This window comes from Nostoc sp. ChiSLP03a, assembly GCF_034531215.2.
In the GTDB taxonomy this organism is placed as follows: Bacteria; Cyanobacteriota; Cyanobacteriia; order Cyanobacteriales; family Nostocaceae; genus Nostoc.
The window spans coordinates 1-57,671 of the sequence record NZ_JAVRBQ020000033.1 but is presented as its reverse complement, the minus strand read 5'-3'; the positions used below and the strand labels follow the sequence as shown (position 1 = coordinate 57,671).

Below are 57,671 nucleotides of genomic sequence, written 5' to 3'. Positions count from 1 at the left end.
CTTTATGGAATTGATACTGGATCTGCATGGGTGTGGGTTAGAAACGTAGACCGTAAGATATTTGATAACGGTTTACATGGTAATGAAACACTTGCTAGCCGTTATTACGCTACTAATCACTGGATGGGAACTGGCCATTGGTTGTGGATGATTCCTTTAGATAAAGATACTATGGATTTATCAGTAGGAGTTGTTCACCACAATGACGTGATCTCTGCTTCGCAAGTTAATACTGAAGAAAAGTTTTATGCTTTTCTCAAAGCCAATCATAATGTTCTGTATCAACTTCTGAAGAGTGGCGAACACTTAGAGTTTCATTACTTGCCAAGGTTAGCTCACAAAAGTAAAACAATTCTTTCTGATGATAATTGGTATGTAATTGGTGATGCTGCTTGCATTTTTGATGCTCTTTATAGCTTGGGCTCAACAATGATTGCAATGGCTATTGAGAGTGTAACCGAGGTGATACGTGCTAAGTTGGCTGGTGAAAGTGATGCAGAGGAAAAACGAGTAGCTTATAACCATTTCAATCTTTTATTCCAACGTAATGTTAATCTTCTTGTCAGCAATCATCCCAAACAATTGGGTAACGCTAGTGTGATGAGTTGGCGTGTATATTCAGATCCAATGTGGTGGTTTGGTGTTTTGGTACCAATGTACATAGGTAAATGGCATTTAGATTTAAAGTTCATCTCTATGGCTACTGGTGTTGTAGAGGAGAACATGAACTTTTTCTTGGATGTGTATAAACAGTTGAATGAATTGGCAGAAAAAGGAGCCAATATTGGTTTTATGGATCAGTTGCGTGCTGATCAGTTGATTGGACACTATTACACAGGCAAATTATTTGATAAACACTTCTTGGAGAATGCCAAGTTAGAGCCTCGACGCACCAATGTTTTTACTGGCATCAAAGCTACTGCATTTTATACGGCTGCTTGGTATACGAAGTTGCAATGGAAAGCATTTGGTTTAAAAGGACTATTAGCACCGCGCAGCTTATATCATATCTTTCGCTTCCTGATTTTATCGAGAAAGTTAGCGATCGCAGATCTAATTTTTCGCTTTCAGACTCGAAATTTACCCTACAACAGCCATGTTGCTAAATTGCGTCAAGAATTTAAGAGCTATCAATATCAACCTGAACTACCAAATTGGCATGAAGAAGTTAAAGCTGAAGTTGATAAACGGGTAATTGAAATGGTGAGATAGTGCTTCTTGGATTTCTCACAAAACTCCAGCAAGCAAGGAAAGCTATGCCGAAGGCTTTACGCTGCGCTAACGTAATTCGTAATTCGTAATTCGTAATTGAATTCTTAACTACGAATTACGAATCTGTTAACGATAATTTGTAAATTGCAAAGCAACTGGGTAGTCTTCTTGTTTCAGACGCTGCATTACAACTTGCAAGTCATCTTTAGATTTGGCAGAAACCCGCACAGCATCCCCTTGAATTGAAGCTTGTACCTTTTTGAATTCGTCCCGAATCAATTTGGAAATTTGTTTGGCGATTTCCTGACTGATGCCTTTTTTGAGTTTAATTTCTTGACGCACGCGATTACCACTTGCTGATTCAACCTTACCAAAATCAAAGATTTTTTGGGAGAGGTTACGCTTGGCGGCTTTTTCTCGCAGAATGGTGTGTACAGAATCTAAGGTAAACTCGCTGTCAGTACTAACGTTAATGCTTTCTTCAACTAACTCGACAGTAGTTTCAGTGTCTTTGAGGTCGTAACGACCTTTGATGTCTCGTATAACTTGATCGACAGCGTTAACCAACTCTTGTCGGTCAAAGTCGCTCACAATGTCAAAGGAAAAAGTAGAAGCCATAAAACATTTTGGATTTTAGATTTTGAACTTCGACTTCGCTCAGTCGAACGATTTTTGATTGGGAAAACTCTTCGCCAGTCCCCAGTCTCCATGCCCCAATTAACTAGTAGCTTGGATGATGCTCAAGAAAGAGAGAGTGGCACAGCCAAGGATGCCAATGGCAAACATCAGTGAGCCTCTTTCAGAAGAGCTACGCTAACGCAAAAGGGGTATATTCAAAATATAAAAAATTGAGTATAGCAAACGGGCTACCACAAAGGCGATCGCAGCTACTTGAGCTGTAAAAGAATTTACACCAGTTACATAAGCCATCAATGCAGCTGCGGCAAACACCATAAACGCTTCAAAGGTGTTCTGATGTGCCCAAGTAGCCCGTTGGGCATAAGGTGGCAATTTATCAAACATGGCGCGAGGAGTAGAAAACATTTCAGGCGCAACACGCGCACGGGCATAAGCTACTAGCAAAAATGGCACGTAAATTAGAACGGCGGCAGCAGCGATCGAGTACAAAAAAATTATCATTACTTATTAGTCGTTGGTTATTAGTCATCAGTCATCAGTCATCGTCATTAGTCAAATGCAAATGACAAAAGACAAATGACAAATGACTAATCAAAGTAGAAAAGCGTCACCACTTTTCTTTGTTCTTCTGCATCCTGACAAGTTTGTAATAGGGTGCGGCTGTCGTGAAACGCAAAGCAAATTAGTTGCTGGCAACGGGAGACAATTTCCTTGTTGCACAAATAACTAGCTTCCGCCAGAGACAGATTATCATTACTGGGATTTTCGACTAGATGCATTACCTGTTCTAGTTGCTGGCGCGATTCTAAAGGCTGGCGTTCCAGGCTTTGGGGTAGAATCACTGTCAACAAATTTGCATCAGCCCGCGTTGCTCCCTTGATGGCCGCTGAATTTGTACCTGTAGCACCAGAAGTAATGATTCGATTACCCGATAAAACTAGGGCATAAGTCATCATTTCAATAAGATTCTGATGCGTAATCGGGACGTGACGAGAACCTAGCAAAGCAATTCTTTTAGAACCTGTTTGCTGGATTGTCGCCAATTCTTGGGCTAATGTATCGAGGTTAATAAGGTCTGTTGATTGGCTCAAAGATGGAGATAATCAGACTAAACGACCCAGATATTTTACCAAACAGCGTGTAGATGCGAGGAAAACTTAAGTTAGACATTGCGACTAATTTTCGATTCTTTGGTTCAGTAACTCCATTACTTGGGAACACCAAGCTAGCCAATGTGTTTCATAACTAATGCCATTTAGGAGAGTTAAATACTGAAATTTGCCTGATTCTGACAGTTCTTGCGGATTTTGAAAGTAACGTTGTTCTAAATCTTTATACGTAGACAATTTTTTTTGATGGGCTTTTTGGTGATTTTCTAGCTCTGCCAAGATAATTTGCTTAGGAACAATATGACCAGCAAAAATTTTTACCAGTAAATCATCTTTAATCGGTGTGGGTTCACAAGATTGAGCAATCCACTCTTTGAGATGCTGTTCTCCCAAGTTTGTAACGCTGTAGAGTCTTTTATCTGGCCGTCCTGCTTGAAGAATCGACTCGGAACTAATCCATTCTCGCTCTTCTAGCTTCGACAACTCCCGATAAATCTGCTGGTGACTTGCTGACCAGAAAAAGCCTACCGAGCCATCGAATCGTTTTGCTAAATCATACCCACTACAAGGTGCGTCAACCAGAGACGCTAATATTGCGTGCGCTAATGCCATAATTTTGAATTCACTACTTGACTTATGCAACTAATTGCATAAAATAGTTAATATGCAATTAATTGCATATTAACTTAAGAACAAGGAGTGGTATATGCCTCAAGTCATACCGGGACGATTTACAGCCCAAATTGATGAACCTTTTGTTGTGTTTCTGATTGGGATGCGAATTAATAAATTATTCGCTTTTTCTAAATGGATTCCGACTGCAACAGCAATGTCGCCCATGTTACGAAGCCTTTACCAGAATCCCGAAAAAGGGTTTTTAGGTGGAGAAACTTTTGTTTACTGGCGAAGAGTGGGACTAATTCAGTATTGGCGATCATTCGAGGATTTAGAGCGTTTTGCCAGAAATCCAGCTGATGCACATCTAAAAGCTTGGCAAAGGTTTAATCAAGCCATTGGTGCTGATGGCAGTGTTGGCATTTGGCACGAAACTTATTTAATAGAACCGGGAAGATATGAGGCGGTTTACGGGAATATGCCTGTCTTTGGATTAGCAGCTGCAACTAATCATGTCCCAGCTATCGGGCGCAAGGAAACAGCACGCCATCGCCTGGGAGGTGACGGCGAACCTGCTGTACCCTCACCAGCAATACAGCCTCTAAACTAATAACTGAGCATTGATGCTCTTCATAATTTGAGTTGATGAATCTAAGACAATGCCGCTGCGGGAGTTAAACCTAGTTTGGATAACAAGCGGTCAATGTCAAAATGCTGGGACATCAACTGGCGAATATACTGAACCTTAATCGGCTCGTGGACACGGACTTGACCAAAAGTGCGGTCAACAATTCCCACAGTAGTGAGGGTATCTAAATCAACAGACAAAATGGGGATTTCTAGTTCTTCAGCGCGACTGAGAATGAACGGCGGTGGGGGTAGTTGCCCGGTGAGAATTAAACATTGGGTAGAAGTTTCTAAAGCCGCTTGCTGAATTTCCACCCGATCGCCTCCTGTCACCACTGCCATATTCCGGCGTTTGCGGAAATATTTTACAGCTGAATTGACATTCATCGCTCCAATTGCTAAACTTTCCACCAACAAATCCATGCGATCGTTGCGACAGAGAACGTCAGCCTTTAACTGCTTGACTAGTTCGCCAACACTCACACTGCGAAGCAAATCGCTATTCGGCAGCATTGCTAGCACTGGAATACCCTGCTGTTCCAAAAATGGTAGTATAAGGGTTTCAACCGCTTCTAGTTGGGTGACAGGGATATCATTGATCGCAACTCCAATCAAGCGATCGCCCAGACCCTGTTTTGCAGTCAATAGCGCCTCAACCGAAAGCAAGGATTTATAGCGGCTTACTAACAGCACACCAGCATCCAATACTTCAGCCATTTGCAGCAAAGACAAATCAAACAAATTGCCTTCGGACAAATTACCAGGCCCCTCCAGTAACACTAAATCTCCTTGAGACTTATGTAAATATTGCTGTATTAGGGACTCTTGATAATCGGTTTTGTCTTCCCCCCGCAAGCGCTTTTGCACATTTGGTTCATCCAAAGCTAGCATTGTAGGTGCAACGCGGTTTTCCGGCAAATTGAGGCTAAGAGCGATGAACTGGACATCTTCCTCAATTACGGTTCCACTAGACGAATTGAAAGACGTACCGAGTGGTTTACCGTAGCTAATATCCAGACCTTTTTGCTGTAGCTGATGAGACAAACCCAGAACAGTTGCAGATTTACCGCTGTAATTCTCGGTCGATCCAATCAGCAAATATTTAGGGGATTTTGGCACACATGCACTCCTAATTTCAAAAGTCAGAAGAACCCAGCTAGGTGTTTCCTAATTCTAGTTCCTTCTGGCAAAAGCCTCCCGCTCTCACAAATTAAGCTTTCCCAGAATTACCTTCTGATTGAACAAGCAAGAGGCAAGGGTAAGGTTTTCTTTCCTTATGTATGTCGGCTCTGCTAACCTGTACGCCTACTCTTGAAGATTTGTCATTACCTAACAAATACCAAACTAAAAACTAAGAGCTTCGTTGCTATGGAAGGGTTGGTAGGGTCAAATAAAGTGTTCCACAGATTGAGTGGGTTATCTTTATACGTGTTAGTTGATGCAAGAGGTAAGTTATGGATGTTGAAGAATTGCTGGAAAGGTATGCTGCTGGAGAGAGAGATTTTAGGGACGTTGATTTAAGTAGCAGCGATTTGACTGGTGCTAATCTCAGTGGAATCGACCTGAGTAGTGAATCCGACTTGAGTGGTATTGACTTTACTGATGCTAACCTCAGTAGAGCTAATTTGAGTAGGAGTATGGTAATGTGTACCACCTTTGAAGGCGCTGACTTGAGTTATGCCAACTTGAGTGGTTCTGATTTGACTGAGTGTATCTTCAACGACGCTAACTTGGTTGGTGTTAATTTTAGTGGTTCCGAAATGTTCACCGCCGTTTTGAGTGGAGCCAACCTGAGTGGAGCCAATCTCAAGAATGTGGGTTTGAATGTTGCCAATTTGGTTGGCGCTAATCTCACCGACGCTGATTTGAGCGGAGCTTCTCTCAACAGGGCTAACCTCACTGGTGCTAATTTGACTGGTGTTAAAAATGCCAACATCAGTGGAGCCATTATATACACCACTACTACTAGCCCAGATGGTAGTGTTGTTCGTAGTCGCCAAATTTGTGAATGAAGAGTAATTGTTCTCTGTTGAATATCCTTGGTTAATCTTCGTCTCAATAGTTTTCTCACTTATCAAAGATGCGGATAGCTTCAAAATAGCGGATCAAAAGTAGATGCGATCGCTGCTACTTTTAATAAGTTTAAAAAGTATTTAATTTTCTCTAAAAATAACTGGTGATTACAAATCAAAATAGCCTAATTGCAGGAGCGAGCTACGCCCATTACGGATGAATTATCATAACAAACAAAGTACTGCGATCGCCTACGGTAGACTCAAAGTGATCGCAGATGAAAAGCCTTCAGAAATTTCCTCACAAACCCAACACCTGCATTGATTTTTCAAGTACTTCTTTGGGGCGGAATGGTTTAGTTAGATATAAGTCTGCACCAACCTCAATTCCTTTTTGCTTATCAAATTCCTGTCCTTTAGCTGTCAAAATTATAATGTAGATATCAGTCATTTGCAGGTCGTGTTTGACAATATGGCAGACTTGCAGACCATTCATTTTCGGCATCATCACATCAAGAAAAACTAGATTTGGTTTTTCAGTTTTAATAGTTTCGAGAGCTTCTTCGCCATTTCTAGCAGTTAGAAGTTCAACACCCTCGTCTTCTAATGCTTCTAGAGCTTGTTCCATCAAAATTAAGATATTGGGTTCATCATCAACAATTAGAATTTTCTGGTTCATAAAGATTGGGTATTGGGTATTGGGGATTAGGGATTGGGGATTAGGGATTGGGGATTAGGGATTGGGGATTAGGGATTGGGGATTAGAAGAATTCCTTCCCAGTCCCCAGTCCCCAGTCCCCAATCCCCAGCCTCACCCCAGCCCCCAATCCTCAGCCTCAGTGATTACTGTTCTGACAGCATAATAAAAAATACATTTTCTAACTCCTTCTCAAAGCGTAGGGTTTTCACCAAATCGGCTTCTTGAGAGAAGATAGAATCGATGATGATCATGTCAGGTTTGGCTGACAGGGCTTTATTGATGCATTCTTGCGGATTGGAGGCTTCAATTACGCTGTATCCCTGAGCTTGTAATACATCAGATAAAGTTTTTAAGGCTGATGCATTTTTATCTACAACCAATACCTTTTTACTAGAAGTGCCTTGGTAAAGCAGTGAGCCAATTTCGTTGAGGAGTTTTCCTGTATCAATGGGCTTAGTGAGATAGCGATCGATGCCAATATGGTAGCCCCGTTCTTTATTTTCAATAATTGACAAAATAATGATCGGAATGTCTGCGGTTTGAGGATCGTTTTTGAGAACGGCTGCCACATCGAAGCCGTTGATTTGGGGCATCATCACGTCCAAGAGAATCAGATCGGGACGGGCTGTTTTGATTTGATGAATTGCATCCACGCCGTCTTTTGCTTCTCGAACGTTGTAACCTTCGTTTTCCAATTGTTGACGCAGGAGTTCTCGAATGTTAGCGTCATCATCTACAACCAAAATGGTTTTACGGTTTTGGTTGAACACAGCGCTTTTAGTGATGGCGTGTTCTTTGAGTTGTTTGACAAGCATATCCAAATTCAGATTAGCAGTGGTTTGTCGATCGCAAGCGTAGGTGGGAATGATGAACGAGAATATACTGCCTTTACCTGGTTCACTGTCAACCCAGATTCTACCACCGTGATGATCGACAATTTGTTTACAGATGGGCAGTCCTAACCCAGTCCCTTTGGGTTTGTCGGTGAGGGTGTCACCAACTTGGCGGAATTTCTCGAACACTTTTGGCTGGTCTTCAGGTGCAATCCCAATGCCTGTGTCGATGACGCTAATGCAAACACCGTCGTCTCCTTGCTTAACGCGGCAGGTGACATAACCAGATTCGGTAAATTTAACGGCGTTAGAAATCAGATTGATTAAAACTTGCAGTAAACGATTGCGATCGCCTACTATTTGAGGCAGCCCAGGTTCAATCTCGCTGACCAACTGCAAGCCGTTGGTTTCAAACAACCCAGCAGTAGAATTGGTTGCCCAATCCAGTAATTCGCTGGGATCGATCGGCTGCATTTGCCATTCCACCTTACCTGCTTCCATCTTGGCAATGTCTAGGACATCGTTAATCAAAGACGTGAGCCGTTCTGCTTCCGACACAATAATGTTGAGATTGTCAGCCACCCGCTTAATCGTTTTCTGAAGCTTGCGGTCTTCGGTAGAAATCATTGGGAACACATCAGTTTCCAGCTTTTCTTGAATGATCGACGCAAAACCGAGGACAGAAGTTAGTGGCGTTCGCAGCTCATGGGAAACTGTTGAGATGAAATCGGTCTTCATCTGGTCGATTTCCTTTTCTGCCGTCACATCCCGAATTAGCAGTGCTGAACCGAAGCAGGCATCGGGTTCTGAATTTGCCGTCTTTTTAAAAATAGCAGTTGCCACTGCCTGACCAATGCGTTCTTTGGTCAATGCAACTTCGGCAGAGAACACCTCACTGGGATGGGATTGAGTTCGTGCAACCAGTTCTGGTAAGCCAGATATGGGTAATTCTCGGTAGTGACCGTTGACGGCGTTAGCTGTCAATTCATACATAGCTAGAAAGGCAGGATTGAAGTGGGTGATTTGTCCGGTAATATCTGTCACCAACAAACCATCTGCTAAATTATCTAAAATGGCATTTAACCCCTGCGCTTCTGCTAGAGTATTTTGCAGGGCAGCCGTCCGTTCTATAACTCTAGCTTCCAGTTCTTGATTCAGTTGCCTGAGAGCGATTTCTGCTTGTTTGCGGGCAGTGATGTCGGTATTGATTTCCAGCACCGCGCAGGGCTGACCAGAGATGTCCCGTTGCAGAGTCCATCGACTCTGGACGGTAATCAGTTTGCCATTATGGGTGAGATGTTCCACTTCTCCTTCCCAATTACCTTGCTCTAATAACTCCGCGATAATTTCTTCCTTTGGTTTTGGAAAGGTTTTTTTGATAAAAGCCTGAATGCATTGGTCTTTGACTTCCTCACGCGTCCAACCGTAGAGCCTTTCGGCACCCTGATTCCAGTAAGAGATTTTGTCGCTCATGTCGCGGACGATAATGGCATCGCCGGAATGATTTAACATATCCAACAAACGTTGATTTTCAGCTTCTGCCTGTTTGCGTTCGTGAATATCAGTACAGGTGCCAATCCATTCCCGAATGCTGCCGTCTTCTTCTAGTACGGGGGCACCACAGACAGAGAAGTAGCGGTATGTGCCATCCTTGCCACGCAGCCGATATTCGGTTTGGTAGATACCTCGCTTTGCCACAGCAGCATTCCAAACTTCTGTGGATCTGGCACGGTCATCGGGGTGAATTGGATCGATCCAGCCCCAACCCTCAACTTCAATTTCGCTCTGCCCCGTATACTCAATCCAGGTGAGCATTTCACTGCTGATTCCCAATCCTTCTGGGGTAGCTCCCCAGACAATCTGTGAAGTAGCAGTTACTAAGGAGCGATATCGTTCTTGAAGACGCTGATTTTCGGCTTCTGCCTGTTTGCGATCGTGGATATCGGTGCAGGTGCCAATCCACTCCCGGACGCTGCCATCTTCTTCTATAACGGGCGCACCCCAGACCCAAAAGTAGCGATAGTTGCCATCCTTGCCACGAATTCGGTATTCAATTTGATACATACTCAGGTTCGCCACGGCAGCACTCCAGACTTCTCCGGTATAGGCGCGATCGTCAGGATGAACGGCATCAATCCAGCCCCCATTTTCCGCTTCAGCTAGACTTTGACCTGTATAGGCTATCCAGCTTGCCAGTTCAAAGCAAATTCCTTGCGGAGTGCTTACCCAGACAATTTGTGTATTAACAGTTACTAGAGAACGGTATCGGGCTTCACTTTGTTTCAGTGTTTGTTCAGTATCTTGGCGTTCCTGCTGGGCGCGTCGAAAGTCGCTAATGTCCTCCACACTAGACCAGATCAGTTGCTCTCCATCTTTCTCAATCATCTGTCCAGAAAGTCTAACCGAAACCAGATGCCCGTTTTTGTGGATTAACTCCTTCTCAGATGGGCCGTAGCGACCAGTTTGTTCTAGTTGCTTTAGGATAGCTTGGTCAGTTAAGGCATGGTTTTCAGGAGTAATCTGGCGATCATCGCCCAGATTCAGGGTTTCTGGAACAGTTCGCCCCAAAATGGTAGCATAGGCGGGGTTGATGTTAATTAGCGTCCCATCTTTTCGGCACAGTACCAGACCAACAGGACATTGTTCAAATAGCTGACTATTGTATTCATCAAGTTGGTTAAACATGGTTGAGGTTTCTTTAGTGGCGTATTTGCGTAGGGTTAGAACAACAGAACCAAGACAACAAAGTGGCGTAAAGCTTTAACGAAATTGGGTGGCGTTGGAACATCTGGTAAAGTTGATCGGGTGATGCACCTTCCACATCTGGACTGTGCTGTGAAAGTCGCTGGATCAGTTGAGTATGGCGGATCAGCAGATCCGTTGGTTTGAGCATTGGAGCTGTTGATGGAATGAAGCCGTCGGTATCGGGAGTAGTGGATGATTCCGTTGTGGGAGTTGGCAAAGCAGAAGTGCTATTTTGTTCTTCAACAGCGTCTGCCAATGCACAATTGATTGGAATCTGAATCCACAATTCTGTGCCTTCACTCGGTTGAGAACGACACTTAAGCATTCCCCCATGTTTGTCTACAATAATTTGGTAGCTGATTGCCATGCCTAACCCCGTTCCCTTCCCAACATCTTTCGTGGTGAAGAAGGGATCGTAAATGCGGCGAATTACCTCCTCCTTCATGCCTGGGCCGTTGTCGGCAATGCGAATTACAACCCACTGGTGATCAATGGCTATGGTACGAATAGTGATTTGGAGATTAGGAGTTGGAGATTGAGGATTATTTTTGAGTCTCCAATTTTCCATGCTTTCTTCCAAAGCATCAATGGCATTTGCCAGGATGTTCATAAACACCTGATTCAATTGTCCGGGATAACATTCAATCAGAGGAAGTGTTGCATAGTCTTTAACAATTTCAATTGCCGGACGATGAACATCTGCTTTCAGACGATGATGAAGAATCATTAGCGTTCCATCGATGCCATCGTGGATGTTCACGGCTTTCATTTCAGCTTCATCATGGCGGGAGAAGTTTTTCAGGGATTGGACAATTTCGACGATGCGACCTGTGCCCAGTTTCATCGAATCTAGCAGTTTGGGAAAATCCTGCATGATAAATTCCAGGTCTATATTGTCTAACTCTGATTCCAGTTCTGGAGGAGCAACAGGTAGAAATTTCTGATACTTTTCCAACAGGTGTAACAAGTCTTTAGTGTATTCGGCAACATACTTTAAATTGCCGCAAATAAAATTAACTGGGTTGTTGATTTCGTGAGCAACTCCAGCAATAAGTTGTCCGAGACTGGACATTTTTTCGCTTTGGATTAATTGAGTTTGGGCTAATTGCAACTCATGGAGAGCTTGCTGAAGCTTCTGTGTTTGGGCTTTTGCCTGGAGAGCTACTTGAGTGCTTTGCTCGTAAAGCACAGCTTTGTCAATAGCGATCGCTGTTTGAGAGGCAAAGATACTCACCAGTTTCAGGTGTTCAGCCTTGTATGAGTCAGTTTTGACCGTTCCGATGGCGATCGCTCCCAGTACCCGCTCTTTGGCTCGTAACGGTACACAAATCATTGCACTAACGTGTTTTTGTCCCTCTAATCGTGGATCGGCTTGCACATCATTAACGAGTTCGGCCCGGTTGGATTGCACAATGCTGCCGATAATTCCCTTACCAGGTTCCGGGTGACTGTGGTCAAAAAACACTCCAAATTCGGCAATGATTTCAAACGCAGTTGCATCTCGATTCAAAAGCAAAATCATCCCCGCAGATGATTCAATTAATTGACTCAATTCTTGAAGCACAAGTTGGGCAATCTGTCGCGTATCTAAACTTGTTGTCAGTTGAGTCGAGATATCGTCAAACAAATCAATTTCCTGATATCGCTCTAACAATTCTTTGGCGAGTACTTTCTTCTCAGCTTCCTCTTTTGCCAGAAATGAGAGCAAATTTGCAAGTATAGTTGCCTGTTCTTCTCCAACAACCCAACCGATGATTTCTCCTGAAACCTCGATTGGATAACGGTTTTCTACAGTTTGCTCTCCAATACTAATTAGTTTCGTGCCGTCTACTAGTTCAACATCAACTGCGATGTTGAACTGATAGACTAAGTTATGAATAAGAGATGGCAACTCTTTTTTATTGAGCATCTTTCTAAGGCTAAGTGCGGGCATGAAACACCTCATCTAGAGCAGGTTGCAAATTTCTCACAATCAGGGTTGGTTCGTTGGCGTAGTTTCTCATCGAGAAACATACAGTGTATTGCAACCTCCTGCCACCTTCAACGTCGCTATTCATACTCCTTTGCATAAGCAAGCTAGAGCTACCATCTCCAGGAAAGAGAGGAATTGTCATAAAAATCTAGGGATATAACAGTTTACTAATTAAGACTAGTTTTCCCAAAAACCTTAGCGATATAACAGCGAAGTCGAACGGTAGCAAATACCTTTAAACTGTTTACCAGAGGCATTCTTCTGTTCTTATAACTTGCTTAATGTTTGATAGGTTCTCAAAAACTATAAATAAAAATTTATTAATTAGATAAAACCATAGATTAAACTCTATGTTTAATTCATGTCTCTTGTTACTACTCCTGATAAATTGGGAATCAGCTTTTTTGAGTATAAAAGTTAGCGTATTTATAAGAGTAAAATAATCGCCTTTAGTGTACCAAAAGAAGCTGCGATCGCAGCTTCTTTTGGTGATTTTAAAAAGTATTTAGGTAGGTGCTAGTTTTAGTTAGATCCGAGAATAGCGAAAACGAAGTCTGAGTAGTCGTAGCCAGCGTAACCACATTTGTGCAGGTTGTTCAAAGAAAGTAAAAATATCACCGAAACCCAAATTAGTTTTGTGATGATGTAACCAGTGTCTTTCAGGAGTAGTAATAAATAGAATTTGGCATAAAATATTTACAGGCTTTGAAGTTTGCCAACCCAGTACACTTATATGTCTCCACCATACATGTAATTGACCAAGCAGTAATCCAGAAATCACGCCAATAGGAGAAAAAGACCACAGGACTACTGCTATAAGTACATAAGGCAAAGCTCCCAACATACCATCTAAAAGAACCTGGGGATTAAAAGTCAAGATAGCGTAGTGGCGGAAGTCTTTTTTCCAGGAGTGGTGCGTTTTTAAATGAAGGCTACCAAAAACGTGCTCGGGTACGTGGTAAAAGAATGTAGATAGAAAATCGCCAACAAACAGTAACAACCAAGCAACAGCGATAGCCTCAAGCATTTGTACTCCTCAAGAATAATTAAGAAAACTCCACAGAAAATATGCAAATGTCATGCTGTAGGCGTAGACACCTGTTTTGCGTTATGCAAGTAGCACCTGTGTGTCTCATGAGTCTACCCCCCAGTTAATTTGGCTCAGAGTATATGTAATTGGATCAGTTGCAGTTTCATGAATTTCCGATCCTTAATGCAGTCAACAGCAACTTGTAAGAACCTCCAATTTGACTTCTAGCTCTGGGTTAATGGTATTAATACCTCTAAAACCCGATGTAAATACAGTACTTTATCATAGTTACTACACAATCTTCTTACTAAGGCATACAGCGTAAGCAAAGGTTGAGTTAAGCTCGGTACAAATTTAGGTTAAGGATTTCTGCAATATTGTTAATTATAAATTTATTGCAATTAAGCTTGAATGATGACTCGATTTAGAAGGATCTAAATAGATATTATGCCAATATTGTTAATTATAAATTTATTGCAATTAAGCTTGAACGATGACTCAATTTAGAACGGTCTAAATAGATATTATGTCAATCTCAATTGAGTTATTGAGATGAATTAAGTAGGTTTATAGTTTACTTGAATACCTGTAAAATTTGCAGTATCTATAATTAATTAGATGCCATAGATATTTTTTATAAATCGAGTAATAATATCGCTTTTAATTTACACTTTTAATAATTAATAAACATTAAAAAGATAGGGATAATTTGATAATTTACCTTTATTTGCCAAGTGCGTTTGAATTTCCTTACCTAGACCATTCGTTCGCTCAAGTTGTAGACACTGGCAACTTTATGTGTCACCCTTGTTTTGTGGTTACTGCTGCGTATAGCTTGCTACGCACAGCGAACGGGGTATGCATTAGACTACAGCCTAAGCTAAGAAATATAAAAAATTAAATGATAGAGTACCAAAGATTGATTCTTCCTTTATCATTTATAGACAAGTTAGTAAATCAATAAAGCACACCTGCAATATTTATTTACAATGTGTCCGATTAAAAGGGTGCCTCAATATATCCAAAATTCAGGTTACTTTCCAGTTGGAAGGTAAAATCAGGATTTTAAGTTATGATTACACGATTTATCTATTTCAGTATGAACAAAAAATGGGCGGTCAAACGAATCACTATAAACCTGGCCTCAAATGAAGCCAAAAACCTTGAAAAATATTGTGAACAGACAGGCAGACCAGCAACGGATGTCATCAGAGAACTTATTCGAGCCTTGCCACTGACAAAATAAAAGTAGATTTGCGAACTATTTCACCCGTTGATTTTCAAGATATAACTATTAAAATTTGGTTTAATTGGAGGTCTTAAAGTAAGAGGTAGTAATTTTTTGTGATGATTGAGAAGAACGTAAAAATTTAATTTCTGGCACGCTACGCTCATTACTGCGAGCGCAGCGTGCCAAAAAGAAGATAACACGAGCGCTATTATTGAGTTGCACAATGAGGAGTGAGAGAATATTTTTTTTGGTTCGGTGACTATATTGTGTCGTCATCTTCGTCAGAAAATAATCTCTAACCCATATTGTTTAAAATTTTCGCCACAAACAATAGCATTGAGGTAGCAAATATACAGCCGTGAGGATCTAATCTATGATTACTGCTCCTGCAATTACTCACATCAGAGTAAAATTGGAAACCTTTGTCCAAATCTGCACTTCTACTTTAGCTATAACTCTTCTGGAATACCGCTTTTCAGGCTTAGCGTCAACGTTGGGCAGCTCAAGGCAAAGCTTGAATGAGTTCTCGAATCACGTCTATTGCTAGTTTGCCTGTTTGTTCGCAATACTTTTCAAGGTTTTGAGCTTCATCTGATGTTAAATTGATAGTGATTCGCTTAAGCGCTCTTTTTTGACTGGAGGTGGTCAAACGGGGAAATTTAAGTGCAGCAGTTTTATTCATTGATTGATAAGCTAGATATATAGAAACTTTCCTTATCAAGATTGCCAATTTTTAGCTGTATTTACCAGTGAAAATCGGGATTTTGAGATTGAACTTAAGCTTTACTCCCAAAAATATTACTGAGAATATTAGGTATTAAATTACTAATACCATACGTAATAAATCTACCATCACCAAATGTAAGAAGCTTTCGGCTAAAAAGATGATGTTAGCAATGTCCTACAGTCCAGATAGTCTGTTGAGCAAGCAGCGTTGAATTACCGAGATGAGTAGATGGTAAAAGTAGCTTTTATTACTAGTTATTTTGGTAATATGCCTATTTTAAATCTTCTGCAACATAAGATTATTCGTTTGTTATGGCTATTACCCTATATCTATAACAACCTAGTAGATAATTCCTTTTAATAAAAAGTGATTAAACGAACAGTGAGTTAATACATGACTTTACAGAATTGGAGACGTAAGCGTGGCGTTGCACTTACTACCAAGGGTTTACAAAAAATTAAAGAAGCAAAGCATCAGTTAGAAGCAAAAGAAAATTTTGGAAATCGGTATACTCTTGAAGAAATGAGTGTACGTTCTGGTTTATATTCCGCTACCATCTCGAAAGTATTGAATCGGGAGGGAGGAGTTGACAAACAGACTATTGAGAAGCTTTTTTCCGTTTTTAACTTAAAAATAGATAAAAGTGACTATTCAAGCTCAAATACTCGTTTAGATTGGGGAGAGGCTATCTTTAACTCCGCTTTTTATGGACGTGTAGAAGAACTTATTACATTAGAGCAATGGATTATTAATGAGAACTGCCAATTGGTTGCACTCTTGGGAATAGGAGGTATTGGAAAAACAGCACTATCTGTAAAGTTTGCTCAAAAAATTCAGGACAACTTTGAGTATGTGATTTGGCGATCGCTACGAGAAGCACCACCTGTTAAAATTATTCTAGGTAACTTAATTCAATTTTTATCTGACGAACAGGAAACAGAAAGTAACTTACCAGAAAGTTTGAGCGATCGCGTATCGCGACTACTCTATTATTTACAAAATTATCGCTGTTTAGCGATCCTTGATAATGCAGAATCAATTCTCCGCAGTGGTAGCCGCGCCGGACTTTATCGAGAAGGATATGAGGAATATGGTGAGCTTTTAAGACGGGTGGGAGAAGCAACTCACCAAAGCTGCTTAGTGCTGACTAGTCGTGAAAAACCCAGAGAAATAGCATTGTTGGAAGGACAAGCACTACCTGTTCGCTCATTGCCACTGAGTGGATTGAAGGTGGCGGAAGGGCAGGAAATTTTAAAACTCAAGGGACTATCGGCAGCAGAAGATGAATGGAAATTAATGATTGAACGTTACGCAGGCAATCCATTAGCCTTAAAGATAGTTGCCACAACCATTCAAGATATCTTTGATGGTAATATGAGTGACTTTTTGCAACAAGACACGGCTGTTTTTGGAGACATTCGCGATATCTTAGAGCAGCAGTTTGAGCGCTTGTCAGATTTAGAAAAGGAAATAATGTATTGGCTAGCGATTAATCGTGAGCCAATGGCACTTCCAGAATTGCGAAATGATATTACATCACAAGTACCGCAAGCAAAATTAATGGAGGCTGTGGAATCTCTGCTAAGGCGATCGCTAATTGAGAAGGTTTCTCTACGAGAGACTACGCGTAGCTTGCTTCCCCGTAGAGGTACGCTAATGCCAACGCCTACGTTGATTGAAAAAAGTAAAGCAATATTTACACTTCAGCCTGTAGTCATGGAGTATGTGACTAGTAGATTGATAGAAGAAGTCTGTGAAGGAATTGTTACTCAGAATATTGATTTGTTTAGGCGTCATGCTTTGATAAAGGCGACTGGTAAAGACTATGTTAAAGATATTCAGGTTCGCCTTATCCTTAAACCAGTCATAGATGGGTTGCTTTACGACTTAAGAAGCAAAAAAAATATTGAAAGTCAGTTAACTCAAATTCTTGCAACACTGCGAGAAGAATCTCCGCTAGAACCAGGGTATACGGCTGGCAATATTCTCAATCTGCTTTGTTATTTAGAGACGGATCTAAGTGGCTATGATTTTTCTTATCTGACTGTTTGGCAAGCAGACCTACGCAACGTAAATTTACACAATGTAAATTTTGCTCATGCCAATCTAAGTAAATGTGTTTTTGCTGAAACCATAGGGGGGATTCACTCAGTGGCATTCAGCCCTGATGGAAAATTTTTAGCGACAGGAGATACTAATAATGAGATTCGCCTGTATCAGGTTGTGGATGGAAAACAACTGCTTACCTGCAAGGGGCACAAGGGTTGGATTTGGCCAGTTACCTTTAGTCCCGATGGTTGTGTTCTCGCTAGTGGCAGTGACGATCAAACAGTGAAGCTGTGGGATACTAGCAGTGGGCAATGCCTCGCAACCTTAGAAGGTCATAGCGGTGGAATTTGGTCTGTTTCCTTCAGTTCAGATGGTAATATACTAGCGAGTAGCAGTGAGGACACAACGGTGAGGTTGTGGGATATCAGTACCGGGCAATGCCTTAAGACTCTAGTAGAACATGGTAGTCGGGTGTGGGCAGTTACCTTTAGTGCTGATGATACAATGCTTGCTACTGGAAGTGACGACCACACGGTAAGGTTATGGGATGTCATCACTGGTCAATGTCTAGCCACTTTACTGGGACACACCCATAGAGTACAGTCAGTTGCCTTCAGCCCAGACGGTCAAATATTGGCTAGTGGTTGTCATGACCATACAGTAAAGCTGTGGGATGTTGCTACAAGCCAATGCCTTCATACCTTGCAAGGTCATACTGACTTAGTAAATTCGGTTGCCTTCAATTCAGACAGTATGATGTTGGCAAGTGGCAGTGATGACCAAACGATAAAGCTATGGGATGTCAGTACAAGCCAATGCCTCAAGACTTTCAAGGGGCATGGCACTCGAATCTGGTCAGTTGCTTTTAGTCCTGATGCTACAATGCTGGTAAGTGGCAGTGATGACCAAACGGTAAGGCTGTGGGATGTCAGTACAGGTCAATGCCTTAAGATTTTGCAGGGTTACTGTAATGGAATATGGTCAGTTACCTTTAATCCTCAAGGCACGATGCTTGTTAGTGGTAGTGGCGATCAAATGATAAGGTTATGGGATACCAGCACAGGTAAATGTCTTAAAACGTTCCAGGGGCATAGTAATCGGGTTACATCAGTTTCCCTTAGTCCAGATGGTAGCATCCTTGCTAGTGGCAGCGAAGATCAAACAGTGAAACTATGGGATATTAGCATCAGTCAGTGTCTCAAAACGTTGCAGGGGCATAGTAATCGGATCTTATCAGTTGCCTTTAGTCACGATGGTACAATGCTGGCAACTGGCAGTGATGACCAAACAGTGAAGCTGTGGGATGTCAGCACTGGTCAATGCTTAAAGACTTTACAAGGGCACACCCAGCGAGTATGGTCTGTCGTTTTTAGTCCAGACAATCATACGCTAGCTAGTGGTTGCCATGACCAGACAATAAGGCTTTGGGATGTCAGCACTAGTCAATGCCTCCATATTCTGCAAGGTCATACTGACTGGATCTGGTCAGTTGCCTTCAGTCCTGATGCTACGACATTGGCAAGTAGCAGCAGTGACCAAACAGTGAAACTATGGAATGTCAGCACCGGAATGTGTCTTAAAACTTTGTATGGGCATACCAATTCCGTATATTCAACTGCCTTTAGTATGGATGGTTGCACATTAGCAAGTGGTAGCGGAGACCAAACGGTGAAACTGTGGGATGTCAGCACAAGCAACTGCGAGAAAACTTTATCAGCACACACTAAGTTAACCTGGTCAGTTGCTTTTAGTTCTAAAGGCAATATTTTAGCTAGTAGCAGTGAAGATGGGACGATTAAGCTTTGGGATATTTTAAAAGGTGAATGCCTGAAAACTCTTTTTAGCTCTAGACCTTACGAGGGCACTAATATCACAGGTATTACAGGTGTAACTTTTGCAACTATTGCCACTCTAAAAGCTTTAGGAGCAGTTGAATATAAAGACTAGTATTACAGTTGTAAACCCTGCTCTTACATTTCGCGCTTGTTTTTGGCAAAAGCGATATTCAAGAAGCAAGTAATATCGATCGCAACTTATGAACCTTGCCTCCATCGGCCTTGCTTTACTGTGCAGTATATCCTCCATCAATTATCATGTTGTGCCCCGTGATGAAGGAAGTTGCTTCTGAACATAACCACACTACTGTTTCTGCCACTTCCTCCGGCTTTCCAATGCGTCCTATAGGATGCATTGCCTTAAGTTGAGCAAGTGCATCTCTAGACAAAGCACTCAGCATATCAGTCTCGATGACACCGGGACTCACGACATTGATCCGGATGCCTTCCTTAGCATAGTCCATAGCCAACGCGCGGGTTAAAGCGATGACACCACCTTTGGTAGCACTATAGTTTGCAATGCCCGCAATACCTACAACACCAGCAGCAGAAGCCACATTTACGATCGCCCCGCTGTTCTGTTTGAGCATCGCCCTGATTTCGTACTTGAGGCAGAGCCACGTTCCTTTAAGATTTACATTAACCAGACGATCCCAGTCTTCTTCTGACATATCATCAGTGATTAAGCCAGGATTGCCTCCAATCCCAGCATTATTGCAAGCGCAGTCTAGACGACCATAAGTTTTTACAGTTTTATCGACCAGTGCCTCGACTTCAGCAGCATTTGAAACGTCGGTCTTAACAAAAATAGCTTCACCTCCGATTTCTTTTATCAGGCGCACAGTCTCCTCACTTTCGACGAGCCGACGACTAGCAACCACAACTTTTGCTCCAGCACTGGCAAATGCGATCGCTGTTGCTCGACCAATACCTGATGAGGCCCCTGTAACCAGTGCGACTTTCCCATATAATTGACCTGTCATAGGTGTGTTCCTTCCCTTTTGATTGCTTTGTTTTGCACCAACTGATAGCTATTTGCGTTTCTGTAGCGATACTGCACCTACACTAAAAACTAAAACTCCTAACACAGCAGAAGGTTCAGGGACAGGTATTGGCTCAAGGGCCGAAAACGCTAATTTTCCGATTAGCTGATGAGCCGCAGTCGTTGGATGGACTTCATCCCAGAACAAAAACTTGTCTGAGATACACATAACTGGCTGTGTGGTAATTTCAATAGATACCACTGGTGAATCTCCGATGCACGAGTCAGTTCCATTTGTAAGATTGAATTCCTCCGGCTTTGCAATAATCTGATTAAAAAGAGAATTAACATCAAGAGGAATAATATTGACATTAGGGTTTAGTTCCTGACTCAAAAGTTTGAGGTTTGTAGTCAAGTTGGAATTATGTTTACTGGTAAAAGTGCTAAGTAAGCTAGAAATTTGACTATTGCCACTTGTAACTGGAAACTTTCCTAAATCTGGCAGATTCAACACCATGATATCTTTAGCTCCAACAGCAGCAAGCGATTTTACAGCCGTTGATAAATTTGTAACACTCTGAGTAGGGTTGGGAGTGCTTTGGAAAAAGTAATCTAAATAATCATTAACACCCGCCCACAAGATATAGAGGGAGTTTGGATCGGCAGACGGATTTGCTTTTGTAAAGCTGTTGATTTGTTGTTGTAATCCTGGTAGAGTGCTGATTCCTATATTCTTCAATCCTGTAGTTGCGCCACCGAAGGCAAAGTTGGTCTTCGGATTGAAAGTTAACCCTAAATCGGAGGCGAGATATTCCACCCAAACCGAACCATTGGAAAAACGTTCATTAAAGTAAGGTGGATTTGGGGGAACGATTCCGTTAGTTGCATTAAATACATTACCCGTATCGGAAAAGCTATCTCCAAAAACATAAATCTCGTCATAATCCTTTGCCAAGACTTTGAGCGGAAATATCAAGGATAACAGGTAAAAACCCGCCGCCAAAATTTGTTTTTGCACGATCGACTACTGGATATGCTTTAAATCTTGATAAATAACTTTAACAAGAAACGAAGCTACGATTTAAAGAACTTTTCAGTGCTGATTCAGATTCGTTGAGATTTGGGACAAGACCTAGCGCCACATTACCCCAACGCATTACACTTGCAGAGGCGACTCCTGCTGCACCAAAGCCATAAACGAGAACCAAATCATTTTCACGAATTTTACCCATCTGTGCAGCGTGATAAAGATTGGCTATAGTAAGTACTGGCCCAATATTAGCGTACAGAGGGTAGAGATTAAGGGTGCGCTCTGGGTCAATACCAAGTACACGTACACAGAAGCTTGAAAACCAAGCTGTGGCTGTATTGAAAAGAAAAAAGTCAATTTGATCGAGAGTTAAATCGGCTGTCGAGATAGCACCTTCGCAACAGGTACGTAAAAGCTGAGTCGATTCTTCACTGAGCGCATTTTTTGCGTCCTTGTTCAACTGCATCCGAATTCGTGGATTGCCTTGCTTGTTTTCTCTAACATTTAAGGTTAATAAGTCACAGAAACAACTTGTATTCACAGTTTTTGTACTGAGTATTCCTTGGTTAGGTTTGACTGAACCGACAACGAAGGCTCCAGCACCATCACCGAGAAACCAGGAAACAGTATCTTCCTCATCGACAAAGCGAGAGTAAGTGCAGGAAATTACTACTAGTATATTGCGGTACTCACCTGCTTGTACCAGAGCACAGGCAGTTTGCAATGCAACTGGGGTAACACCACAAGCTCCATCAAGATTCCATGCAGCACCTTGCAGTCCCAGTTTTTGGGCAAGGAAGGCGGCATTACCAAATCCGATTTGTTCGGGCCAAATCGAGGCTACGAGCATAAGATCGACTTCTTCAGGATTAAGCTTCGCCACTTTGAGAGCATCACGAGCTGCACGCTCTTCTAGCATCAGCGATGATTCACCTGGAGCAAGTACCCGCTGTTCGACAGTACCACGAAAAGGATCTGACAGATATGGCAACATCTCCAAATCAAACTCGTTGCTGGGGGTAGAACCAGCAAGCGAAAACAGCCTTCCCAAGCTTTTTTCCTCGACTTGAGCAACTATATCTGGGTATTTCTCTCTGTAATAATCTTTTGTACGTCTGATGCTGGGAAAACTAACTGCGATCGCGCGAATACCTACTGAATGATGCACTATGAAAATCTCCTCTTAGTAATTCGTAGCACCTTGTGCAATCAGATTGTGAATATGACTCTTAATTGGTGCAAGTCGGGTTGGGTCAATTACTACGTCAACAACATACGGACAGGTCGAGGCGATCGCTTTCTCCAAAGCTGCCTGGATTTCAGGTTCTGTTTCAACGCGGATGCCGTCAGCTCCCATTCCACAAGCTATCTTGACAAAATCCGCCTGCGGAATCTCTACATCTACACCTTGGAAGCCTAGCAAAGTCATCCCCTGGTCGCACATACTATAGCGCCCATCGTTTAGTACAATCCAAACGGCAGCGATCTGGTATCTTACAGCCGTGCTTATCTCATTGTTCATTAGCATGGCACCATCTCCAACTATGGCGACGGTCTTACCATTGCGTGCCAGTGAAGCACCCACGACGCCTGTGACGAAATGACCCATAGATGCAAACCTGGTACTAACTCGAAAACGACCTGGTTTGGTAAATCGCAGTCGGTTAATTGCCCAAGCGAGCGAGTTTCCTCCTTCAGCCATGACAACCGCATTGCTCCCTTCAACTATTTGCTGTTGAATTGCATCCATGAGTACTTCCGGTCGCACTGGGCCCTCTGCACGTGGATTAAGTATTACAGGCTTGGAACAAGGCAGCAACATTTCTGTTAACTGATTTGGGTGTTGTGGAAAGTTCTTTAGCAGTGCCTTTACAAACATTCCCACATCGGACTGGATGGCAAAGGTTTCGGCAGATGGATATGCAGTTCCTGGAACCTCTGGGTCGATATCGACATGCACAAACCCTCGTTTTGGAATCATCGCAAAATTCCAGAACGAAGTCCACTCACTGAGGCGCGTTCCTAGCACCAACACTCGTAAAGGTCGTTGTTCTTGCATATACGTTAAAACTGACGTATCTCCGGCAAAACCTGTAACACCAACAAATTGAGGATGGTTTTCGGGAAAAATGCCTTTGCCCCGAGGCGAACACATTACCGCCGCTCCCGTTGCTTCTGCAAGCTGACGAATTTCTGCTGCTGCACCCCGCGCACCAAAGCCGATCCAAATGGCAAATGGTCCTTCTGAAAGCAACCGCGTACATTCTGCAATAGTTTCCTCATTTACGGCTGCGGGAGCAAAAGAGAAAGCCACTTGTGGCAATGATGTCTTAACTGAACTAGTTTGGATATTAGTGGAGATATTTAAGTGTGCTATAAAACCATCTGGTCGGGCTATACCAAGTGCCAACCGTCGATGAACTTTTGACAGTTCATCGCTGCATTCGAGAGTCGTCGCATAATGAAACAGTGGTTCTGATGTGAACAGTCCCTCACTAGGCATGGTGTAAGTGCTGGTTTCTTGGAATGCCCACCTTCCACGTTGCGATGCCGATGTGGAAGGCGACAGAAGAATAACTTTAGCACCTTCCCAACGTGCAGCAAACAAGCCAGTTAATGCATTGGTAATCCCTGGACCAGTTGTAGTGAATACCACAACTGGGCGATCGCTAGCAAAATACGCCTCAATGGCTGCAAAAGCGGCTCCAGCTTCATGGCGAAAGTGCAACACCTGGATAGAACTTTGATGTAATGCAGCCCACACTGGCGCGATCGCACCTCCCGAAACACCAAAGGCATACTGCACCCCCATATCTTCCAGGATTTTTACCACTGCCTCCGCTACCGAAAAAGTTTCGGATGGCTTGCTATTAGATGGCTGTTTACTTGAGTTTAATTGTTTAGTGGTATTTGCTTGTGTATCCTGAAATTTCACATCCATACAAATTATACTTAGGAATAATTTCCTTTTTGGAATAACTATTATCCCATACCTACAACTTACTAATCTTGTTTTATCAATGTAATATAAATTTGTTTGGATAATGCCAATACAACTTTGCTGAACAATACTTTTTAACGCAGGTATAACTGTCAAACGACCTTGGCGGTTTACTTTGTCAATCTTTGAGCAACCTATAAGTTCCGCGTTACCCTGATATAAAAAAAATAAAAATGTTCGGAGACTTCAAGAACAGTGGATGTGGCGATGCCTGCGGTAGTCACTGAGTTTTGTCGTATCCCTCCTCTTAAGCAAGCTACGCAAAGCGTCTCTAAGAGTTGTGCGGGCTGTGCGCCAACACGGATGACTTCACCCGTCTTTTTAGTTTGTGAAAACTGAAGGCTATTAATCAAGCTCTGGAGTATAAAAAAGTGATTGAATTAAATCAGTATAAGGCTTTAACTTTCGATTGTTACGGAACCCTAATTGATTGGGAAAATGGCATCTTAGGGGTGCTAAAGCCACTTCTGCTGGCACATAACACTAATTTGGATGACGAGCAAATTCTTGATATTTTTGCTGAATTTGAAGCAGAACTCGAAATTGGAGAATATATCAAATATCGAGAAGTTTTGCAAAGAGTAGTCCAGAAATTTGGTGAACGATTTGGCTTTGAGCCAACTGCTGACGAACTAAATTCACTTGCCGATTCGATTCAGCATTGGCTGCCTTTTCCCGATACAGTTGAAGCACTTAGAACTTTAAAGCAAAAGTTTAAGCTGGTAATTATCTCAAATGTAGATGACGATCTCTTTGCTTTCTCAGCAAAGCACTTGGAGGTGGAATTTGACGAGGTAATCACAGCAGAACAGGCAAAAAGCTACAAACCTGCCTTCAACAACTTCAGACTGGCTATAGAGAGAATTGATTTGCCGCTAGAGCAGATATTACACGTTGCTGCTAGTGTATATCATGATATCGTTACAGCCAAATCTCTAGGATTATCAACAGTCTGGGTAAATCGTCGAGCAGAACAAGGGGTTAGTGCGAGTTTACCAGCAGTCACTCAACCTGATTTGGAAGTGCCTGATTTGAAGACTCTCGCAGCTTTAAGTTTACAGTAATCTGCTGATTTGAATCCCCACGAGAGGAACAAAAGTAGATCGCATTTAGATAGAGAGATGCCAAAGAAAGAATTTGTTGTTATAGCACAAGCCTTGGTGGTTAGGACATCAACAGACGATAAAACTTAGACACAAAAAGGCTTTTCATCCAGTCCCCAGTCCCCAGTCCCCAGTCCCTTGCTATAAAAAACTAAACAGGGATTGCAACATAGATTGATTCTGTCTTACTCTAGAAAAAATACTACGTCAGTTTAATGTTCTTAAACTTTGGGAACCACAGCATATAACTGGCTTTTTTTTTCCTGTGCGCCCTGCCGATCGCCTTGTTCAATAAAACACTTTGATAGCCTAAAACGATGAAAGCATCTGCTAATTTTGACTTTGAAGACGAGAAATTCAATGCACCGCCTTCGCAAGTCCTTCCCTGGTGTCAGATGATTAATCCTCGGTATGGCACAGATGGTATACAATCTCACGGTTTGGCGATTAAGCTGGATAATGCCAATGCTGTCGGCTTTGTACCAGATGATAATTGGCAGCAAGTTGAGCATGAATTTAGCTCTGGAGTAGAAACAGTGTTTATTAGCGCTACTCCACGCTTGGTCATAGTGCGCCGGGGGCCATTGTCTGTTAAAGACCGAGAAAGTGGTCTAAAACTGGGTACGCTCAAAGATAATTATGATGCTTTTTTAGCCGACAAACTTAAATTTAAAACCTTTACTCGCTATCTAATTTTTCTAGTGGGTGAAAATAAAAAGTTTTTACATGAATCACCACTACAACTAACTCTCAATGGTGCAGCCGGAGCGAGTTTCAGCAAAACCTACTGCGAATATCAACAAGGCAGAGTAGTAGGTGGATTCGTTGCTGAACTAGAAAAAGCTTATGCTATCTACCGCAAGCAACCTTTGACACCAAAAGGGCCTTTGTTCCACGCTCACGGGATTTTTTGTCCGATAGTTGAGTGTGAAGAAAGAGGAATTGAACCAAATACAGTTTTGGTAGCTTCAACTGTGGACTATAAACATCCCACTGTAGGGACTTTAACGCAATATTTAATTGCTTCCGATGCTCTGGAGTCTGCAATGATTTGTAAGACTTTTGAAGAATACAAAGATTTTGGCAAGGAACCTGTAAAATCAGAAACCCCTAAATTGGCAATGGCAGGAGTTTCCAACTCTTACGTTTATGCTGATGAAGATGATTTTGCTTATCCGCCGTATTAGCTGAAGAGTGGGAAGCAGGGGGGCAGGGGAGCAGAGGAGAATAATTAATACCAATACCAATACCAATGCCCCATGCCCAATGCCCCATGCCCAATGCCCCATGCCCAATATCTATTCTTTGAGCAGCAAATAATATAATGAACCATTACCGCCTGTGACACCAGCGCGATCGCCCGCTAGTTTACCAGACCCCATGAAATAATCCACCCGGCCCGGCCCTTTGATGGCGCTTCCTGTATCCTGGTCAAGCACAAAGCGGCTGACAGTACGCCTCTGGAGTTTGCCACCACTGGCAGGATAGGGAAATGAGTTGTAAATCAGCGCTAACGCTCCCGGTGGCATGAGAGACTTATCTGTAGCAATGGAACGTTCTGCTGTAACTGGCACATGAATACTACCAGTAGCACCTCTACCGCTTGTTTCTTGGAAGAAAATAAATCGTTCCCAGCGCGGTAGATAATTGTTCAATTCCTGGGGCTTTTGTCGGAAATAAGCAATCAAACGTGGCATTGTTAATCCTTCTAGGGGAAGTTTGCCATCTTTGGCTAATTCTTTGCCGATACTAGTCCAAGGGTAATCAGTGCCGCCAGCATAGCCAATTGATGTTGTCTTGCCATTAGTTAATTTAATTTGGGCAGAACCTTGGATATGTACCATGTATGCATCTAGGCGATCGCGAAACCAAAGCAATTCTAAACCGCGTAACTTGCTCTTATTCCCTTTTAAACCATCTTTCCCTTCCAAATCAATTCGTTTTGGGTGGGGTTTCGGCCATTGGCTAAAATCTGGTGGTAGCCGATAAAGAGGATACTTATAGATTGCAGTTCTGACACGGCTAGCGGTGTAAACAGGTTCGTAGTAAGCAGTGAACTTAACAGTACCCTTGCCATCATTGCCCACGGACTGGTAGAAGACAAATTCACGACTGACAGCAGCTTGTAGTTGGGCTGCTGACTTAGAACTGACAACCAGTTGGCGGAAACGCAGCAAACTCCGGCGGACGCGATCGAGGGTAATTTCCCGAACTGGATAGTTTTGATATGCTGCGATCGCATCACCCTTTGTTAGATAAAGCAAACTGTTATCAATGGAAGCCAACAGCGCTTTGCGATCGCCTGTTTTACCTCTTTGACCCCAAATTTGCTCATCCCAACCCAAGCAAGTCGGCCGGACTGTACAATCGCTTTCGATAGTGATTGGTTTTAGCGGCGGCGTTAATTCAGGAGCGATCGGTATTGGTATAGGTGGAAGATCGGGAGCAGTCGGTAGTGGCAACGGCAGTAAGTTAGGAACCTGAGCAACAGCCGACCAGAGAGGGTTTACGAGGGCAATTCCTAGACTCAAGGAAAGCAAAGCAAGGGTTTTTCTCATCATTTAGTTGAATCTTTCAACACTAGAACTAAAAATCGGTTCTACCCGGATTGCCACAATCCGAGAAGGGCGTACTACCATATATTCCCCTTGAATATTTTTGATCGGTACGCTAATAAAGTCATTAGAAGCAGATTTTGGCACAAGTTCGCCACTATACCATTTCTGAAACTCTTGAATAGTAGGAAAACGTACTTCTTCTCGGTGGCCGCTTTCCAGTAGGAGGTATACGGCATATTCATTTGCGGTTCTAGCCATAAAGTTGAATCATTTAAAAAACATTCAACCCATTGTTAACCACGTAACCCCCGAATGAAAAGGGTAAGCATACGGGAGGTTGGGAGAAATCAATTCAAAATTCAAAATTCAAAATTCAAAATTCAAACATTTTAGAACTTCTGCCTCCTCTTTCCCAATGGGCCATCCCTAATGCCCAATGACTCTTCACTCTAGACGCCTAATCGTTTAAGCAGTTCCTTAAAAAGTGTAAGTTTACATGGCACTGGCGATTTCTGAGGAATTATTAAAGCTTCAACAATAATATGCCTGCAAGCCGATCTGGAGTTTAGTCAGTCATAAACTTGTAATGCAATCCTCAAAAAACCTTGCTTGAAATTTTGGCACTACCTACTTTCTGTCTGAACAAACCTTACCAAAGCTGGTACTTGTGTCAAGATTAATTTGAGGAATTAAGGCTTGTAACACAATGTTAGGACAATTATTAGACGGACGTTACCAAGTCCTCCAGATATTAGGTGGAGGTGGATTCGGTCAAACCTACATAGCCCAAGATACCCATCGGCCAGGTTTCCCAAAATGCGTTGTCAAACACCTTAAGCCCGTCACTCGTAGTCCTGAATTTCTCAAAACTGCCAGACGGCTATTTACTAGTGAGGCAGAAACACTAGAAAAACTAGGCTACCATGACCAGATTCCTCGGCTTTTAGCCTATTTTGAAGAAAACCAAGAGTTCTTCTTGGTGCAAGAGTTCATTGAAGGACATACCCTGAAAGCGGAACTATTCCCCAATCAACGTTGGCCAGAAGATCGAGTCATTCAACTACTCCAACAGGTTTTGGGTATTCTACAATTTATTCACAGCCACAACGTTATTCATCGAGATATCAAACCGGACAATATAATTAGGCGGCAACAAGACGGTAAGTTAGTGCTGATTGACTTTGGCGCTGTTAAACAAGTCCAAACTCAACTGCTCACAATTACAGGGCACACGGGAGCTACTATTATTATTGGTACTCCCGGATATATGTCTACAGAACAGGGACAAGGTAAGCCCCGCCCCAACAGTGATATTTATTCCTTGGGCATTATTGGTATACAATCGCTGACAGGGTTACATCCGATCGACTTTGAAGAAGACCCAGATACAGGAGAAATTTCTTGGCAGCATCAAGCTAATGTCAGTTCTGAGTTGGCATCTGTGCTATCTAAAATGGTGCTACATCATTTTAAACAGCGCTATCAGTCTGCGGCTGAAGTTTTACACGTGCTTAAGGATCTCGATATTAGAAAAGAAGCGCGATCGCTTCAACTACCATCTTCGACACCCAAACAGCAAGAATACGATCGTCAAGATTACCAGGTAGAAGCGCGATCGCTTCAACTACCAGATTTTACACAACCACCTCAAACTTCGCTTACTCAACAAAACTCAATTGGGTATCCGACTGCTTCTATTCTGTCTGGGGAAAGTTACAACCGCTTAGAAACAATTCTTTTAGAATTTGTCGGCCCCATCGCCTCAAGATTACTACGACAAGTTGCAGCATCAGCGCCCAATTTTGAAGAATTAATTAGTCAATTAGCCCTTCATCTTCGAGAAAATCAACAAATTGATTTTAAGAAGAAAACAACATTTCTACTAGAGAAACCTACTCTATTACAAGAACTTACTGTAAAAGCCGACAAATCTGCTATTAACTTAAATAATTTACCAAAGCAAGAATCTCAAGTCATTAGTGAAAAATTTCTGGAAGAGTGCGAACGTGAGTTGGCTAATTTAATTGGCCCGATAGCTAAGTTTCTAGTGCAAAAAGCTATTAAATCTGCCGGACAAATCTCTCGTGCAGAATTTGTGAAAATTTTAGCATCACAAATTCCTGAACGTCAAAAAGCTTTGCAATTTGAGCAGCGCTTACTTTCTTGATTTTCTCGAAATTGCGTTTTTATCTCTGTGAATTACGGATTATTAGCCTTAATTATTCAGCATTTCCAGAGCTATTTTCAAGCTAGCTTTCATCCGATTAAATGCTTCTGCTAACCCGCCAATTTCATCATGAGAGCTTTCTTCAAAATCAGCACTCATATCACCAACACTAACTTTTTGAGCTATTTTCTCTATTCTTCTGATCCGCTGAATCACATATTTTGTAATTAAGAAGTTAATTAAGAAAACTACGAACGCAAAGATCGCAATTAAAAGTCCCATTATCAATATCCAAGTCCGTGTGGCATTGGCAAAAATATCTTGAGAAGGAACAGAAATGATTTGAGCAGAAACAATCTGATTGAGTTGCCAGCCAAAACCATTTTCCGAGCCATAATTTAACAACTGACTTTTAGGAGCCTGATCTGGTGTAGAATGGCATCGCAAACATTTCGCTTGTGTAATTTTTAGTGGTTGTGCAATGTAAAATACTTCGCCTTCTGACAATTTACGAAAGCCTGTAATTTCTAAAGTATTAGGTTCGTTGCGAAAACGCTCCACAAGTTGAGTTTCAAAACTATCAGCTTTATCCGCTAAATTGGTTGGATTAAGTGTTGCATCCTTATGAAAAAAGTTTTTAAATTTAGGCTTTTTACGAAAATTTTCAAAAACCTCTTTAGAGGAAAAAGTTGGTACTACTTCAGGCATGAATGTTGGGTTAGTATCTAATCTAGGTTCTAATAGGGGAGCAATACGATTTTGTGTATAATTTCTAACTGCATTCACCATTTGGATGAGAATCTCGGCTTGAGAACTTACTTCATTTTGCGCTTTCCTTTGAAGTACACTGGATAAGGCAACGCCACTTCCTAAAATACTGATGATGAAAACTAATATTAAAAGCAAGTTAAATTTAGCACCTATTTTTAAGTTTTTTAACGTAATGTTGTTTAACATAACCTAAGCAACGAAAGTGGCCTGTGAGTTTGTCTAATATTTATTTATACCTCTTAGAAAGCATCTCAACAATATCTAAATAAATATTAATTTTTTACTGCAATATAACCCCTTTAGGCAGCAGTAAAATTTATCTAAATTAGTCCTGAAAGCCAAATTGTTTCCTTATCCATAATTAGTGATGTTTGTGCGATTTCCCCGTCGTTTATTTCTGTTTCATCTACTAGGTTTTACATTTGCTGCCTGCAAACCACAAAATGGAGATGGGGTTGAGGGCACGTTAACTATTGGTGTAATCAACTATGGTGGAGGCGAACAGATAATTAATCAATATGCTAAATTTAATAATTACTTAGGTGAAAAAACAAACTCATATATTCAGTTAGAGCCTGTTTTTAATGAAAACAGAGCGGTTGAGCGCCTTGATGCTCGTGCTTGGTCATTGGTATTTGCTCCACCAGGTTTAGCGGCTATTGCGATCGCACGTCACCAATATGTTCCTCTATTTCCTTTAATAGGTATTAGTAATTTACGTTCAATCTTCGTTGTTCGCAAAGATAATCCGATCGCTGACTTGAAACAATTACAAGGCAAAACAATAGCTTTAGGACAGTTGGGTTCAGCAACAGGATATTATTTTCCTCTTTACAATCTTTATGGTACAACACTAGCTGAGATATTGTTTGCACCCACACCCAAAGCAGCACTGGAATTAGTCGCTCAAGGAAAAGCGATCGCCTGTGCCGTCTCAGAAGCAGAATTAAGTCTCTACAGTTCGCAGTTGGCGCCAACCGAATTCCGCATACTATTTAAAGACCCTCACTATGTACCATTAGGTGTGGTTTTGATTGGGCCGAATGTAGAACGTAACCGTCAAGAATTTATCCGCAAAGTGATGAGTGATTCGCCTTCAGATTTAGCTCAAGAAGTGGGGTATGTACCCAATGGACAAGTACCAGATTACAAATACATGATTTCTGTGGTCGATCGGGTAAGCTCGATTAGTTCCAAGTTACAAAGTAAACCTGTTCGTTTATTTTAATTAAAGCAATAACAATACTTTCAGCCTTTGTTTTCTCAAAAATCCTCTTCTAATGCTCAAATACCCTACTTTCAGCATTTAAGTATAATTAATTTGTATTAAATAATACTTATTAAGATATTCACAAAAAAAGACCCTTTAAAGGGTCTTGCCGTACTGATTAAAGAATTAATTTATTTACTCAATAATCCAAGTGCTAACTCTAGATACATTTTTGCTTTATGCAAAGCTAGCAGTTTTTCTTGAGTATACCTATCTGGGTAATTCATGATTCTCCCTTCCATCGTGATTTTGATGAGTGCAGCTTGCTCATCTGTAGGAGCATTCATCTCATCTATAGCGTTGCTCACTGCTTGCATGAAAACAAAGGTAGAAGGTTTTAACCCTTTACCTGCCTCAAACTGGGATAACGCCATTCGAGGGAATACCATCAAGGATGTAATCCATGAGGTCTTGTACCCTTTATTCCCAGTTGGTTTGATGCCGTAGCGTAAGCATAGCTCACTGAGTTCTTTGATGGTTTTGATTTCTAACTCGGAACGCGTAAACATAAAATAGAGTTACCTCTTGTAAAAGTGGTATCGGTGAGCTACAAGTTTTCCAGACAATATGCTCACCGATTTAAAACTCTATTCCCTCGCAAACATTAGTATCAAGTCTTATTTACATCTCTCAACAATGCCTAATCCTAAAGGGAACCCACAGAATTTTGAGCCAGCACAACCAAAAGGTGAGGAACCCATGACAGCTACTATTAGTTTTCGTGCTACTGAAAAAATGAAGGAAGAGGTGAAGGCACAAGAAGATCCACCAGAATTTTGTCGCCAAGCTATCCAAGAAAAACTAGATAAGGATAAAAAGAAATAATTCTAAAAAACTCTAAACATAAAAGCTCTGAATAGCAAGTCTAAAAATAGAGTTTGCAGTTCAGAGCGTCAATGAGCCGACTCTCACAAATGTTTTAGGAGCGCTATAATTCAATTTTTAGTAAGTAATATTATTTTGTATTATCTTACTCAAAAAAATAATTTGAATCGTGCTAGCTGGTTTTTAATTGTCTCTGTCAAGATTTTGTCCAGTTCTGTAGTGTCTTGAAATTGTAAAATTTGCTGTGTTGGTAAGTCGAAGGGAGATTCACCTTCAAAATCTGGGCGTTGCATTTGCGCTAGTAGAATCTGTTCAGACCGCTTACTTTGGATGGCATAGCCAATCTCAATACAGACATTCGGACTGGGAATTAATTGGGGCGTTTCCTTACCATCAATACTAGCAATGGGCGTGGTGTCAGCTATAAATAACAAACTCTTACGGATTTTCCGCATGATTGTGCGGTTAATTCGGAAAGTAGTACCGCTCGGACGAGAGGATTCTATTAATGTTAGGGGAAGACGCGATCGCAAGTTTAAATTGTCTAAACTTTTTCGCAGTTCTTCTTTGAGAATATTCGTCGCTGCGCCATACTCAGTTTGATAGGATAAAAAAATTGTTGGTTCTAACTGAGCTAACACCGCCTGTTTAGTGAAATAAATTTCATGACTAATTAAGTCAATGTTAGAGACGCAATAGCCACCGCTACCTTCAATATAAAATTCAATATTTTCCCCTTCCAAATAGCGCCCAAACCAAGTTGATTTTTTCACTTCGTCACTGTCTTCCAAAAAGTCTGCTCGTAATGCTGATTTCAGCAGGCTTTTTTTGCTTAAGCGAATGTCTGGCGGACGTTTTTCCAATTCTGGAATCGGCTCATAATCTTGTAGATACCACGCTCTGAGCGCAATTATTGACATAAGGCGCTATTTTAACTGTTTCTCACTATTCAACTTCGTATAATCTTACACCCAGAGGAGTCCCTATTTCAGATTTCTGTTTAAATACAACAACACCCAAGCCTCTACTCCCTGAACTATTTCCTCTCTTTGTCGATCGTAGTTAGGGATGTACTAACTTCCATTGCTTTTGTAAACAAGTAATGAAAATCAGTTACAGTGCCCCCTAATCTTATAGATTTGAGGAAACAGCAGTTTTCGCGTTGGGTGTTGCTGTATTTTGACGAGACAGATGTAAGTTAAACAGCGTCTTATACCTCTTACTAACATTTCAAACGCAGCTGTTATATCTGCCACGGGAAGCTTTTTTCTTAGCTTCAACTATTAGATTATCACTTGTAGCTGGGAGGAATTTATTTTGCAACTAAACTTTACTTTTAAATGATTTTAATCGAATTAAATATATTGCACGCTCTGGATCGCTGATAGCTATTTATTTAGCTTATATAGGACTCGTATTTGATTGCGTGAAAAAACTCAGTACACATTTATTCCTTCTTTTCTATTCCCTGTTAAGAGTTCCCTATTCCCTCCCTACGCAAATAATTTCTCCGAATCAAAGCGGAAAACTATAAGTTAAGAACATTATCATCTATCTTGTGGATGAATTTAAAAATTGCTCGGTCAATTTTTAAGTTTTGAAACTAACAATTGAGCATTGGTCAATGACCAAAAGTAATTCTTCGCCTGCGTCCTCATTCCCCACTTCCTATTGCTAGTTAACGATTTTGGCTGGAGGCTTGATGGGAATCTCAATCCAGAACTCTGTACCTTTGCCAGGTTCTGAAATACACTCCATTATTCCCCCATGTTTTTCGACAATAATCTGATAGCTGATTGCTAGTCCCAATCCTGTACCTTTGCCCACGGGCTTGGTAGTGTAAAACGGGTCAAAAATTCGCTTTTTTACGTCTTCATTCATTCCGGGCCCGTTGTCAGTAATCCGAATTAACAGACGAGAGTTGTCTGCTGAGACTTTAGTGGAAATCTGGATAGTTGGAATTGAACATGAATTATTCTCCTTGTCACCCCGATCGCGCCACTCCCGACGCCCTACTTCCAGAGCATCTATGGCATTGCTGAAAATATTCATAAATACTTGATTCATTTGACCGGCATAGCATTCCACCCGTGGGATATTGCCATAATCTTTAATTATCTGAATGCGTGGAAATTCAGCATTTCCTTTCAACCGATGTTGCAAAATTAATAAGGTGTTGTCAATGCCTTCATGCAGGTCAACGCGCTTGTTTTCAGACTCATCTAAGCGAGAAAAATTGCGTAACGACAACACTATTGAGCGAATGCGCTCGGTTCCTACTTGCATTGAGATCATGATTTTTGGCAGGTCTTCTACCAAAAATTCAAAATCGATCGCTTCGATCGCGGCTTGAATTTCACTATGGGGATGAGGATAATATAGCTGGTAGAGACGTAAAATTTCTAGCAGCTGTTCGGTGTAATCACTGGCGTGGCACAAATTACCGTAAATAAAGTTAACGGGGTTGTTGATTTCGTGGGCGACACCCGCCACCAACTGCCCTAAACTAGACATTTTTTCGGTCTGAATCAATCTTGTCTGTGTTTCTTGGAGTTCATGTAGGGTCTGCTCTAACTGAGCAGCTTGATTTCTAGCTTCAGTTTCGGCTAGTGAGGTTTGTTGGTAGAGTTGTGCTTGTTGAATTGCGATCGCAGCCTGATCTGCCACCTGCTGCAATAAATCAATTTCTGTATCCTGCCAATTTCTGGGAGCCTCACACTCATGGGCAATTAATAAGCCCCATAGTTCCATACCCATATTAATTGGAACTATTAAGTTTGCTTGCACTTGCAGACTCTGCAAAAACTCTCGATGACAATCACTTAAAGAAGCCGTTGAAAGGTTGTTAATTGCCCGTACCCTACCCTGACAGTATAGACGGGTATAATCATCAGGAAAGCATTCTGGTGGTGCATTCACTCCTAAAACTGACTGCCAATTACCATTAATTTCTTCCACAATCACTGATTGAGTCTTCAGGTGGAAAATCAGCATTCGGTCTGAATTTAGCAGGGGACGGACTTCCCGAACTATGGATTGCAGAGTTGCTTGCAAGTCCAATGTGCGGCGAATATGCTCTGTGACTTGCTTGATTACTTTGGTAAACATTAATGATTTTTCGAGTTCAGAGGTTTGCTCTTGCACCCGCAGTTCTAAGTTGGCATTCAGGGATTGTACCTGTTTATACATCTGCTGCTGCTGAATTGCCATTGAGAAATGATCGTATAAAGCTTGTGCCAAAAAGATGTCTTCCAACTTCCACTCAGGTGATTGCCCTTTTTTTTGCTCTCGCCAAACCTCAAAGGAAAGCTGGGGTAAAAGTTGTCGCCGATTTTGCTCGCATCGTCCCGCCCACAAGATTTCCGTTTCCAATTCCAAGCGGAAAATACTTAAGACACCAATAAATTTTTCGCGGTAATGTAGCGGAATCACCATAAGTCCGCGAATTTCAGTAGAACGGAATGCTAAAGCCAAAACTCGCAAACGTGGTTCTTTATAGAGGTCAGTAGTTGCCCAAATATTACCTTGTTGAAACTCAACCATCCAGTTTTGCCAAATGGGATGCTGTTCGATAATAGTGTTATCTAACTCGTAGGGGAGTGTCGGTTGGTCGCCCCAGGTGTATAGTTCTCGGTTCTCTGCAATATAAAGCCTGCCACCGACTCCACAGAAGGCAGTAATAACTTCTTCTAGTGCTGCTTGTAATTGAATTGTCGGCAGTTTATGCAATAGTGTGGTGACTCGATTAATAGTAGCTTCTCGCTTTTGCTTGGCGTGGGCTTCAGCGAGTAGATTACTTTGAGCGATCGCGATCGCTACCTGGTCAGCAACTTGCTGCAATACTTTTAGTTCCCGCTTCAAAATCTTTTGCGGTTCACTGTGGTGAGCTACCAACAATCCCCACAATTTAGGCTTTGCCGATAGTTCTTGTGGGTCGCAATCTAAAATTGGTACTACCAACGAAGACTGCACGCCCATTGCTTTTAGGTATTGAATATGACACTGGTCTACTTGCCGATAGTAGATATTAGTTTCTAGACGTTTGCCAGTTTCTTTTGATTGTAGAGGCGATAGCCCGATCTTCTCATTTGCCACATCGACAATCGAACGTTGTCCCGCTAACAAAAACATCTCTCTGGCGGCTTCTGGAATATCATCAGCTGGGAAGCGTTGACCCAATAAAGATGGCAGAGATTGTTTATGAATAGATTCTGCAATCACTTCACCACTACCATCAGCATCAAAGCGATAAATTTTCACCCGATCTGCACCCAAAAATAAACGCACTTCGCTAACAGTTGTTGTTAATATCTCTTGAAGGTCGAGCGATCGCCTAATCTGTTTTGTCATCCGATGCAGTAAGTTTTCTCGATCGAAGTTTTGCTGCAACTCGTTTGGTTTATACCTACGTGTCATTACTTGTATTTAATTTGTTTAAGTATATTTTTTTATAATTGTCCCCGATCTTAATTTTCAACTTATAATGCTTTGATTTTCATCCTCTTTCAAAAAATTCTTGCTAATAATGTATTGCCAAGGGCATACATGTATTACAAATATTTTTGGAAATGGATTTGAAGATGTTTGAAAAGTAACAGATATTTTGCTTGTTCCCTGTAGCTCTTAAACTTCTTGGCATTTGGTGGGAAAAGGGAAAGGGGGAAAGTGGGGTCCCCTCTGGGGATAAGGGGCAAGGGTAAAGGTTTTGTATTTTCCCTTCCCCTTTAACATGAGTCCCTTTTCCCACGAGAGTGCAAAAAGCACTTTTGCCAAGAGGTCTCTTGTAAAGCAGATTTAAGTGATATATGAAATTGCTGTATCATTAAATACTTTTCAATTATCATCTCAAGTCTAAAGTTAAGAAAATTTTAATCATTGACATTTATTAATTTTATATTCTCAATCATTAAACTATTCCAGTAATTTTACTTAATTTAAAACTGAAATAATTTCTTGAAATTAAAAAGATTTTTTTAATCTTTTTGCCCATTAATTCAATTAATTAAAATTTATTCAGAGCCATAACTAAATTATTAGTAATTTTTTAAAATGTTTTTGGCTGGGGAATTTTACTATTCCCCGTTTAATTGCTTGACTTGATGTTGGATGTAACTATTTTGATTAAATTATTCGTAAATTACCGTTAAAGATAGTAAATTCCGAATTTCTTCACGCACACTCATCAGAGTTTTACCGAGATGGTTTTGACCGCTTTTATTAGCACCACAGCCCCAAAAAGAATCGGTTGGGGAGTTTTCAACCAACATCTCATTACCTGTCTTCAGGAGAACTTCTCTGATATCAGCATGAGTGAGAAACTTTTTGAGTACAGCTTCTCGCATAATTTGAGTTTTAACCAAATCCCAGTCTCGACGGAGTTGGCGAGTGCTACATCTTCCCAAAGTCGCAGCTTCTTCTGGGGTGGCGGCAGCATGGATGAGAGGTATAATTGCCGCATCTGTGCTGCCTACAAACTTTTGCGCTTGATAATAATGCTCAACCGTTAGCCAGTAAGCACCCTCGATGTGGATTCCGTGGAGAGAAAAGTTAGAAAAACAGCCATAAGGCTGCCAAACCTTATAAAAGTAAATGGTCATTTGAAAATTGCTCTTTTATATATATATCAATTTCAGGGTAACTGAAAGTTTAGGTTTCAAAACCCTTCATTTATATGAAGGGTTAGTAATAATCACTCTAATTCTTCTTCTTTCAAAGTCCTCTCTCCCAATACCCCATAATATAAGAAAGCGCTTCACACTTCTTAAATAATTAGCTTTATAGAACAATGGCAAGAGACTTGCGGGGATTCATCAAAATTTTGGAAGAAAGGGGACAATTACGGCGAATTTCAGCTTTAGTTGACCCAAACTTGGAAATTGCTGAGATTTCCAACCGAATGCTACAAAAAGGTGGCCCAGGGTTGTTGTTTGAAAACGTCAAAGGCGCTTCCTTTCCGGTGGCGGTGAATTTAATGGGAACTGTGGAAAGGATTTGCTGGGCGATGAATATGCAGCATCCAGAGGAGTTGGAAACTCTGGGTAAAAAATTGAGTATGCTGCAACAGCCAAAACCACCGAAAAAGATTTCCCAGGCGATAGATTTTGGAAAAGTGCTGTTTGATGTGGTGAAGGCAAAACCAGGACGAGACTTTTTCCCTGCTTGTCAGCAAGTTGTGATTCAAGGTAATGATTTAGATTTAAATAAGTTGCCTTTGATACGTCCTTATATTGGTGATGCTGGGAAGATTATAACGCTGGGATTAGTAATTACCAAGGATTGTGAGACTGGTACTCCAAATGTAGGTGTGTATCGCTTACAACTACAATCGAAAAATACGATGACGGTTCACTGGTTATCGGTGCGGGGTGGGGCAAGGCATTTGCGAAAAGCGGCGGAACGTGGGAAAAAATTAGAAGTTGCGATCGCACTTGGTGTAGATCCTCTAATTATCATGGCAGCAGCTACACCTATACCTGTAGATTTATCAGAATGGCTGTTTGCTGGACTTTATGGCGGTTCCGGCGTGCAGTTGGCAAAGTGTAAAACTGTAGATTTGGAAGTTCCCGCAGATTCCGAATTTGTCTTAGAAGGAACGATTACACCAGGGGAAGTTTTACCCGATGGGCCTTTTGGCGACCACATGGGTTATTACGGCGGCGTGGAAGATTCGCCGTTAATTCGCTTCGAGTGTATGACGCACCGGAAAAATCCGATTTACTTAACAACATTTAGCGGTCGTCCACCCAAAGAAGAAGCGATGATGGCGATCGCACTAAATCGCATTTATACGCCCATACTGCGGCAACAAGTATCAGAAATTGTCGATTTCTTCTTACCAATGGAAGCTTTGAGTTACAAAGCGGCGATTATTTCCATTGATAAAGCATATCCAGGACAAGCGCGACGGGCGGCTTTAGCGTTTTGGAGTGCTTTACCACAATTTACTTACACCAAATTTGTAATTGTTGTGGATAAAGACATAAATATTCGCGATCCCCGTCAAGTTGTCTGGGCAATTAGTTCCAAAGTTGACCCAGTACGGGATGTCTTTATTTTGCCGAATACACCTTTTGATACGTTGGATTTTGCCAGTGAGAAGATTGGCTTAGGCGGACGGATGGGAATTGATGCAACTACCAAGATTCCGCCGGAAACAAATCATGAATGGGGTTTGCCTTTAGAATCCGATCCAGATGTGGCAGCGATGGTAGAGAGACGATGGGCGGAGTATGGTTTAGCAGAGTTGCAGTTAGGAGAAGTAGACCCAAATTTGTTTGGCTATGATATGAAGTAAGGTGTTAGATAGAAACTGGTAAAAATCTCTGCTGGCTATCAGCTTAACTGATTTTTATCAGTCAAACTTATCCAAAATTACAGCATTTCACGTAATAGATCGCGCAGTAGCGATCGCTCGGTCAAAATTATATCGAAAAAAGGGCGATCGCCCAGACCTTCAGATTTCATATTATCTCGGTAGGGGCGAACGGCTCTTCGTCCCTACATTTTAATTTACCTACCAACCAAAGAGGGATTTCACTCCATTAAAGCCACTAGAGATAGTGTTTGTAACAGTATTGACTGATTCAGCAACCTTCTTATATGTTTCAGCAACATATTGCTTACCTTGTTCAACTTTTTCAGTTACAAAGGTTTTCACATTTTCATAAGCTTGTTTACCTTGCTCAATCACATTGTTAATAATCTGTTTACCAGTGTCTATGACGTTGTTAACAAACTGTTTTGCTCCGTTAATAATATTGCCTACGACTTTTACAGCTTTTTGAGCATAGTTAGCAACGTAATTGACAACTTTAGAACCTGCTTTAACAATGGGGTTTTGGGCAACAGAATTCATTACTTTTTGAGCAACTTCTTTTATCTTCTGCTGGGATTGTTGCACAATTTGAGTAGTAGCTTTTTGTACTTCTACTTTAAAATTTTGGTATGCAGCTTTCGCTTGCTCTACATTAGCTTTTGTCGTTTCATAGGCAGCTTTGGCTTGATTAGCTAGTTCTTGAGCTTTTTGTTTGGCTTCTGCTGCTTTCTGTTTCACGGCTTCAAGAGCTGCGTTTACAGATGAAGTTGCCGCATTCCAAGCATTGTCTGTAGTTTCCCTTATACTCCCCCAGTTGTCAGCAACCCATTCGCCACCTTTTTTACCAAGGTAACCTCCAACTAATCCACCAACTATACCACCAACTATCGATCCAGCCGGAGGAAAAACAGGAGCAAATATTGTTGCGCCAATGTATCCGCCTGCAAGTCCTCCTAACATTTCAGCGCCTTCGCTTATTAGGATTTGTCCTCTTTGCTCATCAGTTTCAGCTTGAGAATATTCCCATGCTGTAGGAACAAATCCTACTATCGTTGCGATAGTGCTTGCTTTTCCTAACCATTGAGTTCCTTTAGGAAGTGCGCCTTCAGTTTTAAATACAAATCCATTTTTACCTGGATTTGTATATGTTTTACCTTCAATGAACTCATCCCAGTTCCTGGATTGTTGAGCTAAAAATCCTAAAGTATTATCCACATGTTTGGAATAATTCCCAAAGCGAGGAGGATATAAAACAAAGCCATTACTGCCAGGTAAATAGCCTGTATAAGTAATAAATCTGCCTATTTCCTCTATTGCATCCGCTTCTTCTATTGCTTTAGATGCAATATTGGCAACATTTACTAATAAAGGATGATCTGGATTCCAATAATCATTTCTAACATAATTCCCAAAACTGTCTTTTTGATTAACATCGAAAAATTCCCCTACTTTCTTACCAACTTCATAGAAAGCCGATCTGCCATCAGGCTGAATTGACAAACGTCCCTTACTATATTCATAGACAGCCACACCATTATTGATATAACTCCTTAGTGGTTCTCCCAAATCACCTACTTTTTGAGTAACGTAACTTAGAGATGCTTGCAGTTGCTCCTGCCTGCGTTGTGTTTCTTCTAAAATCCGTCGCAATTGTTCTTCTGCTTGACGACGGGCTTCCTCTTCTAACCGTCGTAACTCCTCTTCAGCCTGACGAGCTGCTTCCTCGGCGCGACGAGCTGCTTCCTCAGCACGGCGAGCCGCTTCTTCGGCTTGTCTGATTTGCTCCTGTCTGCAGCGTTCTTCTTCTGCACGCTCTGGAGTGTTATCAATGTACAGAGCTGACATCCAGTTGTTAGTGCCAGCAATTTTATACCAACGGCTACTACCTCCTCCTGGCATATAAGGATCGTCAACCCATTTACCATTGTTTTCATAGGCATCGAAATTAACTGCCTCATTAGGGTATTTGCGGCCAACCTCTGCATATTGTGTTCCAGGCCCGGAACGTATCCTTAAAAAACCTACTGTTGTCACATAGCCAGCATTCATTACTCGACCTGTAAAAGTCGGTACAGAAACTGCAACTGCTCTTTCTCCTGGAGTAACTTGACCTTCACCACCCCAAGTAAAGGGAGAAACTAAGGGCTTGGGTTGATAAGTTTGCGGCTGAGTATTTTTTGCTAGTTCGACTGCGGCGGCTATATCCACCAAACCTGAACCTGTTTCCGTATCCCAACCAGGTGTATTCAGGTCTACAGCTGTCTGTTTAAGAATTTCTTTAACTTGTTGATAACTTAAATCAGGATTAGCTGCCCAAACTTGAGAAACTACACCTGTCACTTTGGCAGCAGCGACTGATGTGCCAGCCATTTCACCAACGCCTAAATCTAGAGGTATGGAGAAATTAGTATTACTCTCATTTGCTTGAGATGTTGTGTCTGTGCTAATACCTGCATCATCTAAAATCTCTTGCGCCTTAAGCAGTGTATTACCTAAATCACCATCAAAAGCATCAACAAATTTATCAAGAGCATCAACACTGGCATGATAATAACCATCAACATACTCTAAAGCTATTTTTTGGCTGGCTGCACTTACATAATCTTGTAAAAGTTGGTCAATATCTTTGGTAGCTTGCTCATAAACTTGTCGTTCTTCAGGAGTGAGATTTTCTAACTGTTGTTGATCTGTTTCTAAGTCTTTTAAAGTGCGATCGCTAAAAGATCCAAATACTTCATTAAAAGCACTTTTGGCATTGGCAGACATTTCATCTTCTGGTGGTTCATCATCAATATCAGCACCATCTCCCATAGTTGAAATTATTGGTTGCTGTGCTGTACCGCCATAAGCCATCAAGTCTAGACCATAGCCAAAGTTAGAATATTCAGTTTTTTGCTTGTTAAAGTCTACTGAACCAACAGTGATAATATTGTCAAATTCTTGAGAAGCTTGACCAAGGGCAGACATAGTTCCCCCATCGTTTCCGGCTGCAACTACAACGATTACCCCGTTTTGACGGGCATATTCCAATGCTTCTCGTTCCTGTGGAGTTAGTTCATAGCGTGTTGTTACGCTACCATCGAGGTTAGTTTGAGTCAGGTCAAAGCTAAGGTTAACTACGCCATTTGGTTGTCCGGATGCTTTAAACTCATCGACAAATTCTCGTAATGATTCTGCCCATTTACCCGAACCAATGGCACGACCTAGCCAAACTGGTGCTTGGTCATTAATACCATCAATGCCAATGTCATTACCATCTGTAGCGCTAATGATGCCTAAAACATGAGTGCCGTGTTCGCTGCCTTCACCATCTGCCAGTAAAGGATTATTGTCATTATCAACTAAATCCCTTCCCAACTTCACCCGACCATAATCAATATCTGGATTTTTAGCATTAAATCCCGTATCAATCACCCCAATTAAAGGCTGATCTGACTTTTTGAAATTAAATTTAGGTGCTGGATTTGTGCTTGGAGGATCGAAGGGCAATACAGGTCCCGGAGAATCAACATCTGGAGGGGTGAAAACAGGTAAAGTAAACGTACCACTAGTTGGTAAATCTAGGGAACAAACATCTGAACTGTGCAGTAGTGATGTATTTTCGGTGAATGAATTTGTAGATACTGATAGATTATCAAAGAATGGCAAAGGTTGATAACTTGGGTCAAGAAGGACATCACTCATTATTGGATGATCTAATAATGAAGTGTGTGGTTGAGTCAGCAACTCTAAGGTTTTTGTATTTAGCTCATGTAATAAGTCTGTTTGACTGAGGTCAATTTCTAATCCTGGAACCGTATGTAAATCAATTAAAAATGGCTCAGGTGAATTTTCGCCACCACTGACAAAAACGCTAGGAGTAATAATATCATCTAGAGCAAAACTTTTACCTTTCCATACTTCTCTCGGCTTTGATTTCTGGGATTTTTTAGCTTTTTGACCCTTTTTACCACCAAATCCAAACAGATTCATAAATGCACCTTAAAAAAAATAACCAATTAATTGAAGTAGTTGATTTTTCATTAGTCCACGGAGGTGGACTTTATTTATGTAGCCAAGCCAGTGCGATTTCTAATCGCTGGGTATATTTTCCATCGGTTCAATTAGTTGTAATTCCAAAGATGGACAAAAACGATATAAATTATCTTCGCTTGGCTCATCTGAATTGATAAATGATAGTTGTCGATATTGTTGATTATTTGATGTATAAAAATCATTAATTGGTAGCAACCTATCATTATTCAATCGGGCGCCTTTTTTTCTTAGTCGCTGCTTGAATAAATATCCTCCACCTAAAATTCCAAAAGCTAATATACCCACAAAAGGATAAGGCTCAGGTACAGATGCATATTTATTACAAGGAGTAGAAGATTGATCGAGAGAACTAGCTCCTTGTGAAGGCTTAACATCTATTAGCAAAATTAGTGATATTACTCCCAATGCAATTGGCAACAATACATTATGAGCGATTTTTATGTGAGATTTTTTCATTATTTTCAGTTTCCTCTAAATAATGGTGTTCAAAACTCAACTATTTTGCTGGAAAAAATGGCGCATATAAATGCTAAATCCAGAAAAATAAGTTAACCAAAAGCCAGATGATATAAAGTAAACAAGCAGGAGCATAAACCGCTAGAATTCCTATATCCTCATTGCGCTCTTGACTAGGTTCTTTTCGCCATAGTTGACCATAATATGCAAACGACCTTTTACGTAAATGGTTAATTCCCGTCATCGCTTCTACTAAATAATATCCATCGAATTTATTCAGTGGGTTGAGATTAAGGGCTAAAGTAAATTGGGCTGCTAACATTAATAAATAAGTACCTGTATAAAACCAAGTTCCTGGTGTTGATATGCTCCATAAACACAATGCAATTCCCCAAATAACTACTTGACAAATTACCCCTGCTGCCATTACTAAAGTGCGTTGTCTACGTTTGACTAAGCCATAAGCATCAGTGGTATTAGTGTATGCTCCTGGTAACAAGCAAATAAACATCATACCTATTTCTAAAACAACACCTTTGTAATGTTTTAATGTGAAAGCATGACCTAATTCGTGAATAGATACCACCAACATCATCAGTAGTGCGAAAGGAAGGATTAAACTAGAACCTTGACTACTCCATAACTCCTGCCCAAGGTGATAAATTCTCTCTTGTTTTGAAAAAGCAATGACAGTCGTAAAACCTAGAAATATACAGAGTAATAAACAACACTCTGTAGTAAAAATAAATCTAAATCTATTAATATTACGGTTTAGCCAACTGTCAGGGTTAAATAGGCGAAACTTAAAGAAAAGTAGTTGTAATATGCTAAATTTTTTCTGGGGTTTTGGCGGCTCAAATCCTTCCAACATTCCTTTAACTGCTAAACTCTGCAACAGTTCTTGCAAATACTGAGGGCTGATTTTATATTTAGCTACAATAGTTTCTACTGGCAGTTGACTTAACTGCAAAATTAGGGTTTTATCGTAGTTACTAACTTGCAGATAGGCAATACTATCTGTATCTTGCAGCCGTAATAACCAATATCCATCTGTGTGCCATATCCACTGCACAGCAGATTTAAGTAGGCGTAAACGGCTGGTTTCACCTTGTGTTTTTGCAAGGCTAGGATTTGCAAATATTCCCAATTGAATCAATTTTTCTAATAGCTGCACCATAAAGTTAGGAGAAATAGCGTCCCCAAACTGCTGTTCACACTTTTCCTGAACGTGTCTAACTGTAAACTTCCCAGTAAAATGCTGTAAAGCGTAACCTTCAGTTGCTGAAAATAGATAACTATGCTTTGTTTTTATTGCTTGTAACTGCACTTTTTCTGATTCAATTAAAGAAATTAGTTGCCAGTGGGTTGCAAAATTTGGACAAAACCAATTCTGACAATCAGCTATATTTAATATTGATTTTTCTTCTGAATTCATATCTTGGTTAGAGGTTTATAAAAATTTTTATCTCTAAAGTATTGAAGATAATGAAAGTACAATTAATTTGATGCTATAGATACTAAAATATGTAGGCAAAGTTGAAAATGCCCATTCTAACAATGCTTAATTATGGGATAAACAAGTAAGTGACAAGTTTCCTATAAACGGCTTCCTGGGTAAATCTAGTCAACAGCCGTAGTTACTCAATCAATTAGCTAATCTCTGACTGTTTGACTACTAAATATTTTTTGATAATCATTTCAAAGTTTCCTACTGTAGCTAATGATATATTACGTATAATCATAGTCGTCTTAAATAGCATTTGTAACTAGTCAGCTATAGATAATTAACAAAATTTGTATGAATTTTATTTAAAGGAATGTTATGGGCTAAGTGAAATCCCTTACAGGCTAAAATTAAGAACTTATCTCAAATTGCAAAAGTAAATTTTTAGTGGAAAATACTCGTGCATCGCAGCACAGCGATCGTTATAGTCTCTACTAGATAATCGTATTCCCATAATTGTTGAGTGCGATCGCCTCATCTATTGTCACCAAAACTGATTTCTGGGTTAATTTCGCAACCGCAAAAACTTTGGTATAATCAGAGACGACAGGATCTTTAAAATTAATGTAAGTCATGCCAAATGTATTAATAAATTACCACTAATACTCGATTGTAAAAAGCAGCAATGTCTGAGAGAGACTGCTATAACTACACTCTGTTTAATCTAATCTCATCCTCTACTAATTTTTGTATATTAAGTTAAATTAAGAATTATTGCAAAATAGTAAATAACTTTTGGCAATATCACCTAAGCTAATTAAAAGCTTTACGCTGAATGGATATTTTAATAGAATAATCTCATCAAAAGATTCGCAGAAATATAAATGGACTGGATTACACTACTGCGATCGCTACAGTCTGATTTTATTAAAAGGTTAGCATCTGGTTGTCTGCTTCATTGTGAAACAGAAGGTCAATATAGTGAATTAACTATAATTTCTGGAGAGAGATTAAAAGCACTACGGGAATTTTGCTGGCAGATGGCTGAAAAATATAAGCGTGTTTTACCAGTGCGTGATGTTTTTCTTAGCTATCTCAAAGGTAAATTGGGTGAGGAAGTTGTCAAAGAACGTTTAGCTGATTTTATTACCGAAGTCGATTATGAAAAGCGATTTGGCGGCGATGGTAATATAGATTTTACCTTGACTTCTGACCCATCTATTGGTATTGAGGTTAAATCTCGTCATGGTCGCATTGACAGAGTTAGATGGTCAATTAGTTCTGAAGAAGTTGAAAAAAATGCAGTTGTAGTTTGCATTTTAATTCAAGAAGATGTCAGTGAAGCACAATCTGAGTATCACCTTTTTTTGGCTGGCTTTCTTCCAACCCGGATGATTAAGTTGAAGACTGGGAAAATTTCTTTTGGAATAGAACAATTACTATATGGTGGTGGTTTATGGTGTTATCTAGAACAGTTGCAATCTTCTATAAATAATTCTTCTCAGCAACAACCACCTATTTATAAATATCTTCAAAAACAGGAAATTTCATTTAAGTCAACTATTCATCAGGTGTTAAAATCTCCTTTTAAACCTGAATATAATGATGAATATTTAAATCTACTTTATATAAAAAAGGGTGATGAATATTTCGAGAAAGGAGAATATACAAATGCTATTATTAATTATGCTCAAGCCTTAGAAGTTAATAATAATGATATTAGTTTGTATTATAAACGAGGTTTAGCCCACTATCAAATAGGAGATTACGAAGCTGCGATCGCAGATTATTCTCAAGCAATCCAGATGAATATTCATGATGCTAAATCTTACAATAAACGAGGTTTAGCTCTTTATCAACTGGGGCGATTAGAGGAAGCGATTAATGATTATACTCAAGCTATTAGAATTAATCCTAATATTGCCGTAACCTATAAAAATCGGGCTGAAGCTCGTTCTCATATTGGAGATAATCAAGGAGCAATTGAAGATTATACTCAAGCTATTAAAATTAATTCTCATTATGCTGATGCTTATAAAAACCGTGGGATTACTCGTTATTTATTAGGCTCTCAGCCAGGATTTCCTCAAGCAATCAAGATTAATCCTCAAGATGCTATAGCTTATAAAAAACGTGGGAATGCTCGTTCAGATTTAGTAGATTTTGAGGGCGCAATTGAAGATTATACTCAGGCAATCCAGATTAATCCTAGTTATGCTGATGCTTATTATAACCGTGGCAATATTCGTTTAGAGATTGCAGATAAACAGGGAGCAATTGAAGATTTTCAAAAAGCGGCAGATATCTATCGTCAAGAAGGTAAGCTAGAAGCACTCAAAGATACACGAGAAATAATATTAGATTTAGAAATAGAAGAATCATTAGATATTTTAAACTTCTAGAAAAATACTATATAGGGAACGGTAAAGAAGCCTCTTGAAGTTTTACTGAGTTTTTTTAAAAATCAAATAGGAGTTCTATATATTCAATTAACTTGTAAAAAGCTGAAGTTGTGTAATTATAGCAACAGTCAAAGTGGTTAGGACATCAACAGACGATAAAACTTAGACACAAAAAGGCTTTTCACCCAGTCCCCAGTCCCTAGTCCCCAGTCCCTTGCTATACTTAGCTGAAAAATCAAGAGACTAATTAGCAGTCAGTAGTTTTAATATCTTTTATCGAGAAGCTAGCTCCCGCGAAAATCCAACGATTTTTCTGTTTGTTGCAGAGAAAATAGGCATTGGCTTTGATTCGTGGTGTCATATCTTTACTTGCAACTGCGATCGGATAAGCATTACTTCATCACAGGTCAAAAACACGCAAAATTACGTGAAAATCAAGTAATAATATACATTTTTATGCCAAATTATTTATGTAACATCTCGTAAAAATATACTTATTTTTATCTCAGATGTTACAAAGCTAAACTTGCATGGGCATATTAATAATGCTTATATTGCAAGAGAAAACAATGACAGCTACTTTATCTGGTTATCAACTCCTCGAAACCCTTCACTCCGGTAGTAAAACCGTCATTTATCGTGGACGGCGAGAAACCGATAATGTCTCTGTAGCGATCAAAACTCTTCTGTGCGAACATCCACCACTGGAAGATATTGCTCGACTGCGCCACGAATATCAAATCATTGAGTCACTGCGAATTCCTGGCATTGTTAAAGCCTACGAGTTAAAGAATTATCAGCATGGTTTGGCTTTGGTATTAGAAGATATTCCAGGTTGCTTGCTCAAAGAAATAATTGCGACTCAAAAAACTACCTTGATTACTTTTCTCAAGGTGGCGATTAATTTGGCGCACACTTTAGGAGAGCTACACGCCCAAAAAATTATACATAAAGATATTAAGCCGCACAATATTTTAATTAATCCCGAATCTGGGGAAGTCAAACTGATTGACTTCAGTATTTCCTCGCGTCTCGATCGAGAAAATCCTATTTTGAGCAATCCTAATTTGCTTGAAGGTACACTTGCCTATATGTCGCCTGAGCAAACAGGCAGAATGAACCGGGTGTGCGACTATCGCACCGACTTTTATTCGTTGGGTGTCACCTTGTATGAAATGCTAACTGGGACGCTGCCATTTTATGCTAGTGACCCGATGGAGTTGATCCACTGTCACATCGCCAAAATGCCAGTCGCACCCTGTAGCGAAACCGTGTGCCGTGTTCTGGAAGATGTGCCAGAAGCGATTAGTGCAATTATTTTGAAACTGTTAGCGAAAACAGCAGAGGAGCGGTATCAAAGCGCTTGGGGACTGAAAGCGGATTTAGAGGAATGCTTGTTTCAACTTCAAATGATTGGCAAGATTGAAAACTTCGTACCAGGGAGACAAGACAAATCTGGGCATTTTTTGATTGGACAACAACTCTACGGACGCGAAGCAGAAGTAGCAACATTAATGACTGCATTTGAGCGTGTGGCAAGAGGTAGCAGCGAACTCATGCTCGTCTCTGGTTATTCGGGCATTGGCAAGACGAGTGTCGTCAATGAAGTTCATAAACCGATTGTCGGGGCCAGAGGTTATTTCATTGCAGGCAAATTCGATCAGTTCAAACGCAATATTCCATATACATCGTTGATTCAGGCGTTCCAATCTTTGATTCAGCAATTACTCACCGAAAGCGCTGCCCAAATCCAAGAGTGGAAAGAGAAACTGTTAACCGCGTTGGGAGAAAACGGGCAAGTCATTATTGATGTGATTCCCGAAGTCGAACTAATTATTGGAACTGTGCCACCTGTAACCCAATTGGGAGCGACAGAATCTCAAAACCGTTTCAATCGCGTTTTTGGGCAATTCATTGGGGTATTCACGAACCAAGACCATCCCTTAGTTGTCTTTCTGGATGACTTGCAGTGGGCAGATTCGGCATCACTGAACTTAATTGAGCTATTGATGACCGATACTGAACGCAAATATTTATTGCTAATCGGGGCATACCGTGATGACGAAGTGTCGCCCACCCATCCATTGATGATGAGTTTGTCCAAAATTCAATCTTCTGGTGCGGTGGTAAATAACATCGTCTTGTCATCATTGCAGTTAACGGATGTGGAAGCGTTAATTGGCGATACATTGAATCACATAGAACACAGTCAGCCACTAGCAGAATTACTATTCCACAAAACCGGAGGGAACCCCTTCTTCTTAACACAACTGCTGAAAACCCTATATCAAGAAGACTTACTAACATACGACTTCCATTCAGGAGTATGGCAATGGAATATCCAACATATTCAAGCGATCGGCATTACTGACTTGAATGTTGTTGAATTGACAGCGAGAAATATTCGCAAACTGTCATTAGAAACGCAACAAGTTCTGAAACTGGCTGCTTGTATTGGTAATACTTTTAACTTAGATGTATTAGCGATCGTCAACGAAGTATCTTCTTTAACCACTGCAGCGCAATTGTGGTCAGCCCTGCAAGCTGGGTTAATTCTGCCGTTAAATCAGGATTACAAAATTCCCTTAGTCTTTAGTCAAGAAGATTCTGACGGAATTAATTTAACTGATGTCAAGGTTGATTACAAGTTTTTACATGACCGCGTACAGCAAGCGGCGTATTCTTTAATTCCCGACGATCGCAAGCAAGCGACGCATCTGAAAATTGGTCAATTACTACTACAAAATACGACGCCAGAAGAACGCAAAGAAAATATATTTGCTTTAGTTAATCAACTCAATTACGGTACTGATTTACTGATATCTGAAACAGAAAAATATCAACTTGCAGAACTAAATCTGATCGCCGATCAAAGAGCAAAAGCAGCCACAGCGCGCGATTCCGCCATCAAATATTTGCAAGTTGCTTTGGGATTGTTAGCAGAAGAAAGCTGGAAGTGTGAATATGAACTGACATTAACACTGCACTTAGAAGCGGCAGAGGCAGCTTTTTTGAGCGGTGATTTTGCAGAAATGCAGAGATTGTTTGAGATCGTCCAAAACCGTGCTGTGACGCTACTGGACAAAATTAAAGTGTATGAAGTCCTTCTTCAAGCTTATATGGCGCAAAACCGGTTACTAGAAGCGATTAACACAGCGCTACAAGTTTTAAAACAGTTAGGGGTAGAGTTTCCCCAAGAACCGAATGCGTCAGATATTGGGCAAGGTCTGGCGGACACTGCGGCAATTTTGAGTGGAAGGCGAATTGAGGATTTAATTGACCTGCCTCAAATGAGCGATCGCTATAAATTAGCAGCCATTAGACTTTTGTCAAGTATCTTTGCTCCTGCATATATTGTTGCTCCGGCACTGTTGCCCTTGACGGTGTGCAAACAAGTACAATTATCCGTCGAATATGGTAATGCTACCGTTTCTCCCTTTGCTTATGCCAATTATGGTTTTCTTCTGTGTGCGATTGTGGGAGATATTGATTCAGGTTATAAATTTGGTCAGTTGGCTTTAAATCTAGTGTCAAAGTTAAATGCTCAAGAAATCAAAGCCAAGACAGTTTTCATCGTAAATCTATTTATCCGACATTGGAAAGAGCATCTGAAAGAAAGCTTAGAGCCTTTGCTGTCAGGTCACTCTAGCGGAATGGAGACAGGAGATTTAGAATATGCAGGCTATAGTCTATTCCAGTACTCCTGTTTAGCTTACTTTAGCGGTAAAGAACTAACTGTTCTTGAAAGAGAGATAGCAAGAAGCAGAGATGCTATTCATAAAACGAAGCAAGAAACAGCGCTTTATTATATAGAAATCTATTGGCAGGCTACCTTAAATCTACTGGGAAAAAGTGAAAATCCCTGCCTGCTCAAGGGTGAAGCCTGCGATGAACATATAAGGTTGCCACTGCACCAGCAAGCAAACGACAACGGGGGAGTTGGCTACATATATTTGAACAAATTTTTGCTTTGTTATTGGTTTGAAAATTACTCAGAAGCGATTGAGAATCTTGCTATAGCCCAGAAGTATTTAGATGTAGTGGTAGGAATGCCCTTTGTTCCTGTATTCCATTTTTACGATTCTTTGATATGGTTAGCAGTGTATTCTGATACTCCACAGTCAGAGCAACAGGGCATTCTTGACAGAGTACAAGCTAATCAAGAAAAAATCCAAAAATGGGCGGATTATGCCCCAATGAATCATTTACACAAATTCTATTTGGTAGAGGCAGAACGGCATCGAGTTTTAAACGAAAAAATCGAAGCAATCGAGATGTATGAAAAAGCGATCGCACTTGCTAAAGAAAACGAGTATATCAACGAGGAAGCGATCGCTCACGAACTCGCCGCCAAATTTTATCTGTCATGGGGTAAAGAAACTATTGCCCAAATGTACATGACAAATGCTTACTACGCCTACAGCCGTTGGGGTGCTGTTGCTAAAGTCAAAGATTTAGAAACACGCTATCCGCAATTAATTTTGCGGTCAAACACAGAAAAAATCGAAACGAATTACCTACACACTATTCAAACAAGCTCTACGACTAGTGGAGGCGCTCACATTCTCGACTTCATGACAGTGATGAAAGCTGCACAAGTGCTGTCAGAAGAAATGGTGCTAACTCAGCTGCTCGAAAAATTGATGAAGATTGTCATCGAAAATGCTGGCGCTCAACAAGGTTACTTTATTGCCAAGCACGAGAATCAATGGATGTTAGAAGCAACGGGAATAGTTATAGGTAAGGAGGTTAGCGTTGTTGTTAACACAGAGGATAAAACTAATTCACCCTTACTCCCGGTTGCCTTATGCAACTATGTGGAAAGAACTAGAAATAATCTGGTTTTAGACAATGCTGTTAAAGATTCCCGTTTTGTGACTGATGCTTATATCACCACTTACCAATCCAAGTCAATTTTGTGTTTGCCGCTGATTCACTCTGGCAAGTTTACTGGGATTATTTACCTGGAAAATAATCTTATTTCTGGTGCTTTTACTCCAGAACGGGTGAATGTGCTGAGTCTGTCGAGCGCACAAATTTCGATTGCGATCGACAACGCCCGTCTTTACACCAACCTGCAAGCTTACTCAGAACAACTGGAAGCTAAATCACAAGAACTCGAAACTAAAAATGAAGCTTTGCAAGCATCCGAAACGCGAGAGCGAGAAAAAGCCGGACAAATCGAAAAATCTCTGTATAAACTACAACAAACCCAGGCTCATCTTGTGCAGACCGAGAAAATGTCGAGCTTGGGGCAACTAGTAGCTGGGGTTGCCCACGAAATCAACAATCCAGTCAATTTTATCTTTGGCAATCTGACCCATGCCAACAGTTACACCCAAGAGGTGCTAAGACTGCTGGAACTTTATCAGCAGCATTACCCATCTCCCCATCCAGAGATTCTGGAAGAAGCAGAGGCGATCGATCTAGAATTCGTGCTAGAAGACCTGCCGAAGCTACTGTCTTCTATGTGGGTTGGGGCAGACCGGATTCGGCAAATTGTCGCTTCTCTGCGAACTTTCTCACGCATGGACGAAGCCGAAATTAAAGCTGTTAATATTCATGAGGGCATTGACAGTACCATAATGATTCTCCAACATCGCCTCAAAGCCAAGTCAGATCGTCCCGCTATTGAGCTTATTAAACACTACGGTAATTTGCCTCAAGTGGAATGCTATGCAGGGCAGCTAAATCAAGTATTTATGAATGTGTTGAGTAATGCGATCGATGCTTTGGAAGAGTCATTAACGGACAATCAAGGACAAATTAGAACTCCAACCATTACTATTCAAACTAAGCAAATTAATGCCGAGCAAGTCGAAATTCGGATTGCAGACAATGGGATGAGTATACCAGAGCCTATTCGCCGTCGCTTGTTCGATCCTTTCTTCACCACAAAACCTGTGGGTAAAGGAACAGGTATGGGCTTGTCGATTAGCTACCAAATCGTTACCGAAAAACATGGTGGTTCACTCTCTTGCACTTCAGAACCCGGTGAGGGAGCGGAGTTTCAAATCCGTATTCCAGTTTGCCAGCAAGTTATACCATTTTAGATTTTGGATTTTAGATTTTGGATTGGAAATTGCCTTGGTGCATCAATACAGTTCAGTTAAGCTTTTTTCTCTCCCCCTGCTTCCCCTGCCTGCCTTAACAGATAAATTTGCTTAACCCAAGCGTATTGCTTGGTGCGTCTGGCTTGGTGTGAATCCATCTGTCGCAATCATTTTTCAAAATGGTATTAGTAATAATGCTCTGAGGAGCGATTTCTCGCACTGAATTTTGAGTAGTTGCGATCGCTCCCTTGCCATCTCACAACCCCAAATTTAAAATTAGTTTTTGAAAAGGATGTCATAAAGTGACAGCAGAATCTCTACCACAATCAGAATCACCACATACCACTCTACTCGCTGACTACTGCTATGCTGCATGAACTCCAGCACCGTTTGTGCGGTTTGGGAAATTAGCTCTAGTTTACGTTCCAGGGCATGGTGACGCTCGCGAATTTCGTATTCATCCTCCAAGCGCAGATATAAGTTTTCTAGCTGGGGAGATTCCCAGAGCAACTCCGGCTTATCGATAATTTCTACTTGACCTACAATCTTATGTTGAACTAATAAGGAAGTTCCTAGTTGACGCAGTAATTCCCGGCTCTGGCGTCTACCCCTGTTTTCACGCTGGAGACTAGCTGCAAACGGTTCAATTTGATCGAATACAGTTGCTAGGCTGGTTTCATAGTGAGACAGCACAACACTCTTGGCAAGAATATCAGCCACTATCTGTAAGCGTTCTATACTCAATTCATGCAGTAAAATTTTTCCTTCCTTAGCTCGTTCGCTCTCCGCAATATTGAGATGAACTTCTACCTCTTCTGTTTCTGGGTTGTCAAAAGAGCCACTAATTCGAGAGGATAGTTTGGTCAAAAAGGCTACCTTTTCTCCAGGCTCAAGGTTAAACAGGACAACTGCACCATAGCCCAGCAGTACTGCACAGCCTTCTTCACCGGCTTTAACCATTACTGGCATACTCGCCAAGCAAATGTAATTATCTAGCGTCTGTAAGTTAATACCTTTACCAAGGAATAGGGCCTGCGCTCTAAATCTATTTTTGTCATTAAAAAGGAGTTTTTGCATTATTGCCCAAAAGCTATATTCTGCCTGCTTTACTGCTCTGGTAACGATAGTAATTGATGCCTGTTGTCGGAGATAACTACAATTTCAGCTTACCATTTCGTCTTTCCCCTACAGCCTACACTCTATTTTTGATACTTTTGCGCTCTAAATAAATTTCAGCGCTTTTCAAGTAAGGGAATTACATTACTCGTCACTCCCCCCAAAATTGTTAGAGTGAATAAAGTTATGAGGACGCAAATATGACTGACAAAAATCGTTCTCAATGGGACTTAGGCAGGTTTATCGAAACCCTGACTTACTTTGAGGTGATTCCTTTCCTTAACTGGGTACAGCAATTAATCCAAGGTCGTCCTAAGGATAATCAATATAAACCCAATGGAGGAAGAAATGTGGGTGTAATATTAGTAGCAGGTGCAACAGGCGGTGTCGGTAAACGAGTCGTGCAGCGATCGCTCCAACAAGGTTATAAAGTTCGCGCTCTAGTTCGAGATATCGACAAAGCGCGGTCAATTCTTGGTAATGATATCGATTTAGTAGTTGCAGATATCACGCAACCAGAAACTTTAACTCCTTTAGTTCTTTCTGATATCCAAGCTGTAATTTGTTGCACAGCAGTACGCGTACAACCAGTTGAGGGAGACACAGCAGATAGAGCTAAATATTATCAAGGTGTTAAATTTTACCAGCCAGAAATTGTTGGCGACACTCCCGAAAATGTAGAATATCAAGGAGTCAAAAACTTAGTTGAAGCGGCAGCAAAATATTTACCCCAAGCAAACGAAAAACTAATATTTGATTTCACCAAGCCATCAGCAGAATTAAAGGATAGCTGGGGAGCATTGGATGATGTTGTCATGGGTGGCGTGAGCGCTAGTAATATCCAATTAGTAGAAAATACAGCTTTATTTGCGGGTAATGTTTCCACCGCTAACTCTGGCGGATTTGCTTCTGTCAGAACGAAAAATTTTGATCCACCTTTCAACTTATCTAGTTATGAAGGTGTGAAATTGCGTGTCAAAGGTGATGGTCAACGCTATAAAATCTTTCTGCGGACAGATACAACATGGGATGGTGTTGGCTATAGCTATTCTTTTGACACCGTAGCTAATACCTGGATAGATGTTCACATTCCCTTTGCAGATTTGATTCCCGTCTTTCGGGCAAAAACTGTCAAAGATGCGCCGCCAATTGAGCAAAGTAGAATTTGCTCATTTCAACTGATGTTGAGCAAATTTGAACATGATGGCGCTTTAAATCCGAAATTTTCCCCAGGTAGTTTTACTTTCCAGTTGGAATCAATTAAAGCTTATGGGGGGGCAACTTTACCACAATTTATCCTCGTCAGTTCAGCAGGTGTCACTCGTCCCGGTCGTCCTGGCATTAATTTAGATGAAGAACCGCCAGCAGTGAAATTAAATGATCAATTGGGAGGAATTTTAACTTGGAAGTTGAAGGGAGAGGATAGTTTAAGAGAAAGCGGAATTCCTTATACAATTATTAGACCTTGTGCCTTAACTGAAGACCTAGGAGGTCAGGAATTAATATTTGAGCAAGGTGATAATATTAGAGGCAAAATCAGTCGTGAGGATGTGGCAGAACTTTGCGTACAAGCGCTAAAAATAGGAAAAGCGTCTAACGTCACATTTGAGGTGAAACAGGGAGAAAATACTGTCAACTCTATCGATTGGCAGAGTTTATTTTCTAACTTATACCAATTTAATGTGAAGTTACACATATCTAGATCCCCCTAAATCCCCCGATAAATTGGGGGACTTTGATATGTTTTTCTGGTTCCCCCCTTTATAAGGAGGGCTAGGGGGGATCGAATTCTATGCAGCTTTATAAA

The 57,671-nt window shown here is 40.9% G+C and carries 40 protein-coding genes and 1 pseudogene (1 of these 41 running past the window's edge); 14 read left to right on the top strand and 27 right to left on the bottom strand.

Features of this window, described 5'->3' with window-relative positions; all coding sequences use genetic code 11:
* A protein-coding gene (locus tag RMY32_RS04945; protein ID WP_322712097.1) for an NAD(P)/FAD-dependent oxidoreductase crosses the window boundary here: on the top strand, nucleotides 1-1,212 show its 3' portion. It extends 591 nt beyond the left edge of the window; only the last 1,212 of its 1,803 coding nucleotides appear in the window; its start codon lies off the left edge, out of view; it ends in the stop codon at nucleotides 1,210-1,212.
* A gap of 126 nt (nucleotides 1,213-1,338) precedes the next feature.
* Here the strand turns inward: RMY32_RS04945 and RMY32_RS04940 are convergent, their stop codons facing one another.
* From RMY32_RS04940 to RMY32_RS04925, 4 genes and pseudogenes are all read right to left on the bottom strand, one after another.
* Nucleotides 1,339-1,830 (bottom strand): YajQ family cyclic di-GMP-binding protein, encoded by a 492-nt coding sequence (locus RMY32_RS04940; RefSeq protein ID WP_012411046.1) that lies wholly within the window; start codon nucleotides 1,828-1,830, stop codon nucleotides 1,339-1,341.
* Nucleotides 1,831-1,929: 99 nt separating this feature from the next.
* Nucleotides 1,930-2,352: pseudogene (locus tag RMY32_RS04935) on the bottom strand (MAPEG family protein).
* A gap of 86 nt (nucleotides 2,353-2,438) precedes the next feature.
* The gene (locus RMY32_RS04930; RefSeq protein ID WP_041565591.1) at nucleotides 2,439-2,942 is read right to left on the bottom strand and encodes a hypothetical protein; all 504 of its coding nucleotides are present in this window, start codon (nucleotides 2,940-2,942) and stop codon (nucleotides 2,439-2,441) included.
* An 84-nt stretch (nucleotides 2,943-3,026) separates the two neighbouring features.
* Entirely contained in the window at nucleotides 3,027-3,572 is a 546-nt protein-coding gene (locus tag RMY32_RS04925; RefSeq protein ID WP_322712096.1) for a PadR family transcriptional regulator, read from the bottom strand.
* Nucleotides 3,573-3,666: 94 nt separating this feature from the next.
* Between RMY32_RS04925 and RMY32_RS04920 the strand changes: the two genes are divergently transcribed.
* Entirely contained in the window at nucleotides 3,667-4,185 is a 519-nt protein-coding gene (locus RMY32_RS04920) for a DUF4188 domain-containing protein (protein ID WP_322712095.1), read from the top strand.
* Between the two features lie 41 nt (nucleotides 4,186-4,226).
* Here RMY32_RS04920 and RMY32_RS04915 read toward each other — a convergent pair whose 3' ends face one another.
* Nucleotides 4,227-5,321 (bottom strand): phosphotransacetylase family protein, encoded by a 1,095-nt coding sequence (locus tag RMY32_RS04915; protein ID WP_322707000.1) that lies wholly within the window; start codon nucleotides 5,319-5,321, stop codon nucleotides 4,227-4,229.
* A gap of 335 nt (nucleotides 5,322-5,656) precedes the next feature.
* Between RMY32_RS04915 and RMY32_RS04910 the strand changes: the two genes are divergently transcribed.
* Nucleotides 5,657-6,214, top strand: a complete 558-nt coding sequence (locus RMY32_RS04910) for a pentapeptide repeat-containing protein (protein WP_322712094.1) — start codon at nucleotides 5,657-5,659, stop codon at nucleotides 6,212-6,214.
* Between the two features lie 301 nt (nucleotides 6,215-6,515).
* Here RMY32_RS04910 and RMY32_RS04905 read toward each other — a convergent pair whose 3' ends face one another.
* The 5 genes from RMY32_RS04905 to RMY32_RS04885 form a co-directional block, all read right to left on the bottom strand.
* Entirely contained in the window at nucleotides 6,516-6,893 is a 378-nt protein-coding gene (locus RMY32_RS04905) for a response regulator (RefSeq protein WP_322712093.1), read from the bottom strand.
* 164 nt (nucleotides 6,894-7,057) lie between these two features.
* Complete coding sequence (locus RMY32_RS04900; RefSeq protein WP_322712092.1) at nucleotides 7,058-10,432, bottom strand: PAS domain S-box protein; 3,375 nt, start codon at nucleotides 10,430-10,432, stop codon at nucleotides 7,058-7,060.
* A gap of 13 nt (nucleotides 10,433-10,445) precedes the next feature.
* Entirely contained in the window at nucleotides 10,446-12,425 is a 1,980-nt protein-coding gene (locus tag RMY32_RS04895) for an ATP-binding protein (RefSeq protein ID WP_322712091.1), read from the bottom strand.
* Nucleotides 12,412-12,549: a hypothetical protein gene (locus tag RMY32_RS04890; RefSeq protein ID WP_322712090.1), complete on the bottom strand. Its 138-nt coding sequence runs from the start codon at nucleotides 12,547-12,549 to the stop codon at nucleotides 12,412-12,414. The genes RMY32_RS04895 and RMY32_RS04890 overlap by 14 nt, the downstream gene beginning before the upstream one ends.
* Before the next feature lie 441 nt (nucleotides 12,550-12,990).
* Nucleotides 12,991-13,491 carry a fatty acid hydroxylase gene (locus RMY32_RS04885; RefSeq protein WP_322712089.1) on the bottom strand — a complete coding sequence of 167 codons (501 nt, stop codon included), beginning with the start codon at nucleotides 13,489-13,491 and terminating at the stop codon, nucleotides 12,991-12,993.
* Nucleotides 13,492-14,593: 1,102 nt separating this feature from the next.
* On the opposite strand from RMY32_RS04885, the gene RMY32_RS04880 reads away from it, so the two are divergent.
* On the top strand, nucleotides 14,594-14,740 hold the full coding sequence (locus RMY32_RS04880) for a ribbon-helix-helix protein, CopG family (protein ID WP_094348756.1): 147 nt from the start codon (nucleotides 14,594-14,596) through the stop codon (nucleotides 14,738-14,740).
* Between the two features lie 487 nt (nucleotides 14,741-15,227).
* Here the strand turns inward: RMY32_RS04880 and RMY32_RS04875 are convergent, their stop codons facing one another.
* The gene (locus tag RMY32_RS04875) at nucleotides 15,228-15,407 is read right to left on the bottom strand and encodes a CopG family transcriptional regulator (RefSeq protein WP_094348394.1); all 180 of its coding nucleotides are present in this window, start codon (nucleotides 15,405-15,407) and stop codon (nucleotides 15,228-15,230) included.
* A gap of 438 nt (nucleotides 15,408-15,845) precedes the next feature.
* On the opposite strand from RMY32_RS04875, the gene RMY32_RS04870 reads away from it, so the two are divergent.
* A complete protein-coding gene (locus RMY32_RS04870) occupies nucleotides 15,846-19,448 on the top strand; it encodes an NB-ARC domain-containing protein (protein WP_322712088.1) in 3,603 nt (1,200 codons plus the stop codon).
* A gap of 115 nt (nucleotides 19,449-19,563) precedes the next feature.
* Here RMY32_RS04870 and RMY32_RS04865 read toward each other — a convergent pair whose 3' ends face one another.
* From RMY32_RS04865 to RMY32_RS04850, 4 genes are read right to left on the bottom strand one after another with little or no spacing between them, the layout of a single operon-like run.
* Nucleotides 19,564-20,319, bottom strand: a complete 756-nt coding sequence (locus RMY32_RS04865; protein WP_322712087.1) for an SDR family oxidoreductase — start codon at nucleotides 20,317-20,319, stop codon at nucleotides 19,564-19,566.
* 48 nt (nucleotides 20,320-20,367) lie between these two features.
* Nucleotides 20,368-21,336: an SGNH/GDSL hydrolase family protein gene (locus tag RMY32_RS04860; protein WP_322712086.1), complete on the bottom strand. Its 969-nt coding sequence runs from the start codon at nucleotides 21,334-21,336 to the stop codon at nucleotides 20,368-20,370.
* 40 nt (nucleotides 21,337-21,376) lie between these two features.
* Nucleotides 21,377-22,519, bottom strand: coding sequence for a 3-oxoacyl-ACP synthase III family protein (locus RMY32_RS04855; RefSeq protein ID WP_322695814.1), 1,143 nt, complete (start codon nucleotides 22,517-22,519; stop codon nucleotides 21,377-21,379).
* Nucleotides 22,520-22,531: 12 nt separating this feature from the next.
* Complete coding sequence (locus tag RMY32_RS04850) at nucleotides 22,532-24,289, bottom strand: ScyA-related TPP-binding enzyme (protein WP_322712085.1); 1,758 nt, start codon at nucleotides 24,287-24,289, stop codon at nucleotides 22,532-22,534.
* Between the two features lie 431 nt (nucleotides 24,290-24,720).
* Between RMY32_RS04850 and RMY32_RS04845 the strand changes: the two genes are divergently transcribed.
* Together RMY32_RS04845 and RMY32_RS04840 are read left to right on the top strand one after the other, a co-directional pair.
* Nucleotides 24,721-25,413: a haloacid dehalogenase type II gene (locus RMY32_RS04845; protein ID WP_322712084.1), complete on the top strand. Its 693-nt coding sequence runs from the start codon at nucleotides 24,721-24,723 to the stop codon at nucleotides 25,411-25,413.
* 356 nt (nucleotides 25,414-25,769) lie between these two features.
* Nucleotides 25,770-26,639, top strand: a complete 870-nt coding sequence (locus RMY32_RS04840; protein ID WP_322674367.1) for a DUF5895 domain-containing protein — start codon at nucleotides 25,770-25,772, stop codon at nucleotides 26,637-26,639.
* A 111-nt stretch (nucleotides 26,640-26,750) separates the two neighbouring features.
* Here the strand turns inward: RMY32_RS04840 and RMY32_RS04835 are convergent, their stop codons facing one another.
* Both RMY32_RS04835 and RMY32_RS04830 read right to left on the bottom strand, forming a co-directional pair.
* Nucleotides 26,751-28,010, bottom strand: a complete 1,260-nt coding sequence (locus RMY32_RS04835; RefSeq protein ID WP_322712099.1) for a murein transglycosylase A — start codon at nucleotides 28,008-28,010, stop codon at nucleotides 26,751-26,753.
* 3 nt (nucleotides 28,011-28,013) lie between these two features.
* Nucleotides 28,014-28,268 (bottom strand): hypothetical protein, encoded by a 255-nt coding sequence (locus tag RMY32_RS04830; RefSeq protein WP_190728057.1) that lies wholly within the window; start codon nucleotides 28,266-28,268, stop codon nucleotides 28,014-28,016.
* A gap of 448 nt (nucleotides 28,269-28,716) precedes the next feature.
* Between RMY32_RS04830 and RMY32_RS04825 the strand changes: the two genes are divergently transcribed.
* A complete protein-coding gene (locus RMY32_RS04825; RefSeq protein ID WP_322712083.1) occupies nucleotides 28,717-30,177 on the top strand; it encodes a serine/threonine-protein kinase in 1,461 nt (486 codons plus the stop codon).
* A gap of 48 nt (nucleotides 30,178-30,225) precedes the next feature.
* On the opposite strand, the gene RMY32_RS04820 is transcribed toward RMY32_RS04825, so the two are convergent.
* Entirely contained in the window at nucleotides 30,226-31,134 is a 909-nt protein-coding gene (locus RMY32_RS04820; protein ID WP_322712082.1) for a DUF3365 domain-containing protein, read from the bottom strand.
* A 181-nt stretch (nucleotides 31,135-31,315) separates the two neighbouring features.
* Here RMY32_RS04820 and RMY32_RS04815 point away from each other — a divergent pair, with 181 nt between their 5' ends.
* Nucleotides 31,316-32,176 carry a phosphate/phosphite/phosphonate ABC transporter substrate-binding protein gene (locus RMY32_RS04815; RefSeq protein WP_322712081.1) on the top strand — a complete coding sequence of 287 codons (861 nt, stop codon included), beginning with the start codon at nucleotides 31,316-31,318 and terminating at the stop codon, nucleotides 32,174-32,176.
* Nucleotides 32,177-32,349: 173 nt separating this feature from the next.
* On the opposite strand, the gene RMY32_RS04810 is transcribed toward RMY32_RS04815, so the two are convergent.
* Nucleotides 32,350-32,727, bottom strand: a complete 378-nt coding sequence (locus RMY32_RS04810) for a hypothetical protein (RefSeq protein ID WP_322712080.1) — start codon at nucleotides 32,725-32,727, stop codon at nucleotides 32,350-32,352.
* 127 nt (nucleotides 32,728-32,854) lie between these two features.
* On the opposite strand from RMY32_RS04810, the gene RMY32_RS04805 reads away from it, so the two are divergent.
* A complete protein-coding gene (locus RMY32_RS04805) occupies nucleotides 32,855-33,043 on the top strand; it encodes a hypothetical protein (RefSeq protein ID WP_273767980.1) in 189 nt (62 codons plus the stop codon).
* Nucleotides 33,044-33,192: 149 nt separating this feature from the next.
* Here RMY32_RS04805 and RMY32_RS04800 read toward each other — a convergent pair whose 3' ends face one another.
* From RMY32_RS04800 to RMY32_RS04790, 3 genes are all read right to left on the bottom strand, one after another.
* Nucleotides 33,193-33,963, bottom strand: a complete 771-nt coding sequence (locus RMY32_RS04800; RefSeq protein WP_322712079.1) for a hypothetical protein — start codon at nucleotides 33,961-33,963, stop codon at nucleotides 33,193-33,195.
* A 754-nt stretch (nucleotides 33,964-34,717) separates the two neighbouring features.
* Complete coding sequence (locus tag RMY32_RS04795) at nucleotides 34,718-37,459, bottom strand: GAF domain-containing protein (RefSeq protein WP_322712078.1); 2,742 nt, start codon at nucleotides 37,457-37,459, stop codon at nucleotides 34,718-34,720.
* A 710-nt stretch (nucleotides 37,460-38,169) separates the two neighbouring features.
* The gene (locus tag RMY32_RS04790; RefSeq protein ID WP_322712077.1) at nucleotides 38,170-38,640 is read right to left on the bottom strand and encodes an N-glycosidase; all 471 of its coding nucleotides are present in this window, start codon (nucleotides 38,638-38,640) and stop codon (nucleotides 38,170-38,172) included.
* Nucleotides 38,641-38,828: 188 nt separating this feature from the next.
* Between RMY32_RS04790 and RMY32_RS04785 the strand changes: the two genes are divergently transcribed.
* A complete protein-coding gene (locus RMY32_RS04785) occupies nucleotides 38,829-40,337 on the top strand; it encodes a UbiD family decarboxylase (protein ID WP_322712076.1) in 1,509 nt (502 codons plus the stop codon).
* A gap of 219 nt (nucleotides 40,338-40,556) precedes the next feature.
* Here RMY32_RS04785 and RMY32_RS04780 read toward each other — a convergent pair whose 3' ends face one another.
* From RMY32_RS04780 to RMY32_RS04765, 4 genes are all read right to left on the bottom strand, one after another.
* Complete coding sequence (locus tag RMY32_RS04780; RefSeq protein ID WP_322712075.1) at nucleotides 40,557-44,330, bottom strand: S8 family serine peptidase; 3,774 nt, start codon at nucleotides 44,328-44,330, stop codon at nucleotides 40,557-40,559.
* A 99-nt stretch (nucleotides 44,331-44,429) separates the two neighbouring features.
* Nucleotides 44,430-44,849 (bottom strand): hypothetical protein, encoded by a 420-nt coding sequence (locus RMY32_RS04775; RefSeq protein WP_322712074.1) that lies wholly within the window; start codon nucleotides 44,847-44,849, stop codon nucleotides 44,430-44,432.
* Nucleotides 44,850-44,922: 73 nt separating this feature from the next.
* Nucleotides 44,923-46,284: a site-2 protease family protein gene (locus RMY32_RS04770; RefSeq protein WP_322712073.1), complete on the bottom strand. Its 1,362-nt coding sequence runs from the start codon at nucleotides 46,282-46,284 to the stop codon at nucleotides 44,923-44,925.
* Between the two features lie 503 nt (nucleotides 46,285-46,787).
* Entirely contained in the window at nucleotides 46,788-46,928 is a 141-nt protein-coding gene (locus RMY32_RS04765) for a hypothetical protein (protein WP_322712072.1), read from the bottom strand.
* Between the two features lie 249 nt (nucleotides 46,929-47,177).
* On the opposite strand from RMY32_RS04765, the gene RMY32_RS04760 reads away from it, so the two are divergent.
* Complete coding sequence (locus tag RMY32_RS04760) at nucleotides 47,178-48,695, top strand: tetratricopeptide repeat protein (RefSeq protein ID WP_322712071.1); 1,518 nt, start codon at nucleotides 47,178-47,180, stop codon at nucleotides 48,693-48,695.
* A gap of 569 nt (nucleotides 48,696-49,264) precedes the next feature.
* A complete protein-coding gene (locus RMY32_RS04755) occupies nucleotides 49,265-54,748 on the top strand; it encodes an AAA family ATPase (RefSeq protein ID WP_322712070.1) in 5,484 nt (1,827 codons plus the stop codon).
* A gap of 276 nt (nucleotides 54,749-55,024) precedes the next feature.
* On the opposite strand, the gene RMY32_RS04750 is transcribed toward RMY32_RS04755, so the two are convergent.
* Entirely contained in the window at nucleotides 55,025-55,825 is an 801-nt protein-coding gene (locus RMY32_RS04750; RefSeq protein WP_322712069.1) for an RMD1 family protein, read from the bottom strand.
* Nucleotides 55,826-56,064: 239 nt separating this feature from the next.
* Here RMY32_RS04750 and RMY32_RS04745 point away from each other — a divergent pair, with 239 nt between their 5' ends.
* Nucleotides 56,065-57,576, top strand: a complete 1,512-nt coding sequence (locus RMY32_RS04745) for a CIA30 family protein (RefSeq protein ID WP_322712068.1) — start codon at nucleotides 56,065-56,067, stop codon at nucleotides 57,574-57,576.
* Nucleotides 57,577-57,671: the final 95 nt, after the last annotated feature.

Coding starts and splice junctions, on each gene's coding strand:
- RMY32_RS04940 (WP_012411046.1), bottom strand. CDS start 1,830: ATGGCTTCTACTTTTTCCTTTGACATTGTGAGCGACTTTGACCGACAA.
- RMY32_RS04925 (WP_322712096.1), bottom strand. CDS start 3,572: ATGGCATTAGCGCACGCAATATTAGCGTCTCTGGTTGACGCACCTTGT.
- RMY32_RS04920 (WP_322712095.1), top strand. CDS start 3,667: ATGCCTCAAGTCATACCGGGACGATTTACAGCCCAAATTGATGAACCT.
- RMY32_RS04910 (WP_322712094.1), top strand. CDS start 5,657: ATGGATGTTGAAGAATTGCTGGAAAGGTATGCTGCTGGAGAGAGAGAT.
- RMY32_RS04905 (WP_322712093.1), bottom strand. CDS start 6,893: ATGAACCAGAAAATTCTAATTGTTGATGATGAACCCAATATCTTAATT.
- RMY32_RS04900 (WP_322712092.1), bottom strand. CDS start 10,432: ATGTTTAACCAACTTGATGAATACAATAGTCAGCTATTTGAACAATGT.
- RMY32_RS04895 (WP_322712091.1), bottom strand. CDS start 12,425: ATGCCCGCACTTAGCCTTAGAAAGATGCTCAATAAAAAAGAGTTGCCA.
- RMY32_RS04890 (WP_322712090.1), bottom strand. CDS start 12,549: ATGAATAGCGACGTTGAAGGTGGCAGGAGGTTGCAATACACTGTATGT.
- RMY32_RS04885 (WP_322712089.1), bottom strand. CDS start 13,491: ATGCTTGAGGCTATCGCTGTTGCTTGGTTGTTACTGTTTGTTGGCGAT.
- RMY32_RS04880 (WP_094348756.1), top strand. CDS start 14,594: ATGAACAAAAAATGGGCGGTCAAACGAATCACTATAAACCTGGCCTCA.
- RMY32_RS04875 (WP_094348394.1), bottom strand. CDS start 15,407: ATGAATAAAACTGCTGCACTTAAATTTCCCCGTTTGACCACCTCCAGT.
- RMY32_RS04870 (WP_322712088.1), top strand. CDS start 15,846: ATGACTTTACAGAATTGGAGACGTAAGCGTGGCGTTGCACTTACTACC.
- RMY32_RS04865 (WP_322712087.1), bottom strand. CDS start 20,319: ATGACAGGTCAATTATATGGGAAAGTCGCACTGGTTACAGGGGCCTCA.
- RMY32_RS04850 (WP_322712085.1), bottom strand. CDS start 24,289: ATGGATGTGAAATTTCAGGATACACAAGCAAATACCACTAAACAATTA.
- RMY32_RS04840 (WP_322674367.1), top strand. CDS start 25,770: ATGAAAGCATCTGCTAATTTTGACTTTGAAGACGAGAAATTCAATGCA.
- RMY32_RS04835 (WP_322712099.1), bottom strand. CDS start 28,010: ATGAGAAAAACCCTTGCTTTGCTTTCCTTGAGTCTAGGAATTGCCCTC.
- RMY32_RS04830 (WP_190728057.1), bottom strand. CDS start 28,268: ATGGCTAGAACCGCAAATGAATATGCCGTATACCTCCTACTGGAAAGC.
- RMY32_RS04825 (WP_322712083.1), top strand. CDS start 28,717: ATGTTAGGACAATTATTAGACGGACGTTACCAAGTCCTCCAGATATTA.
- RMY32_RS04820 (WP_322712082.1), bottom strand. CDS start 31,134: ATGTTAAACAACATTACGTTAAAAAACTTAAAAATAGGTGCTAAATTT.
- RMY32_RS04815 (WP_322712081.1), top strand. CDS start 31,316: ATGTTTGTGCGATTTCCCCGTCGTTTATTTCTGTTTCATCTACTAGGT.
- RMY32_RS04810 (WP_322712080.1), bottom strand. CDS start 32,727: ATGTTTACGCGTTCCGAGTTAGAAATCAAAACCATCAAAGAACTCAGT.
- RMY32_RS04805 (WP_273767980.1), top strand. CDS start 32,855: ATGCCTAATCCTAAAGGGAACCCACAGAATTTTGAGCCAGCACAACCA.
- RMY32_RS04800 (WP_322712079.1), bottom strand. CDS start 33,963: ATGTCAATAATTGCGCTCAGAGCGTGGTATCTACAAGATTATGAGCCG.
- RMY32_RS04795 (WP_322712078.1), bottom strand. CDS start 37,459: ATGACACGTAGGTATAAACCAAACGAGTTGCAGCAAAACTTCGATCGA.
- RMY32_RS04790 (WP_322712077.1), bottom strand. CDS start 38,640: ATGACCATTTACTTTTATAAGGTTTGGCAGCCTTATGGCTGTTTTTCT.
- RMY32_RS04785 (WP_322712076.1), top strand. CDS start 38,829: ATGGCAAGAGACTTGCGGGGATTCATCAAAATTTTGGAAGAAAGGGGA.
- RMY32_RS04780 (WP_322712075.1), bottom strand. CDS start 44,330: ATGAATCTGTTTGGATTTGGTGGTAAAAAGGGTCAAAAAGCTAAAAAA.
- RMY32_RS04775 (WP_322712074.1), bottom strand. CDS start 44,849: ATGAAAAAATCTCACATAAAAATCGCTCATAATGTATTGTTGCCAATT.
- RMY32_RS04770 (WP_322712073.1), bottom strand. CDS start 46,284: ATGAATTCAGAAGAAAAATCAATATTAAATATAGCTGATTGTCAGAAT.
- RMY32_RS04765 (WP_322712072.1), bottom strand. CDS start 46,928: ATGACTTACATTAATTTTAAAGATCCTGTCGTCTCTGATTATACCAAA.
- RMY32_RS04760 (WP_322712071.1), top strand. CDS start 47,178: ATGGACTGGATTACACTACTGCGATCGCTACAGTCTGATTTTATTAAA.
- RMY32_RS04755 (WP_322712070.1), top strand. CDS start 49,265: ATGACAGCTACTTTATCTGGTTATCAACTCCTCGAAACCCTTCACTCC.
- RMY32_RS04750 (WP_322712069.1), bottom strand. CDS start 55,825: ATGCAAAAACTCCTTTTTAATGACAAAAATAGATTTAGAGCGCAGGCC.
- RMY32_RS04745 (WP_322712068.1), top strand. CDS start 56,065: ATGACTGACAAAAATCGTTCTCAATGGGACTTAGGCAGGTTTATCGAA.